General features: G+C 32.2%; 50 protein-coding genes and 1 tRNA gene (1 of these 51 running past the window's edge). 42 read left to right on the top strand and 9 right to left on the bottom strand.

The window, feature by feature from the left end; genetic code table 11:
- Window positions 1-188, bottom strand: the 5' portion of a protein-coding gene (locus PBV87_RS21070; RefSeq protein ID WP_271013634.1) for a phage holin family protein. 157 nt of this gene lie to the left of the window's left edge; 188 of the gene's 345 nt are visible here — the first part of the coding sequence; it begins with the start codon at window positions 186-188; its stop codon lies beyond the left edge, outside the window.
- An 84-nt stretch (window positions 189-272) separates the two neighbouring features.
- Window positions 273-1340: a GntR family transcriptional regulator gene (locus PBV87_RS21065; RefSeq protein WP_271013633.1), complete on the bottom strand. Its 1068-nt coding sequence runs from the start codon at window positions 1338-1340 to the stop codon at window positions 273-275.
- Window positions 1341-1478: 138 nt separating this feature from the next.
- On the opposite strand from PBV87_RS21065, the gene PBV87_RS21060 reads away from it, so the two are divergent.
- Complete coding sequence (locus PBV87_RS21060; RefSeq protein ID WP_271013632.1) at window positions 1479-4166, top strand: alpha-mannosidase; 2688 nt, start codon at window positions 1479-1481, stop codon at window positions 4164-4166.
- 175 nt (window positions 4167-4341) lie between these two features.
- The gene (locus tag PBV87_RS21055; RefSeq protein ID WP_330680501.1) at window positions 4342-5577 is read left to right on the top strand and encodes an MFS transporter; all 1236 of its coding nucleotides are present in this window, start codon (window positions 4342-4344) and stop codon (window positions 5575-5577) included.
- A gap of 39 nt (window positions 5578-5616) precedes the next feature.
- Here the strand turns inward: PBV87_RS21055 and PBV87_RS21050 are convergent, their stop codons facing one another.
- Window positions 5617-6291, bottom strand: a complete 675-nt coding sequence (locus PBV87_RS21050; RefSeq protein WP_271013631.1) for a hypothetical protein — start codon at window positions 6289-6291, stop codon at window positions 5617-5619.
- 159 nt (window positions 6292-6450) lie between these two features.
- Here PBV87_RS21050 and PBV87_RS21045 point away from each other — a divergent pair, with 159 nt between their 5' ends.
- The 3 genes from PBV87_RS21045 (at window position 6451) to PBV87_RS21035 (ending at window position 10380) form a co-directional block, all read left to right on the top strand.
- Window positions 6451-7548, top strand: coding sequence for a glycosyltransferase (locus PBV87_RS21045; RefSeq protein WP_330680500.1), 1098 nt, complete (start codon window positions 6451-6453; stop codon window positions 7546-7548).
- 176 nt (window positions 7549-7724) lie between these two features.
- Window positions 7725-9374, top strand: a complete 1650-nt coding sequence (locus PBV87_RS21040) for a glycosyltransferase (RefSeq protein WP_271013629.1) — start codon at window positions 7725-7727, stop codon at window positions 9372-9374.
- Window positions 9361-10380 (top strand): hypothetical protein, encoded by a 1020-nt coding sequence (locus PBV87_RS21035; RefSeq protein WP_271013628.1) that lies wholly within the window; start codon window positions 9361-9363, stop codon window positions 10378-10380. Before PBV87_RS21040 ends, PBV87_RS21035 begins: the two co-directional genes overlap by 14 nt.
- Before the next feature lie 7 nt (window positions 10381-10387).
- On the opposite strand, the gene PBV87_RS21030 is transcribed toward PBV87_RS21035, so the two are convergent.
- Both PBV87_RS21030 and PBV87_RS21025 read right to left on the bottom strand, forming a co-directional pair.
- The gene (locus PBV87_RS21030) at window positions 10388-10990 is read right to left on the bottom strand and encodes a glycosyltransferase family 2 protein (RefSeq protein ID WP_271013627.1); all 603 of its coding nucleotides are present in this window, start codon (window positions 10988-10990) and stop codon (window positions 10388-10390) included.
- Between the two features lie 177 nt (window positions 10991-11167).
- Window positions 11168-11737 carry a hypothetical protein gene (locus PBV87_RS21025; RefSeq protein WP_271013626.1) on the bottom strand — a complete coding sequence of 190 codons (570 nt, stop codon included), beginning with the start codon at window positions 11735-11737 and terminating at the stop codon, window positions 11168-11170.
- Window positions 11738-12002: 265 nt separating this feature from the next.
- Between PBV87_RS21025 and PBV87_RS21020 the strand changes: the two genes are divergently transcribed.
- The 4 genes from PBV87_RS21020 (at window position 12003) to PBV87_RS21005 (ending at window position 16432) form a co-directional block, all read left to right on the top strand.
- Window positions 12003-13142 carry an AI-2E family transporter gene (locus PBV87_RS21020; protein WP_271013625.1) on the top strand — a complete coding sequence of 380 codons (1140 nt, stop codon included), beginning with the start codon at window positions 12003-12005 and terminating at the stop codon, window positions 13140-13142.
- Window positions 13143-13224: 82 nt separating this feature from the next.
- Window positions 13225-14721, top strand: a complete 1497-nt coding sequence (locus tag PBV87_RS21015) for a TRM11 family SAM-dependent methyltransferase (protein WP_271013624.1) — start codon at window positions 13225-13227, stop codon at window positions 14719-14721.
- A 163-nt stretch (window positions 14722-14884) separates the two neighbouring features.
- The gene (locus tag PBV87_RS21010; RefSeq protein WP_053985581.1) at window positions 14885-15154 is read left to right on the top strand and encodes a hypothetical protein; all 270 of its coding nucleotides are present in this window, start codon (window positions 14885-14887) and stop codon (window positions 15152-15154) included.
- Between the two features lie 9 nt (window positions 15155-15163).
- On the top strand, window positions 15164-16432 hold the full coding sequence (locus tag PBV87_RS21005; protein WP_271013623.1) for a DNA polymerase Y family protein: 1269 nt from the start codon (window positions 15164-15166) through the stop codon (window positions 16430-16432).
- Between the two features lie 36 nt (window positions 16433-16468).
- Here PBV87_RS21005 and PBV87_RS21000 read toward each other — a convergent pair whose 3' ends face one another.
- A complete protein-coding gene (locus PBV87_RS21000) occupies window positions 16469-17230 on the bottom strand; it encodes a YitT family protein (protein WP_271013622.1) in 762 nt (253 codons plus the stop codon).
- Between the two features lie 88 nt (window positions 17231-17318).
- Here PBV87_RS21000 and PBV87_RS20995 point away from each other — a divergent pair, with 88 nt between their 5' ends.
- From PBV87_RS20995 to PBV87_RS20890, 22 genes are all read left to right on the top strand, one after another.
- On the top strand, window positions 17319-18131 hold the full coding sequence (locus PBV87_RS20995) for a MerR family transcriptional regulator (RefSeq protein ID WP_271013621.1): 813 nt from the start codon (window positions 17319-17321) through the stop codon (window positions 18129-18131).
- A gap of 74 nt (window positions 18132-18205) precedes the next feature.
- Window positions 18206-18694, top strand: coding sequence for a hypothetical protein (locus PBV87_RS20990; RefSeq protein ID WP_053985578.1), 489 nt, complete (start codon window positions 18206-18208; stop codon window positions 18692-18694).
- A gap of 283 nt (window positions 18695-18977) precedes the next feature.
- The gene (locus PBV87_RS20985) at window positions 18978-19691 is read left to right on the top strand and encodes a LytR/AlgR family response regulator transcription factor (RefSeq protein ID WP_053985577.1); all 714 of its coding nucleotides are present in this window, start codon (window positions 18978-18980) and stop codon (window positions 19689-19691) included.
- A 15-nt stretch (window positions 19692-19706) separates the two neighbouring features.
- Window positions 19707-21038 (top strand): sensor histidine kinase, encoded by a 1332-nt coding sequence (locus tag PBV87_RS22975; RefSeq protein WP_271013620.1) that lies wholly within the window; start codon window positions 19707-19709, stop codon window positions 21036-21038.
- A 225-nt stretch (window positions 21039-21263) separates the two neighbouring features.
- Window positions 21264-22025: an EAL domain-containing protein gene (locus PBV87_RS20975; RefSeq protein WP_271013619.1), complete on the top strand. Its 762-nt coding sequence runs from the start codon at window positions 21264-21266 to the stop codon at window positions 22023-22025.
- Between the two features lie 14 nt (window positions 22026-22039).
- A complete protein-coding gene (locus tag PBV87_RS20970; RefSeq protein ID WP_271013618.1) occupies window positions 22040-22861 on the top strand; it encodes an HD-GYP domain-containing protein in 822 nt (273 codons plus the stop codon).
- A 51-nt stretch (window positions 22862-22912) separates the two neighbouring features.
- Complete coding sequence (locus PBV87_RS20965) at window positions 22913-25234, top strand: PTS transporter subunit EIIC (RefSeq protein WP_271013617.1); 2322 nt, start codon at window positions 22913-22915, stop codon at window positions 25232-25234.
- Window positions 25235-25321: 87 nt separating this feature from the next.
- The gene (locus PBV87_RS20960; protein WP_053985572.1) at window positions 25322-25732 is read left to right on the top strand and encodes a bacteriohemerythrin; all 411 of its coding nucleotides are present in this window, start codon (window positions 25322-25324) and stop codon (window positions 25730-25732) included.
- Window positions 25733-25748: 16 nt separating this feature from the next.
- Window positions 25749-26645 carry a chemotaxis protein gene (locus PBV87_RS20955; protein WP_053985571.1) on the top strand — a complete coding sequence of 299 codons (897 nt, stop codon included), beginning with the start codon at window positions 25749-25751 and terminating at the stop codon, window positions 26643-26645.
- A 3-nt stretch (window positions 26646-26648) separates the two neighbouring features.
- Complete coding sequence (locus tag PBV87_RS20950; protein ID WP_271013616.1) at window positions 26649-27986, top strand: methyl-accepting chemotaxis protein; 1338 nt, start codon at window positions 26649-26651, stop codon at window positions 27984-27986.
- A gap of 200 nt (window positions 27987-28186) precedes the next feature.
- Complete coding sequence (locus PBV87_RS20945; RefSeq protein WP_271013615.1) at window positions 28187-29659, top strand: methyl-accepting chemotaxis protein; 1473 nt, start codon at window positions 28187-28189, stop codon at window positions 29657-29659.
- 161 nt (window positions 29660-29820) lie between these two features.
- Window positions 29821-31197 carry a sulfatase gene (locus tag PBV87_RS20940; RefSeq protein WP_271013614.1) on the top strand — a complete coding sequence of 459 codons (1377 nt, stop codon included), beginning with the start codon at window positions 29821-29823 and terminating at the stop codon, window positions 31195-31197.
- Between the two features lie 314 nt (window positions 31198-31511).
- A complete protein-coding gene (locus PBV87_RS20935; protein ID WP_271013613.1) occupies window positions 31512-32240 on the top strand; it encodes a hypothetical protein in 729 nt (242 codons plus the stop codon).
- A complete protein-coding gene (locus PBV87_RS20930; protein ID WP_271013612.1) occupies window positions 32227-33102 on the top strand; it encodes a DNA adenine methylase in 876 nt (291 codons plus the stop codon). The genes PBV87_RS20935 and PBV87_RS20930 overlap by 14 nt, the downstream gene beginning before the upstream one ends.
- A gap of 1518 nt (window positions 33103-34620) precedes the next feature.
- Complete coding sequence (locus tag PBV87_RS20925; protein WP_271013611.1) at window positions 34621-35274, top strand: hypothetical protein; 654 nt, start codon at window positions 34621-34623, stop codon at window positions 35272-35274.
- Window positions 35275-35415: 141 nt separating this feature from the next.
- On the top strand, window positions 35416-35727 hold the full coding sequence (locus PBV87_RS20920; protein ID WP_271013610.1) for a hypothetical protein: 312 nt from the start codon (window positions 35416-35418) through the stop codon (window positions 35725-35727).
- Between the two features lie 161 nt (window positions 35728-35888).
- Complete coding sequence (locus PBV87_RS20915; protein ID WP_271013609.1) at window positions 35889-36185, top strand: hypothetical protein; 297 nt, start codon at window positions 35889-35891, stop codon at window positions 36183-36185.
- Between the two features lie 306 nt (window positions 36186-36491).
- Entirely contained in the window at window positions 36492-37133 is a 642-nt protein-coding gene (locus PBV87_RS20910; protein ID WP_271013608.1) for a hypothetical protein, read from the top strand.
- Window positions 37134-37405: 272 nt separating this feature from the next.
- Entirely contained in the window at window positions 37406-38170 is a 765-nt protein-coding gene (locus PBV87_RS20905; protein ID WP_271013607.1) for a hypothetical protein, read from the top strand.
- 362 nt (window positions 38171-38532) lie between these two features.
- Window positions 38533-39117 carry a recombinase family protein gene (locus PBV87_RS20900; protein WP_271013606.1) on the top strand — a complete coding sequence of 195 codons (585 nt, stop codon included), beginning with the start codon at window positions 38533-38535 and terminating at the stop codon, window positions 39115-39117.
- A 211-nt stretch (window positions 39118-39328) separates the two neighbouring features.
- Window positions 39329-40834 (top strand): tyrosine-type recombinase/integrase, encoded by a 1506-nt coding sequence (locus PBV87_RS20895; protein ID WP_271013605.1) that lies wholly within the window; start codon window positions 39329-39331, stop codon window positions 40832-40834.
- Between the two features lie 207 nt (window positions 40835-41041).
- Window positions 41042-41230, top strand: a complete 189-nt coding sequence (locus PBV87_RS20890) for a hypothetical protein (protein ID WP_249331236.1) — start codon at window positions 41042-41044, stop codon at window positions 41228-41230.
- A gap of 229 nt (window positions 41231-41459) precedes the next feature.
- Here the strand turns inward: PBV87_RS20890 and PBV87_RS20885 are convergent, their stop codons facing one another.
- Window positions 41460-41759 (bottom strand): helix-turn-helix domain-containing protein, encoded by a 300-nt coding sequence (locus PBV87_RS20885; RefSeq protein ID WP_271013604.1) that lies wholly within the window; start codon window positions 41757-41759, stop codon window positions 41460-41462.
- Window positions 41760-41913: 154 nt separating this feature from the next.
- Between PBV87_RS20885 and PBV87_RS20880 the strand changes: the two genes are divergently transcribed.
- The 6 genes from PBV87_RS20880 to PBV87_RS20855 all read left to right on the top strand — a co-directional run bounded on the left by PBV87_RS20880 (window position 41914) and on the right by PBV87_RS20855 (window position 49738).
- Window positions 41914-42105 carry a helix-turn-helix domain-containing protein gene (locus tag PBV87_RS20880; RefSeq protein ID WP_271013603.1) on the top strand — a complete coding sequence of 64 codons (192 nt, stop codon included), beginning with the start codon at window positions 41914-41916 and terminating at the stop codon, window positions 42103-42105.
- A 93-nt stretch (window positions 42106-42198) separates the two neighbouring features.
- Window positions 42199-43578, top strand: a complete 1380-nt coding sequence (locus tag PBV87_RS20875) for an S-layer homology domain-containing protein (RefSeq protein WP_271013602.1) — start codon at window positions 42199-42201, stop codon at window positions 43576-43578.
- A gap of 67 nt (window positions 43579-43645) precedes the next feature.
- Window positions 43646-43981: a hypothetical protein gene (locus PBV87_RS20870; RefSeq protein ID WP_271013601.1), complete on the top strand. Its 336-nt coding sequence runs from the start codon at window positions 43646-43648 to the stop codon at window positions 43979-43981.
- Window positions 43982-44030: 49 nt separating this feature from the next.
- On the top strand, window positions 44031-45485 hold the full coding sequence (locus tag PBV87_RS20865) for a hypothetical protein (protein ID WP_271013600.1): 1455 nt from the start codon (window positions 44031-44033) through the stop codon (window positions 45483-45485).
- Between the two features lie 661 nt (window positions 45486-46146).
- A complete protein-coding gene (locus PBV87_RS20860; RefSeq protein ID WP_271013599.1) occupies window positions 46147-48273 on the top strand; it encodes an HsdM family class I SAM-dependent methyltransferase in 2127 nt (708 codons plus the stop codon).
- A gap of 4 nt (window positions 48274-48277) precedes the next feature.
- Complete coding sequence (locus PBV87_RS20855) at window positions 48278-49738, top strand: restriction endonuclease subunit S domain-containing protein (protein WP_271013598.1); 1461 nt, start codon at window positions 48278-48280, stop codon at window positions 49736-49738.
- A gap of 808 nt (window positions 49739-50546) precedes the next feature.
- On the opposite strand, the gene PBV87_RS20850 is transcribed toward PBV87_RS20855, so the two are convergent.
- Window positions 50547-50619, bottom strand: a tRNA-Thr gene (locus PBV87_RS20850).
- 99 nt (window positions 50620-50718) lie between these two features.
- Window positions 50719-51354 (bottom strand): lactate utilization protein, encoded by a 636-nt coding sequence (locus tag PBV87_RS20845; protein WP_271013597.1) that lies wholly within the window; start codon window positions 51352-51354, stop codon window positions 50719-50721.
- A gap of 173 nt (window positions 51355-51527) precedes the next feature.
- Here PBV87_RS20845 and PBV87_RS20840 point away from each other — a divergent pair, with 173 nt between their 5' ends.
- The 5 genes from PBV87_RS20840 to PBV87_RS20820 all read left to right on the top strand — a co-directional run bounded on the left by PBV87_RS20840 (window position 51528) and on the right by PBV87_RS20820 (window position 57655).
- Window positions 51528-52778: a hypothetical protein gene (locus tag PBV87_RS20840; RefSeq protein ID WP_271013596.1), complete on the top strand. Its 1251-nt coding sequence runs from the start codon at window positions 51528-51530 to the stop codon at window positions 52776-52778.
- 154 nt (window positions 52779-52932) lie between these two features.
- Window positions 52933-55050: a YhgE/Pip domain-containing protein gene (locus PBV87_RS20835; RefSeq protein WP_271013595.1), complete on the top strand. Its 2118-nt coding sequence runs from the start codon at window positions 52933-52935 to the stop codon at window positions 55048-55050.
- 96 nt (window positions 55051-55146) lie between these two features.
- Entirely contained in the window at window positions 55147-55809 is a 663-nt protein-coding gene (sdaAB, locus tag PBV87_RS20830; RefSeq protein WP_053985564.1) for an L-serine ammonia-lyase, iron-sulfur-dependent subunit beta, read from the top strand.
- Between the two features lie 35 nt (window positions 55810-55844).
- On the top strand, window positions 55845-56708 hold the full coding sequence (gene sdaAA / locus PBV87_RS20825; protein ID WP_271013594.1) for an L-serine ammonia-lyase, iron-sulfur-dependent, subunit alpha: 864 nt from the start codon (window positions 55845-55847) through the stop codon (window positions 56706-56708).
- An 83-nt stretch (window positions 56709-56791) separates the two neighbouring features.
- Window positions 56792-57655 (top strand): NAD(P)/FAD-dependent oxidoreductase, encoded by an 864-nt coding sequence (locus tag PBV87_RS20820; RefSeq protein WP_271013593.1) that lies wholly within the window; start codon window positions 56792-56794, stop codon window positions 57653-57655.
- Window positions 57656-57671 lie beyond the last annotated feature (16 nt).

The raw sequence follows: 57671 nt of genomic DNA, 5'->3' as shown, positions 1-57671 counted from the left end.
TTAAGTGTGAAAGTAGAAATAGAAGCAAAAAGGTTTATGGAACATAAAAAGATAGAAATAAAACCAAGATAGATTGGAATCCGGTTGTTTTTAACAACTGAGCTAGATTTAAGAGTAGTACCAATGATGTTCATAACTGGAATAAGGATAAAGAGATTGGGATTTATAAAGTCCATAAACATTTCCATAGAATCATCTTTCTTTAATAGATATTATTTGACAAGCTTTTTATATATTTTATGCATGAAAAATTAAAAGAGATACTTGAAAAATTAAAAGAAAATAGATTCTTTCAATAAAATTTTCTTCGGTTTTGGATTTTTATACAGAAGACGATAGAGAACTTCTCCCGCTTTAAGTCCTATTTCATAAGGATTTTGATCAATAATAATTGGTTTAAAGGAAAGGAGAGGTAAGTAGCCTTCAAATTCATTATCAAAAAGCATTAAAGTTAGATCTTCGGGTATATGAATCCCTTTTTGTTGCAAATAGGGTACAAGGTTGAGACCATAGCCAATGCTTGTTGTGATAAGGGCAGTAAGACTAGGGTTATCTTGTAAATAAGTATAGACTGTTTCTAGAAAATCTGGGTCGGTATGATCAATAGTTAATTGAAGATTGGTATCAAAAGAACCAATATGATCAAGAAGGGCCTTTTGATAACCATTACTACGTTCTAAAACAGAACTTACAGAGTGAGGATCTTGGCTTAAAAAACCGATATGGGTGTGACCGTTATCAATAAGATACTTAGTTCCATTATAAGCTGCAGTGAAATGGTCACAAGCAACATAACTTAAATCTAATCCTGTTAAGTAACGGTCTACTAGAACAACAGGGAAGTTATTTAAACTAAGTTTTAAAATTTCCTTATTATAGACATTATTATCAACAGGATAAATAATAAGTCCCTTACAGTTATTTTGAGTAGCAACACGAATCATTTCTTCTTCAATCTTCTGATCACCGCCTGTAACCATAATACTTAAGTTTAAATGATGTTCTAAAGTGAAGGTTTGAAGTCCTTCTAAAATTTTACCTATAAATTTTCCACCTACACCCGGTACAATGAAGCAGATCATAGGATTTTGCTTATCAGCTTTTAAAAGCTCGAATTCACTGGCCTTAGGAGCAATGAAAGTTCCCTTACCTTGTTTACGATAAATAAGCCCATCTTTTTCTAAAGATAAAATAGCATTTTTAGCACTAATACGGCTGGCATTAAATCGAAGTGCTAATTGATTTTCAGAAGGTAGTTTAAAGTCAGGCGTATGCTTGTTTTGTTCAATAATTTCTAATAAATATTTACGCATACTAATATATAATGGTTCATTTTGCATAATATAAAAGTCCTTTCTACGATATATCAAGTATACCAACTTTATCATCTTTTTATATCACTTCCATTGATTATAGACTATCTATCTTTTAAAATCTACTTATAAACAAGAACCACCACATTCTAGGAGGACGAAAAAATGGCTAACAAAAAAGCACATGTTATTTCACATACACATTGGGACAGAGAATGGTATTTACCTTACGAAAAACATCACATGCTCTTAATCGAGTTTATGGATACTTTACTTGATACATTAGAAAAAGATCCTGAATACAAAAGTTTCCATTTAGATGGACAAACAATTATTTTAGAAGATTACCTTCAAGTAAGACCAGAAAAACGTGAACTTTTAACAAAAATGATCAAAGATGGTCGTATTCACATTGGTCCATGGTACATCCTTCAAGATGAATGGTTAACAAGTAGTGAAGCAAATGTACGTAACCTTCAAGTAGGTCACGATGATGCCAAAATGTACGGAGATGTATGTAAAGTAGGTTACTTCCCAGATTCATTTGGTAACATGGGTCAAGCACCTCAAATGTTACAACAAGCTGGTATCGAAACAGCAGTATTTGGTCGTGGGGTTAAACCTACAGGTTTCAATAACGAAGTAAGCGGAGAAGCTTTTGAATCTCCATACTCAGAAATGTACTGGGAAAGTCCAGATGGATCAAAAGTACTTGGTGTACTTTTTGCGAACTGGTACTGTAATGGTATGGAAGCACCAACAGATAAAGAAAAGTTAGTAGAATACTGGAATTCAAAACTTGAAGGTGCAGCACACTTTGCTTCAACAGACCACATGTTATTTATGAATGGTTGTGATCATCAACCGGTTCAAACAGATTTAAGTGAAGCATTAAGAAATGCAGGAGAGTTCTTCAAAGATGTAGAATTCATTCACTCAAACTTCCCAGAGTACATCGAAGCGATTAAAGCTGAGCTTCCAGATAACTTAGTAACAATCCACGGAGAACTTAGAAGCCAACAAACAGATGGTTGGTGTACACTTGCAAATACAGCTTCAGCTCGTATTTACTTAAAACAAATGAATGCGAAATGCCAAACATTATTTGAAAAAGTAGCAGAACCAGTAGCAACACTTGCACATAAAATGGGTATGGACTACCCACACCATCTTTTCACATATGGTTGGAAAGTATTAATGCAAAACCATCCACATGATAGTATTTGTGGTTGTAGCGTGGATGAGGTACACAGAGAAATGGTATCTCGTTTCGAAAAAGCAGAACAAGTTGCACTTCACATTATTGATGAAGCAATGAAATTTATCAAAGCTAAACTTGATACAATGAAATTCAAAAATATTAGTGAAGAAGCAGAACCATTCTTTGTAATCAATCCAACAGGTCATACAAAAACTGGTTTAGTAGAACTTAACGTAGAAGTAGCTAAAAAATACTTTGCACCAAACTATGTACAAGGCGCAATTGATGATGCTAACCATGCAACTGTACCAGCCTACAAAATCGTTGATGAAAATGGAAATGAAGTAAATGGTGAAATCGTAGAACTTGGTCTTCACTTTGGTTATGACCTTCCAAAAGACAAATTCCGTCAACCATATATGTGTCAACAACTTAAAGTAACTGTTGAAGTAGATGCATTAGAAGCATTTGGTATTAGAAGACTTGCACTTATCCCTGTTGATACAAAAGTAGAAGCAGAAGGTAGCCTTGTAAAAGAAGGACGTATCTTAGAAAATGCATTTATCAGTGCAAAAGTAGAAGACAATGGTTCTATCACTATTACAGATAAAACAACAGGTCATACATTTGAAGAACAATGTATTTACGAAGACCATGGTGATCTTGGTAATGAATATATCTACTTCATGCCACTTGGTGAGAAACCAATTACATCAAAAGATGCAAAAGCCCAAGTGCGTGTTGTGAAAAATCTTCCTCACGTAGCGGAGATTGAAACAAAAGTAACAATCAATATTCCAAAATCAGCAAATGAACAACTTGATAAAGAAATGAGAGAGCTTGTTTGGTTCAATGGAAGAAAAGCACAACGTGTAGAAGAAACAATTCCAATGGAAATTACAACAGTATACACATTAGAAAGACTTGGAAAAGGAATCAAAGTTAAAACAAGCTTTGTAAATGAAGCGATCGATCATAGAGTACGTGCATTATTTACTACAAAACTTGATACACCATTCCACTATGCAGACTCTATCTTCGAAGTTGCAAAACGTGATACAGTACCATCTAAAGAATGGAAAAACCCATGTAATGCACAACATCAACAAGCATTTATCAACGTACATGATGAAAATGTTGGTTTAACAGTTGCAAACATTGGTCTTAACGAATATGAACTTCTTCGTGATGGAGAAAATACAATTGCTCTTACAATTCATAGAGGTACACGTGAACTTGGGGACTGGGGTGTATTCCCAACACCAGAAGCACAATGCTTAGGTTACCAAGAAGTTGAGTTTGAAATCATTCCTCATGGAAAAGATGTTTATGCTTCATACATCGAAGCATACCAATTCCAAATTCCATTTGCAGCAATGCAAACAGTAGTACAAGTTGGTGAAGTAAAAGAATACGCACCAATCATTGTACCAACAGCAGGAGAAGGGATTATTTACTCATCACTTAAACTTAACCATGAAGGTAATGTTGTAACACGTTGGTATTCTGTATCAGACAAAGAAGCGAATCTTACATTAGATGCAGATATGAATATGTTCATGAGTAACTTACTTGAAGAAAACCATGGTGCAGTAGAACATACAGTAACAGTAAATCCATATCAAATCATTACACTTGGCTTTGATAAATAATTTAAGATAAACAAAAATAACGCCTTATGGGTTTGACCAAAGGCGTTATTTTTCTGTAAAATTACAAAAGGTAATCAGTAATTATATAGAATTCTAATTTTAGATGAAATGCTAATGTAGCTGAGTCAAAGAGCATATATTTGCTTAAGCTGGAAGAAGAAGGGTTGCAGATATTATGTCTGAAGAAAATACCCAAGAAGATGAGGGGAGTAAAATGGAATACACATATAAACATACGCTTAAGGCGTGTTACTTTGGCTATATTACTCAAGCCATTGTTAATAACTTAGCACCAATTCTTTTTATTATTTTTCAAAATCAATTTCAAATTTCATTAGAAATGTTAGGACGACTGATTTTAATTAACTTTGCTACTCAGATTGTAGTGGATATACTTACAGTAAAATATGTAGATCGTATGGGTTATAGAAAGGCTACAGTTATAGCACATATATGTTGTGCATTGGGGCTGATTAGTTTAGGGGTACTGCCAAAAGTATTACCTTATCCTTATATAGGACTTATGATAGCGGTTGTGCTCTATGCAATTGGAGGCGGAATTATAGAAGTTTTAGTAAGCCCAATTGTAGAATTCTTACCAGGAGATGAAAAGGCTTCAGCCATGAGTTTACTTCATTCGTTTTATTGCTGGGGGCAAGTAGGTGTTGTACTTATAAGTACCCTTTTATTAAAACTAATAGGTGGTGATTTATGGTTTGTACTACCTATATTATGGGCACTTATTCCACTTTATAATGTGACTAGATTTTTAAAGGTACCTATTATTGAACCTCATGAGGAAGAAAAGAGTATGTCAGTCAAAGAACTTTTATCCACTAAAGGTTTTGTTATTGCCCTTCTTCTTATGTTAGCGGCAGGTGCTTCTGAGCTGACTATGTCACAGTGGTCTTCACTTTTCGCAGAACAAGGTTTACAAGTTCCTAAAGTGATGGGAGATTTACTTGGACCCTGTCTTTTTGCTGTTTTAATGGGGGCGGGACGTATGATTTATGGCATATGGGGTAGTAAGATTAATTTGAACCGAGCCTTATTGGGAAGTGGTATTCTTTGTATTCTTTGCTACGTTGTTACAGTATTTGCAACGAATCCTTTTGTATCCCTTTTAGGATGTGCAGTATGTGGTCTATCAGTAAGTTTAATGTGGCCGGGAACATTTAGTCTTACGGCAAGTACCTATCCAAGAGGTGGAACAGCCATGTTTGGAATATTAGCTGTATTTGGAGATGTGGGAGCAGCAGTAGGACCATGGATGGCAGGCGTAGTATCAGATGTAGTGGGATTGGGGTTGAAAGCAGGATTATTAGTAGCAATGATCTTCCCTATTCTTTTAGTAATAGGTATTCTCATGATTAAGAAGATTAATGATAAGCAAAAAATAGGTAACTTCTAGAAACATAGAAGTTACCTATTTTTATTATAAGTTAGACAACTATTTAGGCATTGCCGTTCCAATAGCAGAAATGTTGTTTATGCAGACAACAAGTATACGAGCAAAAGGAACAGATGGACTTGCAGAGGTTACGCCTGTTTCGATAAAACAAGCCAATGGACCATAAAGTCCAATGAATTGAAGATTTGTAAAAGAAGCATTTCCAACAAGTAGGTTAATAGGATTAGATTGACAACTAAGGTAATGTTTTATATCTTCTTCATAGCTCATTTCTCTTTCACAAGAACAGCATCTACAATCACAGATACCCTCATAAAAATAATTTGATAACAAAGTTTTCACTTGTTGTAAGTTAGTTAGAGGGTTATTAATGCGAATAGTAAAAGCTTCTAAATCACACATAGGAATCATGGAATAAGGAGAATTGCCTTGGAATTTTAGAAGTTCTCTCATACAATTACATGAATTATTTATAGAAGTAGCATCTTGAGGTGTCGTTAAATAAGGCGTATAGAGTGTAAAAGTATTAGGAGAAGTATAGGGTTGTAAGTCACTACGAATGAATAATTGTAGAGCCTTTGAAAGAGCAGATTTACAGCTCATATGAGTGTCATTTGGGTATCTATTAGAGTTTTGGCAGGTATTACAGTTTTGATAATCACTACAATTATTGTAGCTTTGGCAATTACCACAATAAGAGTTATAAGATTTCATAAATAATAGCCTCCTTTTATAAAATAACGGAATATGTATTCCTACTGTATTATATGGGAGATCATGCAAATTTGTTCAAACAAATTCATTTGTAAAGAATAGTACCATATAATATAAAAGATAAGGAATAGATATAGAGAAAAAAGAAATAAGGGAGGTATGGAGAAAATGAGTGAAATATTGAAAGATATACAGGAGTGGAGAAATGTATATAATAAAATTTTTCCTAAAGGAGAATCACTCCTTTTTTTGATGTATAATCTACAACCAACGGGCATTACTAAAAGTCTCTTTAGCCTATTAAGGAATTTAATAAATGAAGGATATGAGGTCAAATTACTAGTATGTGTAAGAGGGGAGAAAGATCTACCTTCTCCAATAGTACCTATTTATTTGTATAACTCGGAGAATGAAATGTGGAAAATGATAGGAAGTAATACAATAGTTATTCCTTTTGAACAAGTGTATGATAGGGTAGTTGCCTATGATGGTATTTTGTCAACATGGTTAGCAACGTATTTAAAATATGTAAATAAAAAAATAGCTTGGTTACATGCACCTTATAAAATAAGTCATGTAGGATTTGAAGCAGGATATGTAAGAGAAGTTTACAGACATATGGACCATTTAGTAGCCGTATCTTATGATGTCAAACAGACCTATTTGGATGCATTACAAATAGAAGAAGCGCACATCAAAGTGATTTATACAAAATTAGATAGCCAAATCATTAGAGAGCAATCAAGAAAGGAACTATTTATTAAGGAAGGGTTAGTTGCTGTAAGTGTAGGGCGCCTAGTTACAGAAAAAGGGTTTGAAAGGCTTATGTCTGTACATAAAAAATTAGTAGACGAAGGTATACAGCATGAGCTATGGATTGTAGGGGATGGAGAGTTAAAACAAGAACTTAAAAATCGTATACATGATTTAGGAATTAGTCAAACATGTAAGTTGTTAGGATACCATGATAATCCTTATCCTATAATGAATAGAGCAGATGTCATTGTATCAGCATCTTTTAGTGAAGGCTTACCATTAGCTATGATGGAGGCAATGATTTTACATAAACCAATTGTTGCAACGAATATACTTGGGAATCGTGAGGTTTTAAAGGCGAATATGGGAATGTTAGTTGAGGACAATGAAGAGGGTTTATACGAGGGAATGAAGCTTATGCTTAGACAAGAAAGTTTAAGAAAAGCGTATGAAATGAAATTAGAAAGTAGTGTACCTTTTTTATTTGAAGTAGGAAGATAATAAAAATAGAGAAGTATTGCATTTAAAAGCATATAAATAGTAATAAGATAGCATAAAAGTCTTAGAAAAAGAGTAGAGGACTAGTAAAACGCACAAATGTTATATAGAAAGAATATATTAATAAAGGATATGATGGGTATTTGAAGAATAAGTAGATGAAGTAGGAGGAAGTGAATATGCAACGTATATTGCATGTTGTTACAGTTGGGCGTTTAGTCTGGGAAAAAGGTTATGAACGTTTAATTAAGATACATGCTAGATTAATTAAAGAAGGTATTAGGCATACGCTAACTATAATAGGTGAGGGTGTATTACATGCTGAGTTAGAAAAAGTGATCCAGAATTTAGGCGTAGGGGCATCTTGTAAACTATTAGGTGCTAAGTCTAATCCTCTTCCTTATATGAAGCAAGCAGATTTATTTGTGTGCAGTTCTATAAGTGAAGGATTATCAGGTGTTGTCGTGGAGAGTATGTATCTAAATAAACCAATTGTTGCAACACGAAGTATAGGGCCAAGTGAATTACTACAAGAGGGTGTATATGGTTTACTTGTAGATAATACAGAAGAAGGATTATATGATGGAATTAAGCGTATGTTACAAGATAAGGAACTTAGAGACTATTACACACATAAATTGGAAAATGCTTCAGACTTTCCTTTTAATGAAGCCTTAGTACTTAAACAGCTAGAGAACTTGTTTGTACCAATTGATAGAAAGCGTAAAACTAGAGTGCTTTTTATAATGATGAATATGCTTTTAGGCGGTGCAGAAACAGTACTTGCACATATATTGGAGATTATGGATTATAGCAAGTATGAAATCGAGTTAGTAGTACTTGCGGATAGTAAATCAGATGCGATTTGGTTAAATCCTAAGGCGAAAGTAAGATTTATCTATCCATCAGAAGAAGCATTTTGGATGGCATATCAAGCAGGTTCATTAGAGCTAGGATTAGGTACTGATTATGACTATGAAGTAGGATTCTTAGGGATTATAGGGCCTTTGCTTTTTAAAACATATGGTAATCCTAATGCAATCAAAATAAATTGGGTACATGGTGAATTTAAATATTCCTTTGGAGGATATGATAGGCAGACGATACAAACATTATATGATGAGGTAGACTTGATTGTGTGTGTATCAGAGAAATTACAAGAAACGGTTGTAGAATATTTAGGTGAAACATATCGTTCTAAGCTTAAGGTTATTTATAACCCCTATAGTTGTGAAAGTATCCGTACAAAGGCAGATGATACACCAGAATATTCTTTAGAAGAAATATTTAGTAGTAACATATCTATAAAGGAATACACAAAACTAAGAGAAGTGTTAAAGGATTATAGAAAAATTCTATTTCTTATATATGATATAAATACAATAAATCCACAGTTCCTAGCATTTTTACAACAAATAGAAGGCGAATATGAGATAGAGATACAGTCTGTTATTAAAGGAAACGAATGTATAGAAATTAGAGGCTTTAAGGGTGGTTTGTTTAAGGATTTAAATGAGTTATGGAAACGAATAGAACATTCAGAGATGATAACACTAGAAAGTCAAGGCTATGATTGTATTATAGCATGTGGTGGGATTTTGACAGTGTGGCTTATAAGTGAATTAAAAACCCCTATAGATAAAATGAGCTGGGTACAACAAGATTATCCGAGTAGTCACATAGGCTACACTTTAGACTATACAAGAAAGCTATACGAGCGAATATCTAAAATTATTTGTCCAACTGAAAAAATTAGACAAACTTATTTAGTAGCATTAGGAGAAAGCTATGAAAATAAAATAGAGGTGATTGATAATGGATGCAGATAGGATTGTACAATTATTTAGGCAACAGATAGATAATTTGACAAAACAAGAGCGTGATATTTTAGCCATTACCCATTGCTACTGGTTAGGGGTAAAGCATGCAACACAAGAACTATTTGAATCGGTTATAGATATAGAGGAACTAAATAGCTATGAGCAAGTTGTAGAAATAGGAACTATGATTTTAGAGGCTCATGTAAAGAAAGTAGTCTTTAGTGGATTTGCAGCAGGATGGAATACACTTTGTAGTTATCTAAAGCAGCAACAACCTAATATTCAAATTACAATTTTTTGGCACGGTAATACAACCCATATGTATGAAGAGTATTCTTGGGTGAGACATTATGAAATTATACAATTGGCTAAAGATCATCATATTGATCAGTTGGCTTTTGCAAAAGAAAGTATGTGTGAAGTATATAATAAGCTAGGTATTTCGGTGATTCATCTTAAGAATCATGTGAAAAAGAAAGATATAAAGGTTGAATATGCCAATAGAGATTCTTTTAATCCTATAGCACCTATACAAATAGGCATTTATGCCTCGGGAGAAACATGGGCAAAAAATGCCTATACTCAAATTGCTGCTTCAAGTTTATTTCATCAACCTCAGATCAGCCTTATTCCTAGCAATGATAGGATGATAAGTTTTGCCAAACAACTAGGTGTTACAATATTAAATCATGCAATGCGTTTAAGCCGTGAGGCACTTTTACAACAACTGTCAATGAATAGGATTAACTTTTATGTGACCTTTACAGAATGCGCACCATTGCTACCACTTGAGAGCTTAAATCAAGGGGTAATTTGTTTAACAGGAAATAATCATCATTATTTTGAAGGTCATCCACTCAAAAATTGGTTAGTTGTAGAAGAAATGGATAATGCACCAGCTATTTATAGGAAAGCAGTGAAAGCATTAGAACATGAGGCGGAAATTTTAAGTTTGTATGAAGAGTGGTATGAGGAGAATGAAAAGCAAGTTTTAGAGAGCTTAAAGCAGATATAGCTTAGAATTAATGTGCTATGTTTTGTAAAGCCTCATCAACAAGGCTATTTTTTCGAGGAAAATTATAATGTGTAACAACTTGATCTGTAAAAATTTCGAGAGGGGATTTTTTCATTAATGCTTCAAAAAAATAAAAATCCTCAGCATATCTTATTTCAGGACAGCGTGTAGGACCAATAAAGGAACGCTTAATAAATTTTACAGTTCCACAGTATTGATATTTTGTAGACTCAGTAACTCTCCAAATAGTACCATCATTAATTTGTAAATTAAAATAAACAATATCATAGTTATTGACATGATAAAGAAATTCATCTATAACCTGATTGAAAGCTTCCGTATAGAAGTAATCATCACTTCCTAAAAGGACAATATATTCACCAGTTGCAGCGTTAAGCAGTTTATTTACGGTGTAGCCAACTCCCTTATTTACAGGATTTTTTAGTAATGTTATATGAGATAAGTTTTCAATAACTTGAACGGTATGATCTGTAGAGCCATCATCACAAATGATGATTTCTAAGTCGTCTCTTGTAGGAATGCTTGCAATGGCTTTGGAGATAAGTACTTCTTGATTAAATACAGGAATTAAAACACTTACTTTTTTCATACAATCACCTACTTTAAATAAGTTAAATAGACTTGTATAAAGCTATTAATATATTTTATGTTATATGTAGGTAAAGTGTACATAAGCTAAACTAATGTATCTATTACAGAATAAATAAAGAATAGAAATAAGAAATAGGTCGCTCCTTATACAAGAGCAACCTATTTTTTATTTTGACTATGCAGCTGGTTTAACCGGTCTATATAAAAACTGTGTCTGTGTTTTTCTTAGCCCATGGCTTAGATAGAAGCGTATGAGCTTTGTTCTCATCTCCAATAACTTTTTATCGTCTACGTTTTTAACACATTCTACTTTTCCATTACTTTTTTCAAGAGGATACGGAAAAAGGTATAAATCATTGACCTCTGGGAAATGGGTGTCTAGCCACTCAGGAAGAAGGTTTAGTATGTCACCTCCAATCCCCATACCACGATATTCTTTCTCTAAGAAGAAGTCTGTAATGTAGAAGACTACACGGGTTTCTAACACGTCACTTAGACTCTTGTAGAAGGTTAAGAGTTCTTCTTCGATTTCTTTATCTTGGCACTTGAGTTTATCGTCTCTAAAACCGCCTGATTTTAAAGACCCCACATCCATAATTACCGCATTTAGATAGCCTACTCGTTGATTCTCATAAGTGATGGTGATGGAAAGTTCCTGTTTATCAGGGCTCCAAGAATATACTTTTTCACTTAATCCAATCAACTTATCGGTATCAGTATCACTATCTGCATCCTCTGATTCCATAAAGATCCCTCCAAAATATTTTTTAAAGCTAAGAATAGCTTAGCCTTATTATAGCATTTTATGCGTAAAGGTAAATAATGTATACTGACTAAAAATATTAGAATTAAATAAAAATTTATATACATAATTATAATTATAAAAAGACATAAAGAACATAAGAGAGGCATATTAACGAAGACCTTTAAACATGCTATACTAGTACATAACAAGACTAATGAAGAAAGTAGGAAAAAAGGTGCATTTTAATATAAATAAAAATAAGATAGTGACCTATTTAATTATTACATTCACTTCAATAAGTTTTTACTTTATACTTCTTAACTTTAATTGGGTAACAAACGGGATTCATAAGATTATGGATATTCTAAATCCTTTTATATTAGGGATAGCAATGGCGTACTTATTTTGGCGTCCATTAAGATGTATTGAGCGTTACCTTGATAAATATGTTTTTAGACAAAAGGTTGCTAAACACTTTATTCGTGTTGTAGGTGTGATTGTTTTATATCTTATTGTATTGTTGGGGTTAGTTTCACTTTTTTCTTTTGTGTTGCCTCAAATTATACAAAGTTTGGATATACTTTATCAAAAGATACCGGAGTTCTTTAAGGGATTTGAAGCTTCTTTAAATACATTACTTTTACAAAATGGCATAGAAGGCAATGCCTATCAAGTCATTTCAGATTTCATAGGTGATATATCTGGAATGATCTTACAGATTACAGGTAAGGTGATACCAGTTTTAGTAGACGTTTCTTTTAAACTGACAAGTGTTGTTTTAAATACTTTTCTAGCAACGGTTGTATCTATTTATCTATTGGTAGACAAAGAAAGATTCTTTGCACGTAATCGTAAGTTAATGCATGCAGTATTACCAGGTAAAATTATAGAACATATAGGTTTAGTAATGGATATTTTTGATGATACATTTGGGCGTTATTTTGTAGGACAAATGACAGATGCACTAATAGTAGGTAGTTTATGTTTTGTTGCGATGAACCTATGCGGTTTTGAGTTTTCCCTCCTTATAAGTGTAATTGTGACCTGTACAAATGTTATTCCTTATTTAGGACCATTTATTGGTGCAGTACCAGGAATATTTATTATTTTGATGACAGGGGGCCCTGTGCAAGCTCTTGGTTTTGGTATTATGATTTTTATACTTCAACAAATAGATGGTAATATTTTAGTGCCTAAGATTATTGGAGATTCTATAGGTGTATCAGGCTTTTGGGTATTGGTTGCCATTATGCTTGGAGGAGGACTTTTTGGATTTATAGGTGTATTATTAGGAGTACCTACACTTTCTGTTGTCTTTAAACTTTTGAAAATGTATGCAGAAAATAGACTTAGAAAAAAGGATAAACCTATAGAAACTGAAGCCTATATTGAGAAACGGACCTAAAGGTTGTACTTTTTTGTGAATAATGTTAGAGTAAGAGACAGACTCTATAAACAAGAAAAGATTGAAATAGTCAGGAGAATATATGATACAGACATTATATAGTAATATTTGTGCAGGACAAGATGTAAGAAAAAGCCTTATTGAGTTACGTCAGTTGATTAAAGACTCAAATAATAAACGTGCTTTTTACTATGAATTAGATGGAGACTTTAGTATACTAGAACGTTTATTAGAAGATGAAGATGCTAAAGTACGTAAAAATGTAGCACTTATTATGGGTGCATTAAAAATAGAAGATTTTAAATCTTTTTTATGGAAAGCTTATGAAAGAGAAGAGAAGCTTTTTGTAAAAAGTGATTATTTAACAGCTTTAAGTTACTTTGATTGTAGTGATCTACAAGAAGTTTTAAAGGATAGACTTTTTAAACTAAGCCATGAGCCAGTAGAAGAAAATAATAAGAAGCATATTAATGAAGAACTTCGTTTATTAACAGCCCTTACACTTAGTTTAGAAGAACCAGAAAAACACATTTTTAATGGTTATAATGTATTATCAGATCTTATATTGCTTACTAATCGTGACCATCAAGAGGTGACTTTAAATCAAATTAAAAAGGGTAAAGCAAAAGCTTTTGGAGCAGGGGTTATTGTACGTACAGATGATCTTAAAGAGATTTTAAATATCCGTACATTCTCAGATTTATTATTTAAGTTACCAGAAGTAGGAACAGTAGAGGCAACACCAGAAGCAGCAGCAGTGTCATTATTTGAAGGGGGTCTATTAGAGTTTTTACTTACACGTCATAAAGGCTATCCACCTTTTTATTTTAGAATAGAAGTAAAAAGTAAGATGACACTTGATAAACGTAGTACTTTTACCAAACGATTAGCTAGTGAGTTAGAACGTTTGTCAAATCGTCAACTCATTAATTCCACTTCACACTATGAATTTGAAATTCGTTTAATTGAAAATAAGGAAGGACGTTTTAATGTACTTCTTAAACTTTTTACAATTGAAGATAAACGCTTTAATTATAGAAAGAAAACATTAGCTGTAAGTATTGCACCAACTACAGCAGCACTTACTATTCAGCTTGCTAGACCATACTTAAAAGAAGAGGCTCAGGTACTAGATCCATTCTGTGGTGTAGGTACAATGCTTATTGAAAGACAAAAGGTAGAAAAAGCAAAAGTGCTATATGGTGTAGATATCTACGGCGAAGCTATAGACAGTGCTATAGAAAATGCAAACTGGGCAAGTACAGATATTTATTTAATCAATAGAGATTTCTTTGATTTTAGCCATAAATACTTATTTGATGAGATTATTACCAATATGCCAACAGTAATAGGGCGTAAAACACAAGGCGAAATTATGGAATTATATAGCCTATTCTTCCAAAAGGCCCATACCATGATGGAAACCAACGGTATAATGGTGCTTTATTCTAGAGATAAAGATTTAGTTGAGCGAGGTATTGCATCTAATACTTTAGCTTATAGACTAGAACAAGAATACATGATTTCTAAAAAGGAAGAAAGTTATGTATTTATTATACGTGTAAATGAAGAAGAATAGAAAACTATAAAAAGCTGTTGCATAGGTGCAACAGCTTTTCTATTACACAGTTTTATTCTAGACAGTAGAAGTAGAAAGAAGAATAATCAGATGAAGCGTTTACAAAATTTATCCAATCTGATATACTTAATTCAAACATATGTTCGATATAAGGAGTGGGTTTATGGAATGGATCAATCTACCTATTGAAATCATTTCTAAGTTTAATGCACTAGGGGAAATTGTACCATTAAAGTTACGTTTAGAAGATGAAAATCATCATTTGCAAACGGCAAAAGTTGTGAATATTATTTATACCAATGAGAATCAATTTGCAGGCACTAAAACATTAGATTATGGTTGTAAAGTACAGTTTGAAGCAAGTGAGAAGATGCTAGAATTACGTTATCATATTGTGAGCCATAAATGGACCATTAGGCGTGTGATTTGTTAGGAGGTATTTATGGTAGAGCGTATTATATTTCATATAGATGTGAACTCAGCCTTTTTGAGCTGGGAAGCAGCCTATAGAGTTCAAGTTTTAGGTGACTGCGTGGATTTACGCACATTACCTTCAGCAGTAGGTGGTGATAGGGAGCAGCGAAAAGGTGTTATTTTAGCAAAATCTATAGCTGCAAAAGCCTATGGAGTTCAAACAGGAGAACCCATTACTTCAGCATTGATGAAATGTCCGGATTTAGTTATTGTAAAGCCTAATCATGAACTTTATGAGGCTTGTTCTAGAGAGTTTATTACTCTCCTAAGAACATACACTCCTGTAGTTGAACAATATTCTATAGATGAAGCCTTTATGGATATGACAGGGACAGAAGGCTTATACGGTAGCCCGTTAAGTATTGCCCAGGTAATTAAAGATAGAATAGAACAGGAACTAGGCTTTACGGTTAATATAGGTATTTCTTCTAATAAGCTATTAGCAAAAATGGCAAGTGACTTTAAAAAGCCCAATCTTATCCATACGTTATTTCCTTATGAAATAGAAGATAAAATGTGGCCCATGCCAGTACGTGAACTTTTCTTTGTAGGACGTGCAGCAGAAGAAAAACTAAAAAGGTTAGGAATACGGACAATAGGTGATCTTGCAAAGGCAGATATGAAAATGCTTAGGACGTACTTAGGAAAGCAGGGGGAAGTGATTTATCATTATGCAAATGGTATTGATAGTTTAGAAGTTGCAACAAAAAAAATACCTAATAAAGGCTATGGTAATGCTACAACCATTCCTTATGATGTAAGCTGTAAGGAAGATGCCCAGAAGATTTTGCTTTCCCTTTGTGAAACAGTAGGAATGCGGCTAAGAAAAGATGGAGCGCGTGCAAGCTGCATTGCTGTGAGTATGGTTGATACCTTCTTTGAAAGGCGTTCACATCAAATGATGCTTATATCGCCAACAGATGTGACGCATCAACTTTATACATGTGTTTGTAAACTTTTAAGAGAATCTTGGGATTATAAAATGCCTATTAGACAGTTAGGGGTACACACAAGTCATATTACGTATGAGAAGGAAGAGCAGTGTACCTTATTCGATACACCAGAGACTACCAAGTATGGGAGGCTAGACCAAGCCGTTGATCAAATACGACAAAAATTTGGAGAAGATGCGATTATGCGTTCAACTTTTGTAGGAAGTAAGCTTGACCATATGGCAGGTGGCATTGCTAAAGAAAAGAAAACAGGAATTACACATTGTGAGGTTACAGAAGAATAATAAAAAGGCTGTTGCATTTGGGCAACAGCCTTTTTATTAAGATGCAGTTTCACTATCAAGTGTAAGTGTTTCTTCATTATCTATATTCATCTCATCAGCTTGTGTTGTAGAAGAATGATTAACAGTAAGTATAGTATCTTCTTCTTCTGTAGGTGACTCAAGAAGTGTATGATCAGTTTCTTGAGCTGCTTTTCGTTTTTCACCAAATTCGTGGATTATACCAATAACCTTACCGCTTACAGTAACAGCGATTAAAGACCAGAAAATTTGATAGAAGCTTAAGTAGGTTAAAGATAATGCAAGTACAATGAAGTCTGTAATCATATAAACCCAGTTAATTTTAAGTGGGGTTAATTTGCTTACAACAAGTGCAATCACATCATCACCGCAAGATGCACCACCACCGAGTACAACAAGTCCTACACCTACACCTACGAATAATCCAGCAAGTAAGCTAGCTGCTAACATATGATTAGATAAGCTTGGAACAATAGGTCCTATATGTTCCCATATACCATATGTAGTGGAGAAAGTTGCCGTAGACAAGAAAGAATACATTAAGAAACTTTTACCAAAGTACCTAGTACCAAAAAGAAATAGGGAAAAGTCTAAGACAACACTTGTAAGAGAAGGAGAAATATTAAAAAGATTTTTAAAGAGTAAGAGCAATCCTAGAATACCACCTTCAGTAACGCTATTTTGATAGTTAAAGTTAAAAGTTCCGAACGAAAGAATGGTTGCACCCGCCATAACCAGAAGAATAGATTTATAAGGTATTTTTTTTAGACGAGTATACATAAATATCAACTCCTTTATCATAAGTATAAACTATGGCATAATACTAGAGTCAAAGGTTTTTTGAAAAAAGTTAAAAAGGAATGATAAAATGAAACCTTATTATAAAATAGGGGAGATCTCTAAAATTTATGGAATTGGTAAAGATTCTTTGATGTATTACGAAGAATTAGGTATTTTAAAACCAGTGAGAGGAGAAAATGGGTATCGCTTTTATAGCCTTCATGATATATGGCGTTTAAATCTAATAAAGGAATTGAGAGCCCTAGACTTCTCTATGAAGAAGATTAAAGATTACTTAGACGATAGAACGATAGCCTCTACACAGAGCATTTTAAATACAGAAGTGGCTTTAATTGACCAAAAGATAGAAGAACTCTTAGCTCATAAAGAAAATATTAAAGAAAGACTAAAAGATATAGAAGAAGTTGTAGAGGGGATAGAACCTTATCATATTCAAGTAAAAGAAATGCCTAAAAGGAAAGCATTAATTTTAAATGCAAATATTACAAGAGATGAAGAAGTAGATATTTTAATTCAAAAACTTCAAAAGGACTATGAGGATCAATTTTATATACTAGGCAATCATAATATTGGCGCTGTATTTGATTATGAAAAAGTGCAACAAGGCATTTGTAATGTCTTTAAGTCAGTTTTTTGTTTATTAGGAGAAGATGCTGAGATCTTTAATTTTAAATTAGAGGCCGGGACTTATATGAGTTGCCATTATACAGGGGCTTATAAAAATAATAAGAATTGTATGAAGCAAATACTAGAGTATATAAGAAAAAAAGAGTATACGATTATAGGTGATCCACTAGAAATTTATAAAATAGATATCCATGAAACAGGACAAGAGAAAGAGTTTGTAACAGAGATTCAAATACCGGTAGAAAAAGTTTAATGGAAAATAAAAGGTATATTTTATTTTTATTTGGTACACTCTAAAATATATATTATAAGATAGAGGTATACTTAATGAAATCAACTATACAAAAGATATTTTTGACGATAGCAATCATTTGCTGTATAAGTAATCCTGTTCAGAGTATGGCTACCATGAATAATGCTCATAAAGAGAATGTACAGGCTTATATAGAAGAATTAAATATTTTACAGAATCAAATTTTTTCTCTTGCTCAGAAGGTTGTTTTCGAGCAGGAAGTAAATATGAGTTATGTAAAGGATACTGTAAAAAATCTAAATAAGTATTTAGATACTCTAAGAGGAAAAATAGATAGTGATTTGATTAAAGACTCTTCCATAGAGAATAGTTTGTATATGAATAGAGATTTGCTTATGTTAGATAATACAATCAACTATATGAAAAGTGCATTATCAGAGTTAAGTTATTTAGTTAATCAAACAAGTGGAGCGGAAAAAATAATAACATTGGAACGTTATTTTAACTTTAAGATTTATGCAGGGAATACACTCAAATTTACTAAGAATTTAATCGGCGAATAATAGAAAAAGAACATCTTTTTAGATGTTCTTTTTGTTTGCGCAAAAGAAATATAATAGAGAGATTGACTACTAAAATAAAATTTGAAAATAAAAAGATAGTAAAAGTAGTAAAAAATAGTAGTCTAGAGTACAGATTCTAAGATAGATTGTCTTATGAAAATAAGTGAATTAATAATGATGTGACACTAAGTGATGAAAAACTAAATTTGTAATTAACGAAATAATAAATTATGGTATAATACTTAAGCTTATTCTGGGGATAGAGAGAAGGAAGGAGTTACAAATGATTAATATTTATTTATGCGATGATAATTCTAAATTTTTAGAGCAGCTTAAAGAACGAATAATAGAAGTAGCAGAAAAACATGCATTAAACGTACATATTAAATTTTATAATAATGGAAAAGAATTAATATTTAATATGGAAGATGTAGATGCAGATATCATTTATTTAGATATAGAAATGGATGAAATAAATGGAATAGAAACAGGACTAAAATTAAGGGAGCTAGGGTGTACTGCACAAATTATATATTTAACAGTCAATAAAGATTATGTATTTGATTCTTTTGAAGTCCAACCTTTAAATTATCTAATAAAAGCCAATATGAATACAGATCAGTTCGAAAAGGTATTTTTTAAAGCCGTTGAAATAGTACAATCGAAAGAAAAAAGATATTTATATTTTAAGAAGAATGCTAAAATATATAAAATAATTCTCGATGAAATTGTATACTTTGAAGTAATTAAAAGAAAAATAGTAGTTTATTATAGAAATGAAAAATTTGAATACTATAATAGCTTGGAAAATTTAATAGAAGAAATAAATGATAAAACGTTTATAAGAATACATAGGTCTTATGTAGTACATCTAAAATTTATAAAATATATAGAGAAAGATATGGTAGTTCTTGTAGATAATGAAACTTTAAAAATAGGGAGAAAATACTTAAATGATGTGAAAGAAAAGTTTAAAGACTATTTATTTGCAGAATAGATAAGGAGAGAATAGGTGAATACATTAGAGATCATATTAAAAGTTATAACATTTGTTACGTGTATAATTTATTTTGTGATTATGATAAAGGCAACATCTCTGATATTAAAAAAAAGAACTAATAAGTATATAACAAGTATCGTTATTCTTATATCAAGTATTATTTTTGTGTCAGTTAATAATACGTATATTCCAGGTTATATAGTTTATATCATTACTTATATTCATATGATTATATTTTTTGCTTTATTGTTTGATGGAAGAAAAAAAGATATTTTGTTTGCCTCAGGCAATATAGTATTACATTTATGTGGTATAGGACTTATAGCATTTTGCTTTATGGCAGGATGCTTAAGAATTGAAGTAGGAGAAATATTAAAAAATACAATTTTTAATTATTTATATGTCATAATGAAATTGGGTATTTCTATAGTTATAGCTGTTATTTTTATCATTAGATATAAAAAGTTGCAAGATATTTGGTTAAGTAAGTTTTCAATTAATATCATATATAAAATACAAACATTACTAAATATCTTAATTATTGTATATGGAGCCTACTACAGCCTTGCTATTGAAACAGAGCGATATGAGTGGGGAATGATCATTATATTGATGTTATTTATTTATTATATAACCATTCAATATACAAAGACTTATGATTTTTATATAGATACTCAAGTTAAAAATATATTATTGGAAAATCAAATAAGTAAACAAGTAAGCTATTATGAAATACAAAAAGAACATATAAATAAATTAAGGAAATTCAAACATGACTATAAACATATGATAGAAGGCATAAGCTATCTTATTATTAAGGAAGATATAAAGGGATTGAAGCGCTTTGTAGAAGAAATGGATGTAGAGATGAGAGCGATTATAGACGACTATAAAGAGTATTCTAATCATTCATTGCTCCAAGCTATTTTATGGGATGCTCAGGAAAGAATTAAGAAATTAGAGATTCAGTTTGATGCGTACATATATATTCCTAAAGGTGCTCAATTAACAGATCTAGAAGTATGTAGAGTATTTTTAAATATCATTGAGAACTGTATAGAGGCTTGTGAAAAGGCCCCTGATATAGAAAGAAGATTTATTAATATAAAAACAATTAATACAAAAGAGGGGGTAGTGATTAAAGTAGAAAATACTTTAAATGAAAGACTCATCATAAGAAATAATCATTTTATCACTACAAAAGATGATCCCTTTGAACATGGCTTAGGTATAAAAAATATACAGGAAATAATAGAGAAACATAAAGGATTATTAAACATAAAGACAGATCAAAAAAATAAAAAATTTATATTACAAATATATTTACCACATACATTAGATTAGTAAGGGGAAATGAAATATCCTATAGTACTTAAATACTATAGGATATTTTTTATTTAAAAGATTAATGCATTTTGAGACAAAAAATCTGCATTATGGAACAGAAAAAAGTTGTCTAAGAGAAACTAGATTATAATTAATAGTATTTGAGAAAAATATTTTGTAGATAAATAAACTAGGAAGTAGGTTGAAATATAAAAATATTAAGAGAAAAGGAGGATAAATAATATGAAGAAAAGTATAACACCTCAAGCATTAGAAGAAGCTTTTTTAAAAAATCAATTTATATTATATTACCAGCCTAAATATGATCTAGAAGAAGAGAAGATTATTGGACTAGAGGCTTTAATAAGATGGCAGCATCCTTATCTAGGAGAAATAGGTCCAAATGATTTTTTTGAAGATGTTTTTAAATTAGGAAAAATAATAGATCTTGATATATGGGTATTACATAAAGCAATAGAAGATATATGGAAGATGGAAGAAGATAACTTATATAGTTATCCAGTAGCTATTAACTTATCAGCTAAGAGTCTTTGCAGTGTAAGGTTTATGCAAGAAGTAGAGTCACTTTTTATAAATAAGCCAGAATGGTTTAATAAGCTAGAAATAGAACTTACTGAAGAAATAAGAATTCTAGATTTTAGTCATGCACAAAGTAATATAGAAAAGCTAAGACAATATGGAATGAAAATAGCAATAGATGATTTTGGGAAAGGTTTTGCGAATATTGAATGTCTAAGAAAATTAAATTTTGATATTTTAAAAATTGATAAAGATTTAATAAGAGATATACATAAAAATGAGATAAGCCAAGCATTGTTAGACTTTATTATACAAATGGCCAATGTATTAGAGCTGTCGATAATAGCAGAAGGAATAGAAAGTAGAGAAGAGTATGAATATATTAGATATCATACACCATGTCATATCATACAAGGTTACTATATAGGAAAACCAAGTTGTTTAAGTGAATTTTATAAAATTTAAGAAAAGGAGTTAGAATGGATAAAGAATTAGTGATACAAGAAGACATTTTTAATGAGCAAGGTGTACTTATTCTTTCAAAGGGAACACGTGTAGATCATAATAGGCATTTGTTGAAAAAGTTAAAGTGCTATGGCATAGATATACAAGAGTTAATAAATATTCAAAAGAATAATTTATATAGGGATGAATGGGGTAAAATTGTTATTCCAACTCATAATATAGGAGAAAAGTATGAAGTGTTTTATGAGAAATACTACGCTACCATTCCTCTTATACAAGATATCATTTATAAAAAGAAAGCTGAACGATGGTATATTCATTTAAATACATATATTAATACACTTCCATGGTATTACTCTCATTCTATGAATGTGGCTATTATTGCAGCTTTAATAGCGAAACAATGCAAGTATACTGAAGAGGAAATACAAGAAATAGTATTAGGAGCATTCTTTCATGATATAGGGATGATGCTTATTCCTAATAATCTACATTATGAAAATAGGAACACTTTTTCCCAAGAGGAGCATGTAATATTTGAGAAGCATTGTGAGCTAGGAGTAGGCGTGATTCAAAATATAAAATTTCCAGAGGTCAGTAAAAATATTATTCTTCAACACCATGAATGTTTAGATGGTAGTGGGTATCCACACAAATTAAGAGGAGAGAAAATGATAGAACAATCTAAAATAGTTGCTGTAGCAGATTGCTTCGAATATCAGACATATTCAGATAAAAGGAATAAGCTAGAAGATATTCTAGAGTACATGAGAAGTCAATCTAATAAATATGAGATAAAATATGTAGAATATTTAGCATACCTTTTTGAATGTTGATACAACAAAATAACTGATAAGTAAATGGAATCTAAATATAGGGAGAAACAAATGAATAAACAAGTTGTAAAAATGCACGTTCTAAATATACAAAATAAAATGAGTGAAAAGAAATATCTTATGATGATCAAAGAAGCTTTCATTGAATTAATTCCATTGGTACTTATAGGTTCATTTTTTACTATAATGAACAATTTACCTATAGATGCGTATCAGAATTTAATGATAGAACTATTTGGAGAAGGATGGAAGAGTTATGGTGGCATGATATGGCAAGGGACATTTGGCATATTATCCATTCTGTTATTGATTAGTTTAACGAACAAAGTAGCAGATCATAAAGGGGTACCCCAATCTACAGCTATTCTAATAGCCATTGTTACCTTATTTATTTTACTAGAGCCAACAATAGAGGGGAGCGCAGATTATAAGGATTTAGGTACAAAAGGGATGTGTATGGCTATCTTGATAGCTATTGTTATAACCAATCTATTTGCTTATTTCTATAGAAAAGAAAAATTAAGAATACGTATTCCAGTAGGTGAGGTAAGTGATAACAGTAGAAAAGCATTTGAAGTTATTGTACCAGCGTTGCTTACTATTATTATTGTAGCGACAACACGTCAAATTTTTATGTTAATATTTAATACTCGAGACATTTATAATTTCTTCTATAGTATGATACAAATGCCATTTAATAACCTAGGAAACGGGCTATTAACATCCATCATATACATATTACTTAACCAAGTGGCATGGTTCTTTGGAATCCATGGATCAGCTGTTACAGAGGGACTTAATAATAATATATTTGTTCCTAATATTGAAGCGAATGTAATGGCTATAGCTAATGGGGGTATTGCAACAGAAATCTTTAATCAACCGTTTTTTGATTTCTTTGTGTATTTAGGAGGATCGGGAGCAACTTTGTGTCTAGCAATTGCTATGCTAATTTTTAGCAAGAAAAAGCATACTCGTCGTATAGCTACACTAGCGATTATTATGGGGCTATTTAATGTAAATGAATTACTTGTGTTAGGGCTGCCTATTGTGCTTAATCCTATCTTTTTAATTCCATTTATAGGTGTACCTATTGTATTAAATATTATTTCTTATCTAGCAACAAGTATGGAATTAGTTCCAATTGTTACGGCGAATAGCCACTGGACATCACCTGTATTTATTAGTGGTGTAGTGATTACAGGTTCGTTTGCAGGAGCTATTTTACAGTTTATTAATATCATAGTTGGAGTAATAATTTATGCGCCTTTCGTAAAGCTACATGAAGCCACAAAATATAAAAGAAATAATCAGATTGCAGAGTTCTCAGATAAGATTATAAATGGGGATTTATCAGATGAGATAGATGATCGCTACTTAAAGCGAACAGATGATGTTGGGGTAATGGCAAGAGCAATTACACATACTCAAAAAGGATTAGTTAAAGTAATACGTGATATAAGATATCAAATGAAAGAACGTATTAATCAAGCGTTAGTGCTTACAAAGTACTCACAAGAGCTTAATGTAAATATTCAAGATATTGATAAAGAACTTGTTGATTCTTTAGAGGGAGCAAATAATCAAGTAAGGAATATTCAGAGCATCATAGGTAACTTAAATGAGTTTAAGATGCATTTACTACATATTAAAGATAACGTGAAAGAAGTAACACAAAGTACAGATCAAGTAACAGAAATGACTTTGGTTGGAGAAAGAGAATTAACGAAGCTTGAAGAGATTATGCAAGAAACTTCTAGTTCCTTTAGAGATTTAGAAGAATCCGTTATAACCACTAATTATAATGTAGAAAAAGTAGGCGAATTAGTTGGAGCAATAAAAAATATAGCAGCTACAACGAATATCCTAGCGCTTAATACAACCATTGAAGCTGCAAGAGCAGGAGAAAGTGGGAAAGGTTTTGTTGTACTGGCAAAAGAAATAAGCAAATTGGCTAGTGCGACGGAAACTATATTAAGTGAAATCGTGGAAAAGACAGACTTAATTACTGAAAATATTGAAGTAATCAGTAGAACAAAAGAGAACTTAGGTACTCAAATAGAGCTACAAGAATATAACAGTAAAATAATGATTGAGTTATTTAAAAAGATAAAAGAATTAATAAAAATTGTAAGTGATAATGCAAACAGTGTTTATGATACAGGTTATAGTATTCAAGAAAAAAATACCTCAGTAGAAATAAATATCGAAGAAATATATGAAATTTCTAAAAAACAACTAGAGTATGCAGAAAATATCACAAAGAATGCAGAAAATATTAAGCAAGTAGCAGAAATAATGGATGTAACATCAAATAGTATTAAGATTGATACAGATCAATTAGAAAGTTTTATTAGTAGTTATAAATTGTAAAATGCTTATGAGAATTAGATAATAAGATGCAATATGCACTTTGTTATCTAATTTCTTAATTATTAAACTATAAAAGGAAGTAATGTTATGCTAGATTTTAAATTTAATTGGGACAATCGTATTAGTGTAGGGATAAATGAAATAGATGAGCAGCATAAAGAATTATTTAGAATAGGAAGAGATCTAGAACAACTTATTTTAACGAGGACAGGGCAAATAAGTGAGCAGGAAGTATTGAAGTATCTATGTGAGGTGAGAGAGTATATTACCTATCATTTTCATACAGAGGAAGCGGTTATTGAGCAAATCAACAAAGAAGCTCTAAAAGAGCATAAAGCATTACATGATGACTTGATAGAAAAAATAAATAAGATTAACTGTATAAAATTAGTAGAAGATCAACAAGAAGGCATTAAATATTTAAATATTATTCTTCAAGAATGGGTACTTAATCATATACTTATTGAAGATATGAAAGTTATGAAAGGTTTTAACTAAATATGGAGGAAGTGCTATGAGTGAAATTTTATTAAAGGTAGGAAATGGTGAACTTGAAATTATAGAGTTTATGATAAATGGACAGTTTTATGGCATAAATGTTTTGAAAGTAAGAGAAATCATTCCTATAAATGAAGTTATAAAAGTACCTAAAGCTTCGGAGGAAATAGCCGGTTTAGCTCATGTAAGGGGGAAAGTAAGTGTAGTGATTGACCTCCAGCAACTTTTATGTAGTAAGCCAAGGGAACAATATCAACATGCACTAGGACTATTATGTGAATTTAATGGAACCCAAGTTATATTTTTAGTAGATTATGTGGAGCAAATTAAAAGAATATCATGGAAAGATATCAATCCAATAGAACAAATCTCAGAAAAAAATTTAACTATAGGTACAATTTTAAGTGATGGACATGTTACTGTGATGTTGGATTTTGAGAGTATTGCAATAGGCGCAAAGATTGGAAAAGGCTATGAGGCACAAGGGCAAAAAGTACAGAAAAATCATAGGTTAAAAAATATAAAAATTGTTTTGGCAGAAGACTCTAAAGCTATATGTGAGATGTTAAGATGTACGCTTGAAGAGGCTGGTTTTAGAAATATAAAAATTTTCAATAATGGGCAAGAAGCTAAAGACTATATTTACGAATTAAAGAATCAATATGGACAAGAGTTTTATAAAAAGATAGATTTGCTTATTTCAGATATAGAGATGCCTGTTTTAGATGGATATAGTTTAACAAAATGGATAAAAAGTGATGAGACGCTCCAAAGGCTAAAGGTCATTCTCTTTTCTTCTTTAATTACAGAGGAATTAAAACATAAAGGGATGGAGGTAGGCGCCGATTCTCAAATTAGTAAACCTTCAATAAAGGTATTGGTAGAAGAAATCAATAGATTAATGGGGAGATAAAATATGTTTAATAATATGTCAATATCAAAGAAGTGGATTACTGTTATTTTATCAATAGGTGGATTATCACTTTTATGTGTACTTACTTTAGTATTAGGAATTAATTTGTTAAAGAGTGATTTATTAAAAATTATAGAGATACTAGAAGTGGGTTTAAGCCCAATACAAATTGAAGCCATTCGAAGCAGTATGGAACAAGAAATTTCTATTGCCAATTTAACAGTGGTTATAGCGGCGTTAATGTTTTGTACTGCTGTAGGTATTGTGTGGGTTTTATCAAGAAAAATGAGAAAAAGTATTTTAAGACCCATTCAACAAATAAAGGATGATTTAAAAGGGCTTTCAGAAGGGAATCTTAATACAACCATTGAGTATGATGGGAAAGATGAATTAGGAGAATTAACAACTCACTTAAGACAAGTAATTAAAATATTAGGGTGCCAAATCAAAGAAATAGACATGTTAATGGGAGAGATGGCAAAAGGAAACTTTAATATAATGGTTTCAGATACTTTTACAGGAGATTTTAGAAGTATAAAAATATCTATAGAGAAGTTTATAGAAAACATATCCATTAATATCAAACCTATAGAAGAAATGGCAACACAATTAACGATTAGTTCAGAGACCGTAGCAAGTGGAGCTGGAGAGGTTGCTGAGGCAGCTACAGAGCAAACAAGTATTATACAAGAGTTTGCTTCATCCATAGAAGAAATGATGCAAATGATTACTCAAAATGTTGCATGTGTTCAAAAAGAGATAGGGGTTATAGAACAAGTAGGATTAAAGGCGAATCAAGGAAAACATTTAATTAATAATATGAAGGAATCCACGGAGGCAGTAACACATTCAAGTCAAGCTATTGTTTCAGTTGTTAAGAGTATTGATGAAATAGCAAGCCAGACGAATTTGTTAGCTTTAAATGCAGCTATTGAAGCGGCAAGAGCGGGAGAGTCAGGAAGAGGATTTGCTGTAGTAGCGAGTGAGATAAGAGAGCTTGCGAATAGAACCATAGAAATAGTAAGTGAAGTAGAAAAAATCGTTCAAAGCAATGTAGAGAAGGTATATGATAATAAAAAAATAGCAGAGTATACAGCGATATCTTTTGATGAAATATTACAAGTCATAGGTGAAGTAGAAATAGTTATTAATAGCCAAATAGAAAGTAGTAAGCAAGAAAGAAAGACTATGAATGAACTTGCGGAAGGAACAAAGCAGTTAACAAATATTACGGAAAGAAATAGTGGGGCTGCGCAAGAAGGAGCGGCTATTAGTGAAATGTTAACGGAAGAGGCGAAGCATCTTCAAGACATTCTTAAGTATTTTAATCTAAGAAAATAAAGGACTTAATGAAAAGGCATAAAGAATATTAGAGTAAAGGTTTATAAACAAATAATTTTAAGAATACATATTAAATAATTACTGATAATATAAAAAGAGTTTACTTAAATATACTTATATTTAAATATATAGTGTAGTATTATAAATATAATATAAAATTTCTATGTCGATTAAGAGAGATAGAAAAAAGGAGACGAATAATGCTGGCTATAAGAAGACATGAAGAAGTAGATAAAGTATATGATTATGTGAAAAAAACTTTAGAAGGTGAACAGATAGAACAACCTAAACTTAAGTATCCCAAGAATAAATTGATTATGGAATTACTAGAAGTACTTCTTAGTAATAATCATATTAATCAAGAAAAGATACTAGGGCTTATTGAACAGGCTGCCAAGTTAAGTGAATTTGATGTAAATATGGGGTTTACTTCAGATAATCTTAAAAAAGTTGCAAATGAATTAGCAGGGTCAAGTACTTTTTACATGGGAGTAGTGGAGGAAACTACAGCGAGTGTCAATGAAGCATCTATGGCACTTGACCAAAGTACGGGGGTATTAGAAGAAATTACAGCTAAAGCAGTAAATTTAAAAAATGTAAATGAAGAAAGTGTAAAACAGTTAGAGGAAATAGCAAAATTAAAAGATGTTGTTTCTGACAATGCTACGATTATGGAAGATAAAATTAGCACGCTAGAAGAGATGACTAAAAATGTGCAAAATATCGTAGAAGGAGTAAGAGGTGTTGCGGAGCAAACCAACTTGCTAGCGCTTAATGCAAGTATAGAAGCTGCAAGAGCAGGAGAGCAGGGAAGAGGCTTTGCAGTGGTAGCAGAAGAGATTAGAAAGCTAGCAGAAGATACAAAAACTAAGCTGAGTAATATGGAAAATTTCACCAATCATATGAAAGATGCTACACAAGAAGGCATTAAAAGTGTCCATACAACTATTACTTCAATTGAGGATATTGGGAAAAAGATAGATGTAGTTAATGAAATTTTTGAAGTAAGTGTAGGTGATCTTATAAAAGCTGTTGACAGTATACAAGGCCTTTCAAGTACAATGCAAGAGATTAATAGTGCAAGTCAAGAGATTGTAGAAGCGATGGGAACGGTAGCAACAGAAACGGAGTATATTACAAGCATGTCTCAAGTGGTATCTAAGGAGGCTGAAGATGCAAGTACTTATGCAAAGCAAATTAGAAACATAGATGATAGCTTATTTGAGACGATTAGGGAATTCCTGCTTATCATGAATAATGGAACCCATCCAATTACAAATGAAAGCTTTATTGAGAATATTGATAAAGCCATTATTGCCCATCAAGGCTGGATTAAAAAGCTAGAACAAATGGTTATAAATGGACAAACAAAAGCTATTCAAACCGATGGAATGAAATGTGCATTTGGACACTTCTATCATGGAATAGAAGTAGAGCATCCACTTATTAAAAAAGAATGGGAAAGTATTGATGCTGTTCACCAATCACTTCATAAACACGGACATAGTATTATGGAATGTATTGAACAACATAATATAGATAAAGCCAAAGAACTTTTTGAAAAGACTAAAGAAGAATCTTATATTATTGTCAATCGCTTAAAGGAAATAAAAGAGAAATCCTATCAATTAAGTCAACAGGATGAAAGAATTTTTGAGTTAAAAGTAGTCTAAGGTCATAGAGAGCACTTCCTAAGTATAAGACATTTAGGAAGTGCTATTTTTAATAGAAAATTATAATAAAATTTATTATAACGGTACTTTATAAATAGAATAATATAATTTAAAATATAAAAGTGTATAAAATATTACTATATTTATATGGAGGAGAAGCAATGACCAATATCGTATATATATTGATTGATGATATGGGATGGAGGGACTTAGCCTGTTACGGAAGTACATATTACGAAACACCTTATATAGATGAACTTGCTAAACAAGGTATGTTATTTGATAATGCTTATGCGGCTTGTCCTGTGTGTTCACCAACAAGAGCCAGTATTATGAGTGGAAAATATCCAGCAAGGGTAAAAGTAACAGATTGGATTGGAGCAAGTGCAAAAGGGAAATTAATAGATGCTCCTTATGTAGATCATTTACCATTAGAAGAAAAAAGTTTGGCAACAAGCTTAAGAGAACATGGATATGCAACTTGGCATGTAGGAAAATGGCATTTAGGGACGAGTGATTACTATCCAGATAAGCATGGATTTGATGTGAATATAGGAGGAAACCATAAAGGTCATCCACATAATGGGTATTTTAGTCCATATCAATTAGAAAACTTAGAAGAGGGGCCAGAAGGAGAATACTTAACAGATCGTTTGACAGAAGAAAGTATTAACTTAATCCGAAATAGAGATAAGACCAAGCCATTTTTCCTTAACTTGTGGCATTATACAGTACATACACCGATTCAAGCAAAAGATGATGATATTGAGTATTTTAAGAATAAAGCTAAAAAATTAGGCCTAGATAATCAACCAGCATTAATAGAAGGCGAACATTTTCCTTGTGAACATAAGAAAAATGAAAAAGTAACCAGAAGGATTCTTCAATCTGACCCTGTTTATGCAGCTATGATTTATAACTTAGATTGGAATATTGGAAGAATTATGAAGACACTTGAGGAAGAAGGCATTTTACAAGATACGATAGTTATTTTTACCTCAGATAATGGTGGGTTATCAAGTGCAGAAGGATCACCAACTTGCAATGCACCTTTAAGTGAAGGGAAAGGGTGGATGTATGATGGAGGTGTCAGAGAACCTCTTATTGTCTGCTGGAAAGGTACAGTGTCTCCTAGTAGTGTGAGTCATAGATTAGTAAGTAGTCCAGACTTTTATCCAACTCTCGTGGAAGTAGCAGGGGGACAAAGTATGCCAGAACAGCACGTAGATGGAGAAAGTTTTTATGAGACATTAATAGGTGTAGAGAAGCAGAGAGAAAAACCTATTTTTTGGCACTATCCACATTATGGAAATCAAGGAGGAAGACCATATTCTGCTGTTAGACATGGGAAATATAAATTGATTTATTTTTATGAGAGTGAAAGTTATGAGTTATTTGATGTAGTAAGTGATATAGGTGAAACAACAGACTTAGCAGAAGAATATCCAACGATAGCAGAGAAATTACTAGCTAAGTTAAAAGAATGGTTAGCAGATGTAAAAGGAGAAATTCCTGTTAAGAATCCTGACTACCAATAAAAATAGCATCTATGAGATTCAGTAGAATTTCATAGATGCTATCTTTAATTGGTCAAATTTAATTCTAGGCAAACAAAAAGCAACCTCACAATGAAGGTTGCTTTTAGAGCTGTTAGCGGGAATCGAACCCGCGACCTCTACACTACCAATGTATGGGTGTAGAAATTTGAAAAAAGTGCTACAATCCTTGAAAAATAAGGTGATTTTAAATAGGAGAGTGACTTGCTTAAATGTGCAACATGGCAACACTATGCAGTTAGATTGAATTATAGTATAATAATTATAACATAAAGTATTGCATAAAGGGGGATTAGATGGCAACTATAATACGAGGTCAGAAATTTTTTTCAACTTCTAATCCAACAGAGGGTCTTTGGGATATCGAAGTTGGCTATGTGATTAGTGAAGATATATATATTGTGAAATTAACAAGTACCTTAAGGGGTAGGAAATATAAATACTATAAGCTTAATGAGCTATATACTAAAGAAGCTGAGGTTATCCATCAGTTAAGAGCATTTGGATACATGGATAAAGGGTTATATGCAAAAGTCATTGATTATATTGAATATATAAGAGTTTGTGATACTGAAGTCATTGACCTTGATGGAACACTCGATAAGTACCTTCGAAACGAAGATATTGAAGCTGAAGCAAATAGAGCATATGAAGTACTTCAAGAGTATGTAGAAAATAATATAGATGCATTTCCAAAACGTACAACTAATGGATATGAAGATGGTAAAAGTCAAGGGGTAATCTTTGATGATGAAAAGAATATAAAAAAATATGATGGACGAGTTCTTGTAATCCATAAACAATATTTAGATGGGATATTTGTAAATGAGCTAGGAATAATTGGAAAAGGCAGACATCAGGCTATACTTGAAGAATGGTGTAGGCAGGAGAGACTCTTTCCAACAGAGACTGGTAAAGAGAAACGGTATCAAAAGAAAGACCTTGTATTAAAAGATGGCATGACAGGTAAGGGACGTAAAGATGGCTATGTCATCCGATGGAGTAACTTAGATGAAGGTATCTAAAATTTCCATAATCTCCCGAATGGGTGGTAAATATCAACTCATTGATAATATTGTTCCCCTCATTACACAATGTGCTGTAGACTATAGCATAACCACATATGCAGAGCTTTGTGGTGGGGGTGCAAGAGTTCTCCTCAATCTTCCTAACAATCTCTTTGAACATCGCATCTACAATGAGATTGATATTGGAATTTGTAGTATTTTTCAAGTTCTTCAAAATAAGCTCTATACGGCAGAAATGATGAGTATGCTCGAAAAATATAGGTATAGTAGAGAAGTCTTTAAAATGGCTTGCGATGAGTTAAAAAGAGATAAGTCAGAGAGCAATTTGAATGTAGTTGAGCGAGCGACCTACACCTATATAGCAAGTACTCAAAGTCGAGCATCCAATATGGTGACTTATAGTCCAAGTGGTGAATATGAACAGGGATATTATGAAAAAATATCAAAATTAAAGGACTACTCTTATCTACTTGAAGATGTTGAGATACAAAATCAAGACTGTATGATATTGTTAGAAAAATATGAAAATAATGAAGACATGCTAATCTATTTAGACCCACCATATGTTCCTTATACAATGAATCATCCTAAAACCTATAGGGATAACTCATGGAATATAGAACATCATGAAAAGTTAGTCGATAAGCTTTTAAAAACTAACTGTAAAGTTATTCTTAGTGGTTATGCTAATGAAATTTATGCAGTATTAGAAGATGCAGGATGGCTCAAAATAAAATTAAAAGATGTTCATATAGCAAGCGGGGTAAAGGGAGAAAAGAAAGAAAAGAAAGAAGAGTATGTGTGGTGTAACTTCTCTATAAGTCCATATATCTTGCAAAAAATAAGTACAAGTAAGTAAAATACCCATAGACCCATAGCACCCATAACTTTTTTTGAAAGCGTATAGGCTTAAGAAATAGCTTAAATCTTAAGGTTATTAGGCATTTAGGATAGGACTGTGATTTATTGGTTTAGCATAAAATCTACAAAATGCTAAAAACAAAAGCATTTACAACGGGATTATATGTGAAAAATGCATAAATGCATAAAAAATATAACCTGATATATCCTTTATTCGTTATGTTTTAATCTTTATAAGGGTAGCAGGGTAATTTAGAGAAAACAGACCAACAATTATAAAAATGCATTTTTTACTAGTGGTAAGGATAGCGTTTATGGGGGTAAGGGGGCTGGGGCAAAGGGGTTAATAGGTTTGCTGAGGTTGTAAAAGTGACTTAGTCATTTGTGGTGTGTGACATTCAAACGTGACATTCAAACATGACATTCAAACATGACATTCAAACATGACATTCAACACAGCACAATGGATAGGTTACAACACGAGGCATTGTTCAACAGTTCCTATCTGTTCGAGTTGTTCAATAAGACAGAGCACTTCTCATTGGAGGAGTGCTTTTTATATTTCTCTAACCTTCATTTCATTCTCACTTTCATAATCTTTCACGCTTGCTCTTTTTAATGCAATTAAAAATCTAGTTAAACTATCACAATATAACTTCCCAATAACGGACTTTTTAAATCCATTATTTGCATAAATTCTTTTCAATCCTGCTAATAAGCTAAAACTAGGTGAATGAGCTCGTTTATGATTTCATTTACGTCTTATTAAACTCGTTAGGCATATCACATTTAAAAAAATAATTAAGAGTTTACAGCTCATGAATGGACAAAAATTATAGTAGATAGAGACAGTGGGTGACGGAATATTTCACACAATTTCAGACGGAGTTGCAAAAGTTACTACTGAGGTTCGCATAGATGAAAGCAATTCCTCAATCTGACCATTTAATCTACGTTATAATAAATGTAATTTAAAAAAAGCTTAAATGAGGGAGACTTTAAAAATGTATTTAAGTAAGAATAAAGGTAGTCCGAGTATTAGATATTTAAGTGATTGGTTATTTATGTTTTACTAGGGGGTAATATATAAAAATATTTCTTTGAGTATTAACAATTGCATTCTATGCAGGGTAATATCAAAACATAATAAAAGATTAAATAAAATACATAGTAGATTTTAAAATACACTTCGAGAGAAGTGTATTTTTTTCATTTAAATTTTTATAAGTGAGTAAAAGTAGTGTTTTCTAAAGGTAGCTCGTTTTTTTATGTTTGAACTGACTGGAGAAATTATCAAACAGATATGTTCTTTCAGATAACTGACCTGAATTTATATTAGTAAAAGTAGGAACTTAAAATAAAAGTTTTCATCAAGTTATTATTTTTGAGGGGGTATTTATTTTTCAATTTTCAAGGTGCAAACTTAGGAGTTTCAGAGTTTTCTACTTTATAAATAGCAAAGTTAGAATAACTTTAGTATGCTTATTCTAATTTTTAAGAGAGGAGTTAAAGCTGTATGTTTCTTAGAAAATTATATGAGGCACACTTCACAATTAAAGAAGGTCTGTCACTTTATAAAGAGGGGTCACCTGAGTGGCAATTAGAGCAGGATAAGATGAAGCTCTTAAAAATGATTATTCAATTTATCAAAACAGAGGGTGTGAAGCAAGCACCTGCAAAGGCTAAATTGGATGCTCTCATGAAAACTCATTTTGACTATGCTCGTGTAGCGAGCATGTTTAACACTACGGTAAATAGTATTAAAGCGTCTATAAGCTATTTATCTAAAAGCATTGAAAGTAAAGTAGGGGTAGACACACTTGACTTGCTTTTAGCAGGTGACATTGAGTCTGCTAGAGCTAACTTTCAGGCTTGTAGCAATATTTATAATCTTAATGACTTAATAATAGGTGACATTGCTAATAGAATTCCTTTCCATGTTCCTAAAGAGATGGATTTAGGAGACTGTGTAAGGGAGTTGGAATTTTTAAAATCTGTAAGTCTTCCTTATATAAGGGAAGGGTTCACTAACCTATCTTTAGAAAAACTTATTTTAATCAGGTATATCTTAGAAACTAGCGACAGTAGGTATTCGAATGAGAAAAGGCTACTTCATGTATACATATTAGGTAACATGAGTATGGAGGAACTTGTAGTTTCTCTAAAATAGGGGGATGAACTTAAAAAATCTTTTTCTACTAAACTGACATACAAAAAAATTAACACTTGAAAACAGACATTCATTATAAAGGTGTAGCAGGTAAGTAAAATGCTATAAAAAAATTAACAGTCCTTAAGGAGGAAATAAAAAATGAAAAAAATAATCGAAGGCAAGATTTACAACACAGAAACAGCTATTTTACTAGGTGAATACTCTAACGGTCTTTCACACAGCGATGCAAGATTTTTAGAAGAGGCAGTTTATGTAACAAAAAAAGGAGCATATTTCCTTTATGGTGCTGGTGGTGCTTTAACTAAATATGTGGAGCGTGCAGGTAACACTAGTTGGGGAACTTCAATAATCACAGTTTTAACAGAAGAGGAAGCATATAAGTGGCTTGAGAAACACAATAAGTGGCAAGTGATAGAGGAGCGTTTCAGTTCTTATATCGAAGAAGCTTAAATAAGTAAGTAAGGGGTAGCATTCTTAGGGATGTTACCTTTTTTTTTTCATTTAATAGGTTATTTCACTAGGAGACATAGGCTTAAAAATCAGCATAATTTCTCTCACATTTATTATAAAGGTAACAAAATCTAAAAATATAAAGTGAGGTGTATTAAATTATGTTTGCAATAAGGTCATTTAGTATCTGTGATACTGAGGAGGACATCCTGCTATCATCATTCAACAATGGACTAGATAGGGAGGACATAAGATATCATGAGGAAAGGTTATATAAAAATGTTGATGGTCTTATCTATTTATATATTTACGTTGGTGGGCTTGCTTCATCTACCTATATAGAGCGAGGAGAGGCAGAGGCTATTATTCTACTTGCTGACGAAGAGGCTGAATCATGGCTTTTGGCTCATGGTAAGTTTGAGAAACTTACTGATTTGTTAAATGCAGTAGATAATTAGGATATTTTTAAGATTTAATTTTTCTAAGTCCATAAAAAGGTCTATTCTTTTTATTAAAGATTAAAAAATACTTCTTTTATAAAGCATTTCTAACATTTTTAGGTTGACCTATTAAAAAAGTAGTTTTTCACCTTAGTTAAAACGTAGTGAATTAAGGCTTTTAGTCATTGTTGAAATTAGGGTGATAAACTTTCCTATGTTTAACATAAAAAGTTAGGTGGGGTAGCATTTCAAAATGCATTTGTTCATTGTCAATGTGATAGGCACTTATATTAATTATAAAAATCCAATAAGGAGGTTATGATGATGACTAGAATATGTAAAGAGTTACTTATCCAATATTTACAAGCTTATAGTAGCAAAGAGAAAATGTTAGCTCATTATATCTGCTATGTCCGTGAGGAATTACCTTGGGGGGATACTGTTTATATCGCTACTCAGAATAAGGAACTTTTTGCTGAGTTTGTAAAAGGCTTAGGGGCAGTCGATGCTTCCTATTTAGTAGAGTTATTTAAAGATTATGATACCTGTGTAGCAGAAGGCAATGCTTGTGGTGAAATGGCACTTTGTATGAAATTGAATGCTAAGGGGTATTTAGAGTTAGCTATAGTTCCTGTAGATATTTCTAATTTTGATATTCAGATTGCTCCTGTTTATGTAGTAGTAGAAAAAATTAATAAGTTATTTAATGCATTAAAAGAGGGGAAAACTCTTATCAACTATAAAACACCTGCAGGTATTCAAGGCTTACATACCAGCTTAAACTGGCTTGATATAGACGCTTGGGGGCAGGGGGTTGCTGGAAGTGAGTGGAGGCAAATAGTTCAACTTTCTAATCGTTATGGAGATATTGGACAAGTCATTCTCCCTAACCTTAACCAACCATGTCCAACATATGAGCATATCAATGTGTTAGACATCTTAAAGGTTGAATTGCTAGAGGAGTAGATTATTTTAAGACAGTCATTAGGGCTGTCTTTTCTTATTTATATAGGGGTAGCATATTAAAGTTTTAATACACAATTAAAAACAGACTAAAAGTTATATTACTTGTAGTAAAAAAATCTTATTTAAGTTTAAAAGGAGGTTTTTTGATGTTTCCAATAAGTGAAAAAGTCAAACGAGCATACGGTTGGTTAAATCGGGAGACAACGATCGAACAATGTCTAGACGTTCCTGCTCATCTCAACTTGTACAACATTGCTCATAAGCAGGGGGTTTTGATTGATTTTCTAAAACCATCAGGTTGTCATTGTTCTAGACCGTTAAGTCAAATCTCAGGTTTAGCAAACACACCTATGAATATTCAGATAGCTCAGGTTCAACAGGAGATATTAAAAAGTTTTAGTTTACCTTTAAGTCATGACTTTTATAACTTGCATCTGAATAACCTGATAGTGAGTTATCTGCTTTATAGTTCTTTATGCTACGTTCAAAGTGAGGGACAAAATGGACTTGACAGTTACTATGTTACTAAACAGAGTACAATTTTAGATGGTCTCAAACCGTTCATTGTTTCTAAGGACATCGCTAAACTCAATAAAGGTTATTTCGATGACCGTTACAAAACGACACTATCTGAACTGACAGAGTCAAAACACAAAGTGATAGTACTTAGAGCTGATGCTGATGGGTATCATCTAGGTAAAGGCATTTTTTATAGTAATAGCAGAAATAATGCAATCTATCCTGCATATGCTCTTCGTGGCTATAAAAAAACCTTACTTGGGGTTCTCAAACGTAGAGTAATTCGTATTAGTTGTTTAGATAGTTCAGGTGGAGATATTAAGTTTGTGACAACACTCAATGGCGATGCATTGTGTAAATGGTTAGGTACATCTCAGTTAAGTCAATGTCAACCTATATGGAGACAGGTTGAGGGGTCATATTGTGAGGCTAACCTTACACTTCCTAATCTAAATACTTCTAATGAGTTTGTAACCGTGAACTTGCTACATATTAAAAATGTGCAAATTCTCCTTTAGGCTAGATAAGCTCCAAAAATAAGCTACGCTAAGTTCTAGGCTGTAGGGGTATTACCTATAAGGTATTTAATTAAATCCTTACAAAAGTGTATACGCTGTTCAAAATTCTATATATCCCACTGGCTGTATTTCATTTCATCTAGTGGGTTTTCTAAGGCTTAGTTCTTACCAAAAGTGTGCTTTTGGGAGACTCCTTGTTAGCAATATAGAAAACGTCCATTTGGAGTAGGGGGTTCTTTCAAAAGCTCTTCCAAAAGGTATTCCCTAAAACCTCTTTCAAAACCTTATTAATTATATGGGGCACCACTTCCTAAAAAGATTTTTACTACGCAACATCATATATAAAGAAAGAAGTGATTTATATGGCAATTAAAACGTTCGGTTATGCAAGAGTTTCAAGTACGGACCAAAATCTTGATAGACAACTCGATGCTCTTAAACAGTTTGGTGTCAGCGAGTGTGATATCTTTCAGGAAAAAATTTCAGGGGTTAAAAAAGATAGACCTGCATTTGAAGCTCTAAAACAACAACTACGTGAGGGTGATACTGTGGTTGTTGAGTCCTTGTCTAGGCTCTCACGTTCTGCTAAAGATTTACTAGCTTTAGTTGAGGAATGGGATGCTAAAGGTATCAAATTTGTATCTCTTAAAGAGAATATAGACTTTTCCACTCCTACAGGTAAGCTCATGCTAGGTATGCTCTCATCTATGGTTGAGTTTGAAAGAAACATTATGCGTGAACGTGCTGACGAAGGTCGAGCAGCCGCTCGTGCTCGAGGTATGACTGGTGGAAGACCTAAAGTGAATCAGGAAAATTTAAAGAGAGCACTTCGCATGTATGACAGTAAACTTCATTGTGTCAGAGAAATATGTGAGGTCTGCAAGATAAGTTCTTCTACTCTATATCGTGCACTTAATGCGAGGTCAGTTGAAGAAATACATAAATAGAAAAGTTATTAAAATTCGCACCTAAGGTTAAAAGCAAGCATAGTAGATAGCTTGTACAGACTGTAAGGTGCTTTTTTAGTGCTTTTAAGCATCTTAATATTGGGGTAACTGATAAATTTTTTCTAACGAACGGACATGCGTGCAAAATAAGCACTTACAAACTGACATTGCTTATTCCTTTTAGAAAACAAATAAAAGGAGGGCATTGTATATGTCTAGTTTAGTCAAAGTTTTAAGAGAAAAGTATGGTCGTGAGTTTATCTCAGTAGAAGAGTTGAGTAGTGAGTTAGGCGTTAGTGTAAGCGAGCTTATAATGGAAGCTAAAAGTAAAAAAATAAAAGCGGTAAAAATTGGAAGAAATATACAATTATCTTTAAAAGGTATTGAGTGTATGCTTAGCGATGAAGAGTTAAATGATAACGAATATCAAAATTCACTTGACCAAGTGGCAACACCTACGGTAACATCTGAACAATCAGATGAAAGAATAGAACTTGTGGAGTGTGATGTTGATATGTCTAAAGGTTGTATTACATATGTAAAATCTAGTAATAGGTGGATACTACAAATAGACTTAGGTAAAACAGTAGATGGAAAACGTATAAGAAAAAGCAAGTCTTTTAAAAATGAAGAAGATGCAAGACAGGCATTAGCACTAGAACTTGCTCAGTTAAATAAAATTTCACAGAGGGAAGTAGGAGACATTTACTGGAAAGGGAATCCTATAACAAGTCAAACACAACTCAAAGATTTCTTTGAGTACTTTCTATCCCTTTGCACTGCGAAACCTCATACTATAGAGGGGTACTTTGAAACAGCAAGACAAATAGCAAGAGACTTAGGTGAAGTATCACTTCAAAATCTAACTACTAGTGTTATTACACAGTTTTTTAACGATTTCAAAAAAAACTATGCACAAGCAACTATTAATAAAACATTCAGTGTTCTTAAAAGGGCTCTAGAGCTAGCAAAGGAATGCGAGCTTATAGAGAAAAATCCAATGTCTAATATGAAACGACCTAAGACAACTAAAGAAGGGGAAGTGAATAAACAAGTGTATAAAGCATTTAAAGATGAAGAACTTAAACAAGTTCTTAAAGCTTGTAAAGAGTATAGTCAATGTACCTACACAATGGCTAAAGTGTTGCAGTATACAGGACTTAGACCAGGTGAATTGCGTGCACTTGAGTGGCGTGATATTGATTTTGAAGTAGGGGTCATACATGTTAGGCAAGCAGCCACACAGGAACGTGAAGGCATGACTCTAGAAAGTAGGGGGACAATTAAGTCAGTAATAGGCACAACGAAGACACCTTATAGTGTTCGTAAAATTCCAGTTAATTCTGAAGTGCTTGAGGTACTTAAAGAGTGGCAGGAATATGTAAAATCTGATAGGGCGTACGAAAAGGCTAGAAAATGTCAGTATGTTTTTCCATCTACAAGAGGTGGGATGATAGGGAGCACTGGCTTAAGTATTAAGTTTCGAAAGGCTATGCAACAAGCAGGATTACATGGTAGAGGTTATGAACTTTATACGTTTAGGCATACATTCTGTACTAACTTGATTAAACAAGGGGTTGATATTCCAACAGTTCAGAGACTTATGGGTGATAATACTACAGATGTTATCTTAAAGATATACACATCGGTTGAAGAGAGAGACCTTTTATCTGCAACTAAAAAGTTGAAAGGATATTTTGAGAATAGAGACTTATAATAGAGTAGTTCATTTAAAGAGACACCTGTATAAAATGTTGGTGTCTCTTTAGTATTTTTATCAAAAGTATTATGTAAAATGGTAAATTTATGCTATACTAAAGAGGTTAAATAAAACCATGCAGGGTGGCATGGGGGTTGTATGTTACCCTCCTGAGGGCTGTGAAGTAGTGTAAATTACATCATAACTCGAAAGGGGGTGCTATGGATGGAATTTGTACTCATGACAATCTTGGTTATAGTGATTGCATTAGCGATTATTATATATCCAAAGAAAGATACTTTTATTGATAAAGTTAAACTTAAAGGTAGTTTTAAATCCTTTGAATTAGAAATTAGTGCAAAACAAAAGAACTGTCCACCCGTTACGAAAGACAGTTCTAACTTAGATAAATAAATTGTAAGTTTTCATAGCCCCAAATACAAAACATTCAGGGAGCATCAGTGTTACCAGCACTGGTGCTTTCTTTATACCCATATTATAACACAACTTCAATAGAATTAAACACTAAATTTTTATAGTTAAAGGAAATAAACAAAATATAAAAGTTAGCTTTAAGAACTAACTAGAATAATATAAACAAAGCTCCTTTCTTATACTCGAATAGAGATATGAGAGGAGCTTTTTACTTTGTAAATGATTGAAGTAACTCACCAAGTAGCTTGATTTGTTCGGGAGAAAGCTTTTGAGAAATATCTAAGAGTTCTTGAAGATGTGGAGGTAAATCTTTAGGAGTATTAAAGAATTCACTTAAAGTAATACCTAAAGCGTCACAAATAATAGAAAGCGTTGGAACATCAGCAATTCTATTATTATTTTCTAATTTACTGATAACAGCTTGAGAAAGGTTGCAGGCTTTAGCAAGCTCAGTGGTAGTTAATCCTTTTGCAGTTCTGAGTTGTTTTAATCTTTTGGCAGTATCCATTTTTATCACCTATATTCTATTTTGGAATAAATCTATTGAGTTTATTGTAAAAAGTGAGCGGGTATAAAACAAATAAATTTCTAAAAAAGAATAAAAAACTTGAAATGAATTCATATATAGAATAATATAGTGTTATGGAGGTGTTCACAAAACTATGCATAATATTAAAGAATTAAGAGTGTTAAATCAATTAACACAAGCAGAATTAGCAAAGCAAGTGGGTATGACCCAAGCACAAATTTGCAAAATTGAAAAAGGTGAGAGAGCTTTAAAAGCAGAAGAAGTTTTACTCTTTTCACGAGTATTAGGTGTAACAGCTGTAGAAATTCTAAAGGAAAGTATTTAAGGGTTTAAATTGTATAAGAAAATAAAAGTAGGTACTCTTGGTACTATTATAAATCAAATAAAGATAAACTTAAATGAGAGGAGAATTAAAATTATGTGTAAAAACAAGTTAAGACAAGTACTTATGTCAGGGGTAGTAGCAGTTTCAGTAGTTCTAGTTGGGGCATCTCCTACATATGCAGATACAAATAAGATGATATCTCATCACTTCACTGCAGTGAGTGAATATAGAAACAATACATTTGGTGATGTAGTTTCAAAGGATTGGTTCTCTAGCAGTGTTCAATCCGTTTATGAGTTAGGGCTAATGGCAGGAGAATCCGAAGATAAGTTTAACCCTAATGGTTCGATTACCATAGCACAAAGTATAGCAATAGCATCACGTATTCATGCAACTTATCATACAGGTTCACAAGATGTACTTAATCAATATAGTGGTGACAAGTGGTATTCAGGGGTAGAACAATATGCAATTGAAAATGGTCTTATTAAACAAGGTGATTTTACGAGTGAGAGTATGAATAGACCTGCTACAAGAGCAGAACTTATTTACATTTTAGATGGTGCAGTTCCAGATACTATGCTAGAACCTATCAATTCAGTAAATAATATTAAAGATATGAACATGAGTAGTAAGTATAGTAGTGAAATGTATAAAATGCTTAATGCAGGGGTAATTAGTGGTTACCAAGATAATACCATTAAACCTAATAATAAGATTACAAGAGCAGAGGTAAGTGCAATTGTAAGCAGACTTATTAAACCTTCTGAAAGGTTAAAGGTAGAACAACTACAAAATGTTCAGCAATATGATTCAACTTTCCATGTGCAAGTCAATGGAGCGATAATGAAAAATATTGATATGGTAAGTGCAACATTTGAACTTACTGATAGTAAGGGGAATTCATTTGGGACGCTAACTACTAGTAAGGATAATGCAACAGAATGGTATTCCAATATCTTAAAGTTTAATGTACCTAAATATAAAGAAGGCGATGTATTCAGACTCTATTTACGAAATTATGATGCGAATGTAGAAGGGGTCTATTTTAACTCGATTGAGGAGTTGGAATTAAAGAAAGATCGTTATGTTGAAATTAAAGTGACACAAGGAATAAGTGAAGACACAAATAAACCCATACTTTACGGAGCAAGTGAAACAGAGTACATACCTGAAATAAATATATTTGCAACAAACCCTAATAACATAGGTATTGCTTTTGAATTAGATGGACAATACAAAGAAGGAATTTATTTTTATGTAAAAGATTTAGTAACAGGGCAGGAAACGGGGTATTCAAGCATAGATACTTATATTCCTTACCTAAAGGAGAGTAACTCTCAATTAGAGGTTACCTTAGAAAGTGAGCATTTTGTGATGCTTATAGATGGAAAAGAAACGAAAAGTACTTTAATAGATTTTAGTGAGTATGAAGATGGACTTATTAAGTTGAAAGTTAAAAAGATTAAGTAGATAAATAGGCTATTCAGCTCATAATAGTCAATCATGATAGATGTAAAGAATTAAAGGAGGATTCATGATGTGGAGTCAAATTAGAGATGGATTACACGCATATGAAGTGAGTAAGCGATTTGGTGCAGTAATGTTTTGGGAGACAGTGGTAGCAAGTTGTATTATAGGAGGGATTAATGAGTCCTTATGGGCAGGGGTCATAGCATTTCTTGGAATATTAATAGCATGGAGCTTACCACTTATAGGAACAATTATGATGGTAACAGTATCAGGGCTATATGGTTATCTTGTATGGGAAATATTACGTCTATTTGGAGTACATAGTGCACTTTGTTTTTTAGGATTGGCACTAACCTTTTTGGTGGCATTTGGAAGTCATGTGATGACAGCAGGTAATGGCTGATAATGAAGTGAAAGAAAAAGGTTTAGCATTATATCAAGAGGTGGTTTAAGTGAGTAACAAATTATTAAATGTGGTTAAATCTATAGGTGTAGGAGCATTGCTTATAGGATTAAGTGGAATAAGTAATCTTTTATATGCAACTACAGTAGATACAGCTCTAGCTAAGGGGTATTATAATGTTTTAACAAATGTTATTAAGATGCATGGTATCTATAAAGATTTAGGAGAGGTAAGAGGGAATGGTTTAGTCTATGCAAATCTTCAAGATTTTGAAGGGGATGGCATTCCAGAACTCTATATGATACGTTCACAAAATGATGAAAACAGTATAGGTGGATATGTAGAATCCATATGGGGGTATAAGTCAGGCAAGGCTTATCCTATCTCATCAGAATATAATAATATAAGACATCGTAGAGATAGTCGAGACATCTATATGACTAAAATAGAAGGCAAAGATTACTTGGTACATAGAACACAATTATCTCATGGTCATGGAAAGTCTCCTTATGATAATGTAAGTATAGACGATATAGCAATTTATACAGTAAAAAATGGAAAATTAGTAAAGATTGAAGAAGTAAAAGGTTTATGGGAATCAACAGTTGATGATTCTTTAAAGGAACGCAAATCATTCACTCAGATACAAGGTGGTAAAACTAAAACAATCACTGAAAATACTTATAATAATCTAATGAAGAAGTACACAGCAGGAACACTCATTTGTTATGGTGAAGCAGGTTCACCTGCATTTAGTATTGATACTTCAAATGGCAATGAGCAACTCATGAAGTTCTATAAGGAACTAGATAATAAGGCAAATAAGGCGAATGCTTCTATTAAAGATGTTTACTCTACTAAATCTAAAGAAGAAAAAGAACAAATAGGAAGATTTTTATCAAACTTTCCTTATGCACTTACAGACTTTAATATTGCAAAGTATAATGACCATGAGTTAATTAAAGTAGGACAAATCAATCAATGGCATGGATTTGTAGATTTAACAAATGGAGAGAAGGTAACGAGTACAATGATTAATGAATGGTATTATGATGGATTTCCTATGAGTACTGTAGATAAATATGTATATAGTCTATTTGGGGTAAAACCAGATATTACTAGAACACAGGGAAAGGATTTTTTTCATTATTATAAAGCAAAAGATAAGTATTACTTTCCTATTATAGAAGGAATGAATCCATCAAGATATGGAACAAATATCAAGAATATGTATCAATTAAATAACACGACTTATTGTATAACATTTGACTTATATGAAGTTGATTTAACACGTTTAGAGAGTTGGAAGGATGATTGGACGAAACCTTATAGCAATTGGACTAGTGAACAAAAGCAATATGGAGAAGTAAAAGGAATAGGCTATGCAGTCGTTAAACAAGTTTCTCAAAATGGTAAGTTAGGATGGAATCTTCTAGAGTATCATAAAGATGGTGGAATTTTATCAAACAAACAATTAGAAGCACTTCAGAAAAAATATAAATAGTCAGGATTGAAAGTATATATATACATATAATGCATCTCTTGTTAAGCAAGGGGTGCATTTTTCAGTGCTTATTGTACAGGTAGGTAGTTTTATAGGTGATAGATGAAACATTAAATAATATGTGTCACGAATATTATTTAATGAAAGTTGATTTGAAAAAATACATAATTTTTTTGATTTTACAGTAAATAGAACTCTAAGAAGAGCATATTACTTAGAAGATTAACGACATACTATAACTAAAGAGTTAAGTATGGGCAGGGGTGAACTAAAAAATGAAAAGACATAAGCAAAAATTTTAAATAGATAAGAAGAAAATATTAGGTTACAAGAATTGATAAAAAGCAAAATAAATAGTACATGATAAACTAGTAGGGTTCCTAAACCGTGTGTCGTAGATTCGAATCCTATCAGATGCATTAAATAAAGCCTTACAATTACTTGGTTTTCAAGAATTGTAGGGATTTTTGTTATGTGTTGAATTATGAAGGAAGTTTCAATTAGTGGTCATTAATGTCGTTTTTTTCAATTAGGAGTCGTCTTTAGGGTGTCAAAAGGGCGACGTAAAAAAGATATTAAAAAGTATAAACAACTAGGGAGGTTGAATTCTGGTGGTATACAATAGTATAATAGGGGATAAAGTGTAGAAGGAAGGGGTACTATGTTGAATTTCTCACAAGCAAAAATTAAATTTGACACCGAATACGGGAGTAAGGAGGAAATAGCAAAATCATTAGTTACAGTAGATGGAAAATATGTAGAAAATATATCTATTAAAGATGTAAATAATAAGCCGAATGAAGAATATTATAAGTGGCAATTTATTTATTCTGTTATTTTATCAGGGTTATACCCAAGAGACCACATAGGAACGGAAATATACTTTCCTAAAGGAAATATCAACTCAGACCCAATTAAGATAGATGCTGTTATCTTTAGCTCAGTAGAGTGGGTAGATTACTATAAGAAGTATAGAGAGAACAAAAAGGATGTAGATTCGCTAAATAAAGTAAGAGAATTAGCTATTTGTGTTATAGAATTTAAAAGAAATGATAAGAAAATAGAACAAGTATTTAGTTCTCAAATAAGAGCTTCTATTAATGAGCCAGAAGGCAATTTTGTGATGGGAGTATATTATGATACAGGTAGGCTATTTCTATTTAAAAAAATAGCTAATGTAATTACCAGGTTTGATAATGCAAAAAATTTCCTTAGAAGTCAAAGGATACTAGAAAAATATCAGCTAGAAATTACAGACCCTTATTATTTAATACCTAGTTACCATGATTTAATGAGAGCAATTAATAAGGGAGAAGTTGGGACAAGAGAGAAGTTAAAAATAGAAGACTTAGATATGGTATATACCATAAATGATGAAAGTATGAAAATGGCATTAAGTCACATACTGAGAACTTTGGAATCGGTTAGTTTGTTTAATGAAGAGGGGTACTCTTTATTAATTCAACTAATTGCTTTGAAAATATTTGATGAGAAGCAATCAGACCAACATGGAAGTTTCTTAAGATTTTATATTAATGAAGATGAAAATTTAGTATCTAATTTAAGTGAGCCAGGTGTCCAAGTTTTTATTGAAAGGATGAAAGAATTATATAAGGAAGCTAAACGATACTATAGAAATATTTTAGCTGAAAACAGAATTACATGGACTAATATTAGACATGTTAGGGTTGTTGCTGAGATTGTAAAACAATTTCAAGTATATTCATTCTATAAATCAAGAAAAAGTGATTTATATCAATTAGTATTTTATAACTTTGCAACTAAATTTAAAAAGGATGAAAATGCGCAATTTTTAACACCATTACCAATTATAGAATTTATAGTTAATATAGTTAATCCTCGAAGAAATGAAACAGTATGTGACCCTTGCTGTGGAAGTGGAGATTTTTTATCTATGAGCTATGTTAATTCAGGTGCAAAATTAGATGATAGAAATTTATATGGATTTGATAATGACTATAACATGACAGTTTTAGCACAGTTAAATATGCTACTTAATGGAGATGGAAACGCAGCAATAAAATATTTTCCTGATAAAGGGTCTATTAATCATAAATTATCTACTGAAGGTAAAGGCGTAAAATTAGATACAACTAAGCATGCAGGTGGTAAGTGGGATGTATGGTATGATGAAACTGAATTAATGAAGTATGATGTTATTTTAACTAATCCCCCATTTGGAAAGGGAAGAAGCTTAGATTTAAGTAAAGCACAGGACTTAGAAGTTGCAAAGCTATATGAATTATATGATTTATATGTGCAGGAAAATCCAAAGCAAGGATTAGATTTAGGTGTTGTATTTTTGGAAAATACAGTAAGGATACTAGAAAATAATGGTCGATTTGCTATTGTTTTAAGCAATGCGATAGCATCCAATAATACTTGGGGATTTGTAAGAGAATGGTTATATAAGAAGGTGAGATTAGTTGCTTTATTTGACTTACCATCAAATGTTTTTGCAGAAACAGGTGTGAATACAACAATCATAGTAGGATATAAGCCAACGCCAGATAGGTTAGAGGAGTTAATTGAATCTGATTATGCAGTATTTGTTAAAGAAATAAAGAATGTAGGATACATTAAAAAAACATCAAATAGAAATGTAGTATTTGAAAGTGATTACTTATTAGATGAAGAAAGTTTTGAAACAATAATAGATGAGCATGGTGAATCTAGAGTAAATGAAGATTTTACTGAAACAATAAGTCAGTTCAGAGAATGGTGTTTATTCCAAGAAGCTGAGTTGAAAAAAATATTTTTGGAGTGAGAAAATGGAAGATGTTATTATCCCAGAAGAAGTAAAGATTAGTGATATTATTAACAGAAATAGTTTATCACCTAATAACTACAAAGAAATTAATATACCAAATAAACACCAAAAAGAACTGAAAGATTTTTTAGATGATAATGTACCATATATAAAAGGTGAAGAACCAGGTAGCATAACTTATGTAGAAAAATCCAATGTTAGTTTTTTGAGAAATAGCTGTATAAATAAATTTAACTATGGATTTGACAGAGAAAAGTTGATTTGCTTAAATCCTAAGTATGAATTTAATAATATGGTTTATAATCATGATGTTTTATTATGTAAAGATGCCAATATTGGGGATACATGTTTATTTATTCAAAATTCAAAGAAAGACATTGTTTTTTCTTCAGGATTAGTGAAATTGAATTTTAAGGAGAAAAAATATAAATATTACTGTTTAGCTCTATTAAAGGATTCTTATTTTTTAAAACAATTAGATGCATTAACACCTAAAGGTTCAACGATAAGGCACTCAGGAGAACTTTTTTTGAAATGTAAATTGCCATATGTACAAAATCAGGAATGGGTGTATGATTTTTTTGAAAGTGTTACTAAAAATATAGCATATGCAGAACATTACTCATATGAAAAACTACGTTCTAGTAATGCAATGTTAGAAGATGAAATAATAAAAAGAAAATATAGTTATGTTCAACCTACATTTAGTAAGTTAGTAGAAGAGAATAGGGTTGATGCGGGTATCTATTCGGACACTGTATTCAATTGGTATCATAATGTACTAAATTATGATAAGGGATATGAAAGTCTTGAAGAGTATGGATTTAAGCTAAAGAGAGGACCTAATTTAGCTAAGCGTGATTTAGGGAGGTCTATTCAGACCAAGGAATATAAACCTAATTTCAATGTATTGGTATATCCTAGTGATATTAGTAACGCAGGATATATTCTAGAAGAAACATATTTAGGTGCACGAAATGAAGTATGGTTCCTAGAGAAAAGTAATATTTTATTTTCTTCTGAAGGAGTAGTAGGTAAAACATTTGCAATTTGTGATGAGAGCATGAAATTTACTACTAACTTCCATGGAACCATTATTTACCCAATAAATCAAGAGACACCACTTTCTAAATCTATTTTTTTAGCTTTATACTTAAATTTTTTACGTGAGAATAAAATATTAGAGAAAATGGCGGTAGGGGGAAATGGAGGAAGTTTTGCCATAGGATATTGGGATATGATTTTAATTCCTAAGGTAGATGATACTTTTAAAAATGATATAGCAAAATTATATTATAACCCGAAAGAGCTAAAAGTAGATGAATTTGATGAAGATAAAATAAAGAGCTCAGGAGTATTTGATTTAAATAACTTTAGGATAAAGTGTTTTGCAGTATTACAGTTAGTTATAAATGATTTAAAGCAAGGTAAATTGAAGGATAAACAAAGTTATACTTGCTAAAATAAGAAAAAATGTAATAAAAGTTTAAATGACTATATATTATAATAATAGGATGTTAAAAGTGTCTTGTTATTATAAGTGGTAAAATTGAAATAATAGTTTGAAAAATCATATATCTAATATAGTTTTATAGAGAATGACTACATGTTAAAAGTGAGGAAATAATTTTCACTTGCTACTAATGTAGTCATTATTTTATGCTCAAAAATAGCTTTTGGAGTTTTACAGGGAAGAAAGTAGATGATATTTAAATGTGAACTTAAGTATAACATTGTAATAAAGCATATGAAATTTAAGATAATATAGATTCATATAAAATTTGTAAAAAGTATAAAGCTAAGGAGTCTAAAATCTGTGCATGCTAAGAGAGAGATAGCAAATTAGTTTGATAATACTTAGATTAAAATGCGGATAGTTTTAATATGAAATATTAGCATATAAATACGGTTTTTTTACGTGTCCGTCCAGCAGGTAATACTCAAATAAGTAAAATAAACAGGAAGGTAAACTTAAAATGTTATTAAGGCATTAGTATTCTAGTACTAGTGTCTTTTTTTTAGTGTGTGAAATAAAAGTGCAATATAAAATAGAAAAAATGTAATATACTATAAAAATTAAATAAATCCATGCTAATAAGATGGGATTGTATGTTGCCTTCTTGGAGAGGTTACGAAGTATTGAGTAAATTATATGATGTTGGAAGGGGGCAACACAAGAGGCAACAAAGATGGCAAATGGCAACACAAAACAAGTTAAATAAAAAAGTGAGTAGCTCCAAATGCTTTTGAAGTTACTCACTTTTTTATACAGCTGCTAGCGGGAATCGAACCCGCGACCTCTACACTACCAATGTAGTGCACTACCGACTGTGCTATAACAGCGCATGACTGAATGCTCAATTAGAATATCATATTACTGTACATTTGTCAATATTGGTAAATCAAAATTAAGAATAAAGTTAATTGGGAAAGCTTAAGGATTTAATACCCTAAGCTTTCACCAACTAAGATAATGTGAATACGATCAGCTTCCCGACTATTGCGTGTAATAACAGTGTGCATACACATGCAATCAGGATTTAAGCAATTGCCGCAAACGCCGACAGTACCACAAGGCGTATTACGATTAAGACGAATGCCATTTTGTGGACAAGCAGTTGCTTTAATACGTGCAATACCTTCTTCAACATTAGTAGTCACTTTATTCATCCCAACAATCATAACAACTTTTTTAGGACCATAAATCATAGCAGAAACACGGTTACCGTTACCATCAATATTGATCAGTTCTCCACCTAATGTAATTGCATTGCTACTCATTAAATAGAAGTCAGCAAAATAGCTACGACGAAGCATGTCGTCTATCTCACTAGGAAGAGCACGGGCTCTATCATAGAGTGTATATGTACCTTTTTCATAAAGTGCATCTAAGAGACCGATTTCTTTAATACTTTCAGAGCCACCCCAAGAAATACTAGAGCCTTCTGGTATCATAGAAAGGGCTAATTTAAGCGCATCTTCTTTTGTTTCACAGTAATAACCATTCATATGACGTTTTTGAAGTTGTTTCATAATAACATCAGCTTGTTTAGCAAAGAACTCTTTTTGAATAGACATGAAAACACCTCACAATAGAATTTAATGTACTCTTATTATAACATAATGTAAAGTTCAAGAGTGAATAATATTAAACCTTAACAAATCTTAATATTAAAATATAGTTACAATACTTGTAAAATTTAAACAAAGGAGTATAATTGTCTATGAAAAAACTTTTAGGGAGGATTATTATGAAGAAGAGATTATTACCCGTTCTTTTACTTGTGCTTGCACTTGTTTTCACAGGTTGTAGTACAACTCAAGTAGAATTTTGGAACAAATGCCAAGAGTCTAGCAAATGGGAAGCAAGTACAATTAAAGCTAAAATGGCAATGGATATGACAGTAGCTGATGAAACTATGAAAATGACAATGGATATGGATGGACATGCTAATACAGCAGATATGAGTAGTGAACTTACTATGAATATGAATGCTACAGCTACAGGTCAAGTAATTAAAGTGAATGATGCAAAAATCATTATGAAAGATGATAAAACTTATATCAGTAAAAACTACTTAGCACAATGCTTTGCAGTAGATGGTATGACTGTACCAGAAATCTTAACAAATGCTGATACAGATTTTATCACATTTACAGATAGTAATGAACAAACAGCTATGATGATGGCTTTTGTAAAACAAAGTATGTTAGAAGATCCAGCAAAATACTATGAAATGATGAAAAATGTTGCTGCAGATTTAGGATTTGATGTAGCAGTAACTAAAAAAGATAATACATATACAATCGAATTAAATGAAAAAGAAGTATTAGCTCTTGTAAAACAAATTATTTTAACAACAACAGAGAATATTGAAAGCTTAAATACAAAATACCAATTAAACATTCCAGCTGACAAAATTGCAGAATTAAAAGGTCAAATGGATGAAGTCAAAGTACAACTTGATCAACTTATACCAATGGCAGAAGCTATGGTAAAAGGTACATTTAAAATGGATTATACTTTTGGCAAAGATGTAGTGAATCAAAAATTAGTAATGAATTTTGCAATTCCTATGCTTAATATGACTATGAATATGAGTATGGATGCTGATACTGCAAAAGCAGAAGTAAAAGAAATCAAAGCACCAGAAAAAGTGTTAGAAATGACACAAACAGAATTAATGGAAGCAATGATGCCTAAAATGGCTATCATTAACACAAACACAAATATCATCATGGATGGTATGGGAAAAGAAGAAACTTGTAAAGTGCTTGTTAAAGCAGATAAAGTTTATGTACCAGCAAAACTAACATTAGGTTACCTTGGTCAAGAAGTTAAATATGACGAAGTAGCTAAAAAAGCTGGTATTGAAGTAGATGGTACATTTGTAGCACTTAATACTATTACAGACAATAGTACTTCATACATTAGTGTAGAAGAACTTCAAAAATTAGGCTATACAGTAGAGAAAGCGGTTGGTTCAATTGCAATCTACTAAAAATTTCTAAATAGATACATGAAAAAAGGAAGGTAAATGGAAAGCTCATTAAAAGAGTTTTTCATTTTATCTTCCTTTTTTCATGTGAAAGTATATTTTAACTTTCAAAACCAAACTATAAAGATAAGAAAATATGTAGGCAAAGGATATGAATATGAGAAAAATAGGGACAATTTTTAAACAAGATTTAAAACGTATGACCACTAATATTCCTACATTTATTATTGTGTGTGGGTTACTTATTTTACCTTCGTTATATGCTTGGTTTAACATCAAAGCCAATTGGGATCCTTATGGTGCAACAGGAGGAATAAAAGTAGCTGTTGTTAATGAGGATCAAGGGACGATACTTTTAGATGAACCATTAAATATTGGTAATCAGGTCATTGAAGAACTGCAAAAGAATACGAAATTGGGATGGGAATTTGTAGGATTAGAAGATGCAGAATATGGCGTACGCAGTGGGAAGTATTATGCATACATTAAGATTCCTTCTACTTTTACTGAAGATCTAAAAAGTATTACAACTCAAAATCAGCAAAAGCCTACATTGGTGTATGTAATTAATGAGAAGAGTAATGCCATTGCACCTAAAATAACTTCAAGTGGTGCCAATTCACTTAAGGCAACGGTTTCAGAAAATATTATTACTACAGCTAATGAAGTAATCTTTGAAGCATTTAATCAAGTAGGTTTTTCCTTAGAAGAAAATATGCCACAGCTTAAAGACCTTGCCATAGCTATGATGGAGTTAGATGAGAATAGAGAACAAATTGCTAAAGATATTACACGTTACTATGAAGGTATTGTACAAGCAGAAGAAGTATTAGAAACAGTAGGTGATAAGCTTCCTTTAGCAGAAGATACAGTTATTCAAATAGGGCAGGTAGCAGCCAATGCACAAGAGGCATTAGAAGGGACCTCTGAAGTACTCAGAGATATTGGAGATACAACAGAAAATACATTGAATGAAATGGAAAACATCGCAGGTGATGTGATAGACTTTGTAGAGCAGGTAAAAACTGAATTAAGTAACTCCGAAGCAGTTTATGATACTTTACAAGATATACAAGGGGCAGTAGGGAGTTTAAAAAAGATGAATCAAAATGTCATGGGGCTTTTAAGTGTACTTAAGCTACCTCATGATTCCTTAAAGAATCTCAATATAAGTTTAAAGACATTAGAAGCAGAACTTAATACAGCAAGTGATATGCTTGTACAAGGTAAGGAACAAGCTTTAAGTGGTTTAGAAACTATTAATATAGAAACCATTAATATAAAAAGTACGATTACAGCAAGTTTAACTTTCTTCCAAAATGAATTAAGACCACAGATTAATCGAATGATTAACCAAACGACTCAAATAGCAGGGCAAGTAAGTACACTTAGTAAAGATGTGACCTTACTGTTTCCAAAACTTGAAAATGTAGAAGGTTTAGGGATTGATGCGCTTCAAAAGGGGGAAAAGGTTCTTAACAAAGTGCAAGAGCAGTTACCAATGGTTCAAGATGAACTTCATAGATTTGCAGAGAAATTAAGTTTCTTTCAAAATGGAGAAGAGCTAGATAGTCTCATAGAACTTTTAGAAACCAATCCAGAACTTATAGCCAAATATATTGCTTCACCAGTTGTGCTAGAGGAAGAGGCACTTTATCCTATTCCTAACTATGGTTCAGCGATGACACCTTTTTATACTATTTTGGCAATATGGGTAGGTATTGTTATTTTATCAGCTATGCTTACAACAGAATCTGCCTTAGAAGATGTCACACCGAGAGAAGAATATATAGGTAAGGGCATGACTTATCTTTTTCTATCTTTAATCCAAAGTTTAATTATTGCATTAGGAGACCTTTTCATTTTAAAAGTTTATGTATCTAATAAACTAGCTTTTATTCTCTTAAGCCTGGTGAGTGCTTTTGTATTCACCTGTGTTATTTATACATTGGTTGCTTTATTTGGTAACTTAGGAAAAGGGATTGTAATTATTTTATTAGTACTACAAATTTCTTCGGCAGGTGGGACCTTCCCAATCGAAGTTATTCCACCTTTCTTTAGAATTATAAGTAGATTTGTGCCTTTTACCTATGCTATAGGTACTTTAAGAGAAGCTCAAGGGGGAATATTCTATCCAAACTTATATAATCAACTTATTCATTTAGCTGTATTTGCTATTGTATTTTTATTAGTAGGTTTACTCTTTAAAAAATCATTAAAAATTGTACATGAACTTTTTAATGAAAAGTTTAAGCTTTCAGGATTAGGCGAATAGACGTTTTAGATGTAGGTTGAAAAATAGATTTGGCTTATAAACCACATCTATGTATAATATAAAAGGAAATGTCAAAAAGAGACGAGGTAAAAAGACATGAAAGAAATAAGTATTTTTGACGTAATTGGACCAAATATGATTGGACCTTCCAGTTCACATACAGCAGGAGCGGTACGTATTGCACTTATGGTACGCAAGCTCGTTCAAAAACCAATTTGTGAAGTGAAGTTTATTTTATATGGTTCTTTTGCACAAACTTATAGAGGGCATGGGACAGATAAGGCCCTTGTAGCAGGTATTTTAGGCATGGACACAGAAGATGAACGCATTAAAGATGCTTTTTACCATGCAAAAGAAGCTGGTCTTAAATATACATTTGAGCCAAATGAAGTAAAACATACAGATCATCCTAATACAGTAGAGGTTATTGCCAAAGATGAAACAGGAGATATTACAACTGTTGTTGGTGTTTCTATTGGCGGTGGTAACATCCGTATTGATCAAATCAATGGCATTGATGTAGAGTTTACAGGTGAATACTGTACAATGATTATTAAACAACAAGATACACCAGGGGTTGTGGCTCATATTACAGAAGCCCTTAGTGATTACAACATTAATATTGCATTTATGCGTCTTTATCGTGAAAGTAAAGGAACAATGGCCTACACTATTATTGAAACAGACGAAAATATAGATGAAGGCGTAGTGGATAAAATCAGAAATCATTCATCTATTTTAAAGGTAACCATTATATAGACAAGCTTTTTAGGTAAAGATAGGAGACATTAACTATGAACTTTCAAACAGCCGAAGAGTTACTTAACCTTTGTAAGGAACATGGACTTCCTATTTCAAAGGTTATGCTAGAACGTGAAAAAACAATAGGTCATATGAGTGAAGAGGAAATTTTAAAGGCACTTATGCACGCTTATGATATTATGAAAAATGCAATTAAAAGGTCGCTCACAGAAGATCTCACTTCAATGGGAGGACTTATTGGTGGAGAAGCTAAAAAGATCTATAAAAGAAAAGAAGATTCAGCTTGTGGTAGCTTAGTCTCTAAAGCCATTAGCTATGCAATGGGTGTATTAGAAGTCAATACTTCAATGGGACTTATTGTAGCAGCACCAACAGCAGGATCATCAGGAGTTATTCCAGGTGTATTTGTAGCTATTCAAGAAGAACGTGGATTTAGTGATGCAAGAATGCTTGAAGCACTTTTAAATGCAGGTGCGGTAGGATATCTTATTACGCGTAATGCCACAGTATCTGGGGCCGAAGGTGGATGCCAAGCAGAGATTGGTTCAGCTTCAGCAATGGCAGCTTCAGCAGTAGTAGAACTTCTTGGTGGTACACCTGCACAATGTTTAGATGCAGCATCTACAGCGCTAGCAAATATTTTAGGACTTGTATGTGACCCAGTAGGTGGATTAGTAGAAGCACCTTGTCAAAATAGAAACGGCATGGGGGCTTCCAATGCCTTAATTAGTGCAGAGATTACATTAGCGGGTATTAAGCATCTGGTTCCATTTGATGAAACTGTAGAAGCAATGTATAAAGTAGGTCGTAGTATTCCATTTGAACTACGTGAAACAGCACTTGGTGGTCTTGCAGCGACAAAAACAGCTTGCCAAAGATGTGGTAAGTGTGACTAGGTTACCAAAATAATTTACTCAATAAGAAAAAAATCACATATAATATAAGTGAGCAATAAAAAGACAGAAGGTGAGGAACTATTATGTTAGATATCGCAATCATCGGCGGAGGACCAGCAGGTCTATCTGCTGCTATAAATGGTGTTATTCGTAATAAGAAAGTAAAAATCTTTGGAAATGATATTACAACCAGCTATTTATATAAAGCTGAAAAAATAGATAATTATATTGGGATGATGGGTGCTACAGGTCAAGAAATGATGGAATCTTTCTTAGGCCATGCAAAAGAGATGAATGTTGAGATAGAAAATAAAAAAGTTTTAGAGATCTTCAATATGGGTGATTTCTATATGCTTAATGCAGAAAATGAATTTATTGAAGCTAAAACAGTTATTTTAGCAAATGGGATTACAAAAGCAAGTTCTGTAGAAGGTGAAGAAGCCTTTCTAGGTCGTGGTGTAAGTTATTGTGCAACTTGTGATGGTCCTTTATATAGAGGTAAAACAGTAGCCCTTATTGGTGATAGTGCCCATGCAGAAGAAGATGTAAACTATTTAAATGAAGTATGTGAAAAAGTTTATTATATTCCACTTTACAAAAATGTAGGTTCTCTTGGAGAACGTGTTGAAGTTGTAAGTGGGAAACCTAAAGCTGTAGAAGGTGAAGGTGTTGTTAATAAGCTTGTGCTAAAAGATGGGGAACTTGATGTAAGTGGTGTATTCATCATTAAAGAAAGTATTCCAACAACACAACTTCTTAAAGGTCTCGAAATTGATGAAAAAGCGATTAAAGTTAATCGCTTTATGGAAACTAATATGCCAGGTGTATATGCTGCTGGAGACTGTACAGGTCGTCCTTACCAAGTGGCAAAAGCAGTAGGAGAAGGTGCTACAGCTGCACTTCAAGCAGTAAGTTATCTTCATACAAAAGATAAAGTATCTAAATAGTAGAATAAAGAGGTCA

Source organism: Holtiella tumoricola, assembly GCF_027857615.1.
In the GTDB taxonomy this organism is placed as follows: Bacteria; Bacillota; Clostridia; order Lachnospirales; family Cellulosilyticaceae; genus Holtiella; species Holtiella tumoricola.
Note: the sequence above shows the minus strand (reverse complement) of the source record. Positions and strands in the feature narration are given on the sequence as shown.

What these genes read in the sequence shown, in the direction of transcription:
- PBV87_RS21065 (WP_271013633.1), bottom strand. Translation starts at nt 1,340, where the DNA reads ATGCAAAATGAACCATTATATATTAGTATGCGTAAATATTTATTAGAA.
- PBV87_RS21060 (WP_271013632.1), top strand. Translation starts at nt 1,479, where the DNA reads ATGGCTAACAAAAAAGCACATGTTATTTCACATACACATTGGGACAGA.
- PBV87_RS21055 (WP_330680501.1), top strand. Translation starts at nt 4,342, where the DNA reads ATGTCTGAAGAAAATACCCAAGAAGATGAGGGGAGTAAAATGGAATAC.
- PBV87_RS21050 (WP_271013631.1), bottom strand. Translation starts at nt 6,291, where the DNA reads ATGAAATCTTATAACTCTTATTGTGGTAATTGCCAAAGCTACAATAAT.
- PBV87_RS21045 (WP_330680500.1), top strand. Translation starts at nt 6,451, where the DNA reads ATGGAGAAAATGAGTGAAATATTGAAAGATATACAGGAGTGGAGAAAT.
- PBV87_RS21040 (WP_271013629.1), top strand. Translation starts at nt 7,725, where the DNA reads ATGCAACGTATATTGCATGTTGTTACAGTTGGGCGTTTAGTCTGGGAA.
- PBV87_RS21035 (WP_271013628.1), top strand. Translation starts at nt 9,361, where the DNA reads ATGGATGCAGATAGGATTGTACAATTATTTAGGCAACAGATAGATAAT.
- PBV87_RS21030 (WP_271013627.1), bottom strand. Translation starts at nt 10,990, where the DNA reads ATGAAAAAAGTAAGTGTTTTAATTCCTGTATTTAATCAAGAAGTACTT.
- PBV87_RS21025 (WP_271013626.1), bottom strand. Translation starts at nt 11,737, where the DNA reads ATGGAATCAGAGGATGCAGATAGTGATACTGATACCGATAAGTTGATT.
- PBV87_RS21015 (WP_271013624.1), top strand. Translation starts at nt 13,225, where the DNA reads ATGATACAGACATTATATAGTAATATTTGTGCAGGACAAGATGTAAGA.
- PBV87_RS21010 (WP_053985581.1), top strand. Translation starts at nt 14,885, where the DNA reads ATGGAATGGATCAATCTACCTATTGAAATCATTTCTAAGTTTAATGCA.
- PBV87_RS21005 (WP_271013623.1), top strand. Translation starts at nt 15,164, where the DNA reads ATGGTAGAGCGTATTATATTTCATATAGATGTGAACTCAGCCTTTTTG.
- PBV87_RS21000 (WP_271013622.1), bottom strand. Translation starts at nt 17,230, where the DNA reads ATGTATACTCGTCTAAAAAAAATACCTTATAAATCTATTCTTCTGGTT.
- PBV87_RS20995 (WP_271013621.1), top strand. Translation starts at nt 17,319, where the DNA reads ATGAAACCTTATTATAAAATAGGGGAGATCTCTAAAATTTATGGAATT.
- PBV87_RS20990 (WP_053985578.1), top strand. Translation starts at nt 18,206, where the DNA reads ATGAAATCAACTATACAAAAGATATTTTTGACGATAGCAATCATTTGC.
- PBV87_RS20985 (WP_053985577.1), top strand. Translation starts at nt 18,978, where the DNA reads ATGATTAATATTTATTTATGCGATGATAATTCTAAATTTTTAGAGCAG.
- PBV87_RS20975 (WP_271013619.1), top strand. Translation starts at nt 21,264, where the DNA reads ATGAAGAAAAGTATAACACCTCAAGCATTAGAAGAAGCTTTTTTAAAA.
- PBV87_RS20970 (WP_271013618.1), top strand. Translation starts at nt 22,040, where the DNA reads ATGGATAAAGAATTAGTGATACAAGAAGACATTTTTAATGAGCAAGGT.
- PBV87_RS20965 (WP_271013617.1), top strand. Translation starts at nt 22,913, where the DNA reads ATGAATAAACAAGTTGTAAAAATGCACGTTCTAAATATACAAAATAAA.
- PBV87_RS20960 (WP_053985572.1), top strand. Translation starts at nt 25,322, where the DNA reads ATGCTAGATTTTAAATTTAATTGGGACAATCGTATTAGTGTAGGGATA.
- PBV87_RS20955 (WP_053985571.1), top strand. Translation starts at nt 25,749, where the DNA reads ATGAGTGAAATTTTATTAAAGGTAGGAAATGGTGAACTTGAAATTATA.
- PBV87_RS20950 (WP_271013616.1), top strand. Translation starts at nt 26,649, where the DNA reads ATGTTTAATAATATGTCAATATCAAAGAAGTGGATTACTGTTATTTTA.
- PBV87_RS20945 (WP_271013615.1), top strand. Translation starts at nt 28,187, where the DNA reads ATGCTGGCTATAAGAAGACATGAAGAAGTAGATAAAGTATATGATTAT.
- PBV87_RS20940 (WP_271013614.1), top strand. Translation starts at nt 29,821, where the DNA reads ATGACCAATATCGTATATATATTGATTGATGATATGGGATGGAGGGAC.
- PBV87_RS20935 (WP_271013613.1), top strand. Translation starts at nt 31,512, where the DNA reads ATGGCAACTATAATACGAGGTCAGAAATTTTTTTCAACTTCTAATCCA.
- PBV87_RS20930 (WP_271013612.1), top strand. Translation starts at nt 32,227, where the DNA reads ATGAAGGTATCTAAAATTTCCATAATCTCCCGAATGGGTGGTAAATAT.
- PBV87_RS20925 (WP_271013611.1), top strand. Translation starts at nt 34,621, where the DNA reads ATGTTTCTTAGAAAATTATATGAGGCACACTTCACAATTAAAGAAGGT.
- PBV87_RS20920 (WP_271013610.1), top strand. Translation starts at nt 35,416, where the DNA reads ATGAAAAAAATAATCGAAGGCAAGATTTACAACACAGAAACAGCTATT.
- PBV87_RS20915 (WP_271013609.1), top strand. Translation starts at nt 35,889, where the DNA reads ATGTTTGCAATAAGGTCATTTAGTATCTGTGATACTGAGGAGGACATC.
- PBV87_RS20910 (WP_271013608.1), top strand. Translation starts at nt 36,492, where the DNA reads ATGACTAGAATATGTAAAGAGTTACTTATCCAATATTTACAAGCTTAT.
- PBV87_RS20900 (WP_271013606.1), top strand. Translation starts at nt 38,533, where the DNA reads ATGGCAATTAAAACGTTCGGTTATGCAAGAGTTTCAAGTACGGACCAA.
- PBV87_RS20895 (WP_271013605.1), top strand. Translation starts at nt 39,329, where the DNA reads ATGTCTAGTTTAGTCAAAGTTTTAAGAGAAAAGTATGGTCGTGAGTTT.
- PBV87_RS20890 (WP_249331236.1), top strand. Translation starts at nt 41,042, where the DNA reads ATGGAATTTGTACTCATGACAATCTTGGTTATAGTGATTGCATTAGCG.
- PBV87_RS20885 (WP_271013604.1), bottom strand. Translation starts at nt 41,759, where the DNA reads ATGGATACTGCCAAAAGATTAAAACAACTCAGAACTGCAAAAGGATTA.
- PBV87_RS20880 (WP_271013603.1), top strand. Translation starts at nt 41,914, where the DNA reads ATGCATAATATTAAAGAATTAAGAGTGTTAAATCAATTAACACAAGCA.
- PBV87_RS20875 (WP_271013602.1), top strand. Translation starts at nt 42,199, where the DNA reads ATGTGTAAAAACAAGTTAAGACAAGTACTTATGTCAGGGGTAGTAGCA.
- PBV87_RS20870 (WP_271013601.1), top strand. Translation starts at nt 43,646, where the DNA reads ATGTGGAGTCAAATTAGAGATGGATTACACGCATATGAAGTGAGTAAG.
- PBV87_RS20860 (WP_271013599.1), top strand. Translation starts at nt 46,147, where the DNA reads ATGTTGAATTTCTCACAAGCAAAAATTAAATTTGACACCGAATACGGG.
- PBV87_RS20855 (WP_271013598.1), top strand. Translation starts at nt 48,278, where the DNA reads ATGGAAGATGTTATTATCCCAGAAGAAGTAAAGATTAGTGATATTATT.
- PBV87_RS20845 (WP_271013597.1), bottom strand. Translation starts at nt 51,354, where the DNA reads ATGTCTATTCAAAAAGAGTTCTTTGCTAAACAAGCTGATGTTATTATG.
- PBV87_RS20840 (WP_271013596.1), top strand. Translation starts at nt 51,528, where the DNA reads ATGAAGAAGAGATTATTACCCGTTCTTTTACTTGTGCTTGCACTTGTT.
- PBV87_RS20835 (WP_271013595.1), top strand. Translation starts at nt 52,933, where the DNA reads ATGAGAAAAATAGGGACAATTTTTAAACAAGATTTAAAACGTATGACC.
- sdaAB (WP_053985564.1), top strand. Translation starts at nt 55,147, where the DNA reads ATGAAAGAAATAAGTATTTTTGACGTAATTGGACCAAATATGATTGGA.
- sdaAA (WP_271013594.1), top strand. Translation starts at nt 55,845, where the DNA reads ATGAACTTTCAAACAGCCGAAGAGTTACTTAACCTTTGTAAGGAACAT.
- PBV87_RS20820 (WP_271013593.1), top strand. Translation starts at nt 56,792, where the DNA reads ATGTTAGATATCGCAATCATCGGCGGAGGACCAGCAGGTCTATCTGCT.